The 56339-nt window shown below is 62.8% G+C and carries 57 protein-coding genes (2 of these 57 only partly in view); 24 read left to right on the top strand and 33 right to left on the bottom strand.

Translation table 11 applies throughout. From position 1 onward, the window contains the following. Positions 1-27, top strand: the end of a protein-coding gene (locus BM222_RS01685) for a cation diffusion facilitator family transporter (protein WP_092226532.1). 945 nt of this gene lie to the left of the window's left edge; only the last 27 of its 972 coding nucleotides appear in the window; its start codon lies beyond the left edge, outside the window; the stop codon is at positions 25-27. A gap of 18 nt (positions 28-45) precedes the next feature. Here the strand turns inward: BM222_RS01685 and BM222_RS01680 are convergent, their stop codons facing one another. From BM222_RS01680 to BM222_RS42775, 13 genes are all read right to left on the bottom strand, one after another. After that, entirely contained in the window at positions 46-2364 is a 2319-nt protein-coding gene (locus BM222_RS01680; protein ID WP_502690861.1) for a glucose/quinate/shikimate family membrane-bound PQQ-dependent dehydrogenase, read from the bottom strand. An 82-nt stretch (positions 2365-2446) separates the two neighbouring features. After that, positions 2447-2827 (bottom strand): c-type cytochrome, encoded by a 381-nt coding sequence (locus BM222_RS01675; RefSeq protein WP_092226530.1) that lies wholly within the window; start codon positions 2825-2827, stop codon positions 2447-2449. 11 nt (positions 2828-2838) lie between these two features. Beyond that, positions 2839-3474, bottom strand: coding sequence for a c-type cytochrome (locus BM222_RS01670; protein ID WP_092226529.1), 636 nt, complete (start codon positions 3472-3474; stop codon positions 2839-2841). Then, the gene (locus BM222_RS01665; protein WP_092226528.1) at positions 3474-4313 is read right to left on the bottom strand and encodes a substrate-binding domain-containing protein; all 840 of its coding nucleotides are present in this window, start codon (positions 4311-4313) and stop codon (positions 3474-3476) included. Before BM222_RS01665 ends, BM222_RS01670 begins: the two co-directional genes overlap by 1 nt. Beyond that, positions 4297-6144, bottom strand: a complete 1848-nt coding sequence (locus BM222_RS01660; protein WP_092226527.1) for a methanol/ethanol family PQQ-dependent dehydrogenase — start codon at positions 6142-6144, stop codon at positions 4297-4299. Before BM222_RS01660 ends, BM222_RS01665 begins: the two co-directional genes overlap by 17 nt. Positions 6145-6256: 112 nt before the next feature. Continuing rightward, a complete protein-coding gene (locus BM222_RS01655; RefSeq protein ID WP_092226813.1) occupies positions 6257-6994 on the bottom strand; it encodes a heme-binding protein in 738 nt (245 codons plus the stop codon). A 137-nt stretch (positions 6995-7131) separates the two neighbouring features. Beyond that, complete coding sequence (locus BM222_RS01650; protein ID WP_092226526.1) at positions 7132-8052, bottom strand: cytochrome c oxidase assembly protein; 921 nt, start codon at positions 8050-8052, stop codon at positions 7132-7134. Beyond that, entirely contained in the window at positions 8040-8393 is a 354-nt protein-coding gene (locus tag BM222_RS01645) for a hypothetical protein (protein WP_092226525.1), read from the bottom strand. The genes BM222_RS01650 and BM222_RS01645 overlap by 13 nt, the downstream gene beginning before the upstream one ends. Further along, positions 8390-8989: a cytochrome c oxidase subunit 3 gene (locus tag BM222_RS01640; protein WP_092226524.1), complete on the bottom strand. Its 600-nt coding sequence runs from the start codon at positions 8987-8989 to the stop codon at positions 8390-8392. Before BM222_RS01640 ends, BM222_RS01645 begins: the two co-directional genes overlap by 4 nt. After that, the gene (gene ctaD / locus BM222_RS01635; protein WP_177242975.1) at positions 8986-10893 is read right to left on the bottom strand and encodes a cytochrome c oxidase subunit I; all 1908 of its coding nucleotides are present in this window, start codon (positions 10891-10893) and stop codon (positions 8986-8988) included. The genes BM222_RS01640 and ctaD overlap by 4 nt, the downstream gene beginning before the upstream one ends. Positions 10894-10895: 2 nt before the next feature. Continuing rightward, positions 10896-11906 (bottom strand): cytochrome c oxidase subunit II, encoded by a 1011-nt coding sequence (gene coxB, locus BM222_RS01630; protein ID WP_092226522.1) that lies wholly within the window; start codon positions 11904-11906, stop codon positions 10896-10898. A gap of 56 nt (positions 11907-11962) precedes the next feature. Next, positions 11963-12523, bottom strand: a complete 561-nt coding sequence (locus BM222_RS01625) for a DUF421 domain-containing protein (RefSeq protein ID WP_092226521.1) — start codon at positions 12521-12523, stop codon at positions 11963-11965. Positions 12524-12532: 9 nt separating this feature from the next. After that, the gene (locus BM222_RS42775; RefSeq protein WP_283810212.1) at positions 12533-12655 is read right to left on the bottom strand and encodes a hypothetical protein; all 123 of its coding nucleotides are present in this window, start codon (positions 12653-12655) and stop codon (positions 12533-12535) included. Positions 12656-12984: 329 nt separating this feature from the next. Here BM222_RS42775 and BM222_RS01615 point away from each other — a divergent pair, with 329 nt between their 5' ends. The 4 genes from BM222_RS01615 to BM222_RS43205 all read left to right on the top strand — a co-directional run bounded on the left by BM222_RS01615 (position 12985) and on the right by BM222_RS43205 (position 15386). Beyond that, positions 12985-13458, top strand: a complete 474-nt coding sequence (locus tag BM222_RS01615) for a metallophosphoesterase family protein (protein WP_092226520.1) — start codon at positions 12985-12987, stop codon at positions 13456-13458. A gap of 63 nt (positions 13459-13521) precedes the next feature. Further along, a complete protein-coding gene (locus BM222_RS01610) occupies positions 13522-14379 on the top strand; it encodes an SDR family oxidoreductase (RefSeq protein ID WP_092226519.1) in 858 nt (285 codons plus the stop codon). Positions 14380-14603: 224 nt separating this feature from the next. Further along, positions 14604-14846 carry a hypothetical protein gene (locus BM222_RS01605; protein ID WP_092226518.1) on the top strand — a complete coding sequence of 81 codons (243 nt, stop codon included), beginning with the start codon at positions 14604-14606 and terminating at the stop codon, positions 14844-14846. 198 nt (positions 14847-15044) lie between these two features. Beyond that, positions 15045-15386, top strand: a complete 342-nt coding sequence (locus BM222_RS43205; RefSeq protein ID WP_502690857.1) for a DUF892 family protein — start codon at positions 15045-15047, stop codon at positions 15384-15386. Between the two features lie 30 nt (positions 15387-15416). On the opposite strand, the gene BM222_RS01595 is transcribed toward BM222_RS43205, so the two are convergent. The 3 genes from BM222_RS01595 to BM222_RS01585 are packed head-to-tail and all read right to left on the bottom strand — an operon-like array spanning position 15417 to position 18271. Then, a complete protein-coding gene (locus BM222_RS01595; protein WP_092226517.1) occupies positions 15417-16553 on the bottom strand; it encodes a DUF305 domain-containing protein in 1137 nt (378 codons plus the stop codon). Next, positions 16540-17085 carry a hypothetical protein gene (locus BM222_RS01590; RefSeq protein WP_092226516.1) on the bottom strand — a complete coding sequence of 182 codons (546 nt, stop codon included), beginning with the start codon at positions 17083-17085 and terminating at the stop codon, positions 16540-16542. The genes BM222_RS01595 and BM222_RS01590 overlap by 14 nt, the downstream gene beginning before the upstream one ends. A 10-nt stretch (positions 17086-17095) precedes the next feature. Beyond that, a complete protein-coding gene (locus tag BM222_RS01585) occupies positions 17096-18271 on the bottom strand; it encodes a zinc-dependent alcohol dehydrogenase (protein WP_092226515.1) in 1176 nt (391 codons plus the stop codon). A 161-nt stretch (positions 18272-18432) separates the two neighbouring features. On the opposite strand from BM222_RS01585, the gene BM222_RS01580 reads away from it, so the two are divergent. Continuing rightward, entirely contained in the window at positions 18433-19215 is a 783-nt protein-coding gene (locus BM222_RS01580; RefSeq protein WP_092226812.1) for an SDR family NAD(P)-dependent oxidoreductase, read from the top strand. A 55-nt stretch (positions 19216-19270) separates the two neighbouring features. On the opposite strand, the gene BM222_RS01575 is transcribed toward BM222_RS01580, so the two are convergent. From BM222_RS01575 to BM222_RS01540, 7 genes are all read right to left on the bottom strand, one after another. After that, entirely contained in the window at positions 19271-19513 is a 243-nt protein-coding gene (locus BM222_RS01575) for a hypothetical protein (RefSeq protein WP_244546982.1), read from the bottom strand. A 415-nt stretch (positions 19514-19928) separates the two neighbouring features. Next, the gene (locus BM222_RS01565; RefSeq protein ID WP_092226512.1) at positions 19929-20486 is read right to left on the bottom strand and encodes an HdeD family acid-resistance protein; all 558 of its coding nucleotides are present in this window, start codon (positions 20484-20486) and stop codon (positions 19929-19931) included. 139 nt (positions 20487-20625) lie between these two features. Further along, positions 20626-21105 carry a DUF992 domain-containing protein gene (locus BM222_RS01560; RefSeq protein ID WP_092226511.1) on the bottom strand — a complete coding sequence of 160 codons (480 nt, stop codon included), beginning with the start codon at positions 21103-21105 and terminating at the stop codon, positions 20626-20628. Further along, complete coding sequence (locus tag BM222_RS01555) at positions 21106-21699, bottom strand: hypothetical protein (RefSeq protein WP_092226510.1); 594 nt, start codon at positions 21697-21699, stop codon at positions 21106-21108. Next, entirely contained in the window at positions 21696-22832 is a 1137-nt protein-coding gene (locus tag BM222_RS01550; protein WP_092226509.1) for an AI-2E family transporter, read from the bottom strand. Before BM222_RS01550 ends, BM222_RS01555 begins: the two co-directional genes overlap by 4 nt. Before the next feature lie 38 nt (positions 22833-22870). Continuing rightward, a complete protein-coding gene (locus tag BM222_RS01545; RefSeq protein ID WP_092226811.1) occupies positions 22871-23107 on the bottom strand; it encodes a hypothetical protein in 237 nt (78 codons plus the stop codon). Positions 23108-23136: 29 nt separating this feature from the next. Further along, complete coding sequence (locus BM222_RS01540; protein WP_092226508.1) at positions 23137-24576, bottom strand: basic amino acid/polyamine antiporter; 1440 nt, start codon at positions 24574-24576, stop codon at positions 23137-23139. 6 nt (positions 24577-24582) lie between these two features. Between BM222_RS01540 and BM222_RS40810 the strand changes: the two genes are divergently transcribed. Then, a complete protein-coding gene (locus BM222_RS40810; protein ID WP_177242943.1) occupies positions 24583-25002 on the top strand; it encodes a hypothetical protein in 420 nt (139 codons plus the stop codon). Positions 25003-25189: 187 nt separating this feature from the next. After that, on the top strand, positions 25190-25903 hold the full coding sequence (locus tag BM222_RS01530; protein ID WP_092226506.1) for a Bax inhibitor-1/YccA family protein: 714 nt from the start codon (positions 25190-25192) through the stop codon (positions 25901-25903). Positions 25904-25921: 18 nt separating this feature from the next. Here the strand turns inward: BM222_RS01530 and BM222_RS01525 are convergent, their stop codons facing one another. After that, positions 25922-26428: a DUF1269 domain-containing protein gene (locus tag BM222_RS01525; RefSeq protein ID WP_092226505.1), complete on the bottom strand. Its 507-nt coding sequence runs from the start codon at positions 26426-26428 to the stop codon at positions 25922-25924. A gap of 334 nt (positions 26429-26762) precedes the next feature. On the opposite strand from BM222_RS01525, the gene BM222_RS01520 reads away from it, so the two are divergent. From BM222_RS01520 to BM222_RS01500, 5 genes are all read left to right on the top strand, one after another. Then, a complete protein-coding gene (locus tag BM222_RS01520; RefSeq protein ID WP_092226810.1) occupies positions 26763-28196 on the top strand; it encodes a basic amino acid/polyamine antiporter in 1434 nt (477 codons plus the stop codon). A 24-nt stretch (positions 28197-28220) separates the two neighbouring features. Continuing rightward, the gene (arcA, locus tag BM222_RS01515) at positions 28221-29483 is read left to right on the top strand and encodes an arginine deiminase (protein ID WP_092226504.1); all 1263 of its coding nucleotides are present in this window, start codon (positions 28221-28223) and stop codon (positions 29481-29483) included. 334 nt (positions 29484-29817) lie between these two features. After that, positions 29818-31023: a sensor histidine kinase gene (locus BM222_RS01510; RefSeq protein ID WP_244546981.1), complete on the top strand. Its 1206-nt coding sequence runs from the start codon at positions 29818-29820 to the stop codon at positions 31021-31023. A gap of 89 nt (positions 31024-31112) precedes the next feature. Then, positions 31113-31742 carry a response regulator gene (locus tag BM222_RS01505; protein ID WP_177242942.1) on the top strand — a complete coding sequence of 210 codons (630 nt, stop codon included), beginning with the start codon at positions 31113-31115 and terminating at the stop codon, positions 31740-31742. A 173-nt stretch (positions 31743-31915) separates the two neighbouring features. Continuing rightward, entirely contained in the window at positions 31916-32551 is a 636-nt protein-coding gene (locus BM222_RS01500; RefSeq protein ID WP_092226809.1) for a response regulator, read from the top strand. Positions 32552-32599: 48 nt separating this feature from the next. Here the strand turns inward: BM222_RS01500 and BM222_RS01495 are convergent, their stop codons facing one another. Beyond that, positions 32600-33547, bottom strand: coding sequence for a 2-hydroxyacid dehydrogenase (locus BM222_RS01495; protein WP_092226501.1), 948 nt, complete (start codon positions 33545-33547; stop codon positions 32600-32602). A 100-nt stretch (positions 33548-33647) separates the two neighbouring features. Here BM222_RS01495 and BM222_RS01490 point away from each other — a divergent pair, with 100 nt between their 5' ends. Both BM222_RS01490 and BM222_RS01485 read left to right on the top strand, forming a co-directional pair. Next, positions 33648-34403, top strand: coding sequence for an SDR family oxidoreductase (locus BM222_RS01490; RefSeq protein ID WP_092226500.1), 756 nt, complete (start codon positions 33648-33650; stop codon positions 34401-34403). A gap of 45 nt (positions 34404-34448) precedes the next feature. After that, complete coding sequence (locus tag BM222_RS01485; protein ID WP_092226499.1) at positions 34449-35330, top strand: NAD(P)-dependent oxidoreductase; 882 nt, start codon at positions 34449-34451, stop codon at positions 35328-35330. A 4-nt stretch (positions 35331-35334) separates the two neighbouring features. Here the strand turns inward: BM222_RS01485 and BM222_RS01480 are convergent, their stop codons facing one another. The 7 genes from BM222_RS01480 to BM222_RS01450 all read right to left on the bottom strand — a co-directional run bounded on the left by BM222_RS01480 (position 35335) and on the right by BM222_RS01450 (position 42852). Next, entirely contained in the window at positions 35335-36240 is a 906-nt protein-coding gene (locus BM222_RS01480; protein ID WP_092226498.1) for an SMP-30/gluconolactonase/LRE family protein, read from the bottom strand. Between the two features lie 18 nt (positions 36241-36258). Next, entirely contained in the window at positions 36259-36597 is a 339-nt protein-coding gene (locus BM222_RS01475; protein ID WP_092226497.1) for a putative antibiotic biosynthesis monooxygenase, read from the bottom strand. A gap of 104 nt (positions 36598-36701) precedes the next feature. Further along, positions 36702-37802, bottom strand: coding sequence for an ABC transporter substrate-binding protein (locus BM222_RS01470; RefSeq protein ID WP_092226496.1), 1101 nt, complete (start codon positions 37800-37802; stop codon positions 36702-36704). 103 nt (positions 37803-37905) lie between these two features. Next, positions 37906-38958 carry an ABC transporter permease gene (locus tag BM222_RS01465; RefSeq protein ID WP_092226495.1) on the bottom strand — a complete coding sequence of 351 codons (1053 nt, stop codon included), beginning with the start codon at positions 38956-38958 and terminating at the stop codon, positions 37906-37908. Between the two features lie 54 nt (positions 38959-39012). Next, entirely contained in the window at positions 39013-40512 is a 1500-nt protein-coding gene (locus tag BM222_RS01460; RefSeq protein ID WP_092226494.1) for a sugar ABC transporter ATP-binding protein, read from the bottom strand. Positions 40513-40662: 150 nt separating this feature from the next. Further along, positions 40663-41661 carry a LacI family DNA-binding transcriptional regulator gene (locus tag BM222_RS01455; RefSeq protein WP_092226808.1) on the bottom strand — a complete coding sequence of 333 codons (999 nt, stop codon included), beginning with the start codon at positions 41659-41661 and terminating at the stop codon, positions 40663-40665. Positions 41662-41940: 279 nt separating this feature from the next. Continuing rightward, positions 41941-42852 (bottom strand): LysR substrate-binding domain-containing protein, encoded by a 912-nt coding sequence (locus tag BM222_RS01450; protein ID WP_092226493.1) that lies wholly within the window; start codon positions 42850-42852, stop codon positions 41941-41943. Between the two features lie 206 nt (positions 42853-43058). On the opposite strand from BM222_RS01450, the gene BM222_RS01445 reads away from it, so the two are divergent. The 9 genes from BM222_RS01445 (at position 43059) to arfA (ending at position 53250) form a co-directional block, all read left to right on the top strand. Then, the gene (locus tag BM222_RS01445) at positions 43059-44393 is read left to right on the top strand and encodes a C4-dicarboxylate transporter DctA (protein ID WP_092226492.1); all 1335 of its coding nucleotides are present in this window, start codon (positions 43059-43061) and stop codon (positions 44391-44393) included. Between the two features lie 24 nt (positions 44394-44417). Beyond that, a complete protein-coding gene (locus tag BM222_RS01440; RefSeq protein ID WP_092226491.1) occupies positions 44418-44930 on the top strand; it encodes an ureidoglycolate lyase in 513 nt (170 codons plus the stop codon). Further along, a complete protein-coding gene (locus BM222_RS01435) occupies positions 44927-45766 on the top strand; it encodes a bifunctional allantoicase/(S)-ureidoglycine aminohydrolase (RefSeq protein WP_092226490.1) in 840 nt (279 codons plus the stop codon). The genes BM222_RS01440 and BM222_RS01435 overlap by 4 nt, the downstream gene beginning before the upstream one ends. Positions 45767-45983: 217 nt before the next feature. Then, positions 45984-47885 (top strand): ABC transporter substrate-binding protein, encoded by a 1902-nt coding sequence (locus BM222_RS01430; RefSeq protein ID WP_092226807.1) that lies wholly within the window; start codon positions 45984-45986, stop codon positions 47883-47885. 56 nt (positions 47886-47941) lie between these two features. Then, positions 47942-48946: an ABC transporter permease gene (locus BM222_RS01425; RefSeq protein WP_092226806.1), complete on the top strand. Its 1005-nt coding sequence runs from the start codon at positions 47942-47944 to the stop codon at positions 48944-48946. Next, positions 48946-49809 carry an ABC transporter permease gene (locus tag BM222_RS01420; protein WP_092226489.1) on the top strand — a complete coding sequence of 288 codons (864 nt, stop codon included), beginning with the start codon at positions 48946-48948 and terminating at the stop codon, positions 49807-49809. The genes BM222_RS01425 and BM222_RS01420 overlap by 1 nt, the downstream gene beginning before the upstream one ends. Beyond that, positions 49809-50840: an ABC transporter ATP-binding protein gene (locus BM222_RS01415; RefSeq protein WP_092226805.1), complete on the top strand. Its 1032-nt coding sequence runs from the start codon at positions 49809-49811 to the stop codon at positions 50838-50840. Before BM222_RS01420 ends, BM222_RS01415 begins: the two co-directional genes overlap by 1 nt. After that, a complete protein-coding gene (locus BM222_RS01410; protein ID WP_092226488.1) occupies positions 50837-51709 on the top strand; it encodes an ABC transporter ATP-binding protein in 873 nt (290 codons plus the stop codon). Before BM222_RS01415 ends, BM222_RS01410 begins: the two co-directional genes overlap by 4 nt. Next, a complete protein-coding gene (gene arfA / locus BM222_RS01405) occupies positions 51706-53250 on the top strand; it encodes an arabinosylfuranosidase ArfA (RefSeq protein ID WP_092226487.1) in 1545 nt (514 codons plus the stop codon). The genes BM222_RS01410 and arfA overlap by 4 nt, the downstream gene beginning before the upstream one ends. Positions 53251-53288: 38 nt before the next feature. On the opposite strand, the gene BM222_RS01400 is transcribed toward arfA, so the two are convergent. Beyond that, positions 53289-56339, bottom strand: partial view of an AAA family ATPase gene (locus BM222_RS01400; protein WP_092226486.1) — the 3' end only. 3177 nt of this gene lie beyond the right edge of the window; the window shows 3051 of its 6228 coding nt (coding positions 3178-6228); its start codon lies off the right edge, out of view; it ends in the stop codon at positions 53289-53291.

Raw genomic sequence — 56339 nt, 5'->3', positions numbered from 1 at the left:
GATCGGTTCGACGACGGGAAGATGTAGCGCGCCTCGCAGCCGGCCTCATGGCAGCGTGTAGGCCCGCACGTAATCGCCGAGTTTGGTGCCGAACGAGCCGTGGCCGCCGTCGACCGTTACGACATATTGCTTGCCGCCGCTCTCATACGTCATGGGCGTTGACTGGCCACCGGCAGGAAGCCGGTCCTCCCAGAGTTTCTTTCCGTCATTGACATCGAACGCCCTGATGTAGTCGTCCATCGTTCCCGAGATGAAGAAGACGCCGCCTGCCGTCACCATCGGACCGCCCAGCATGGGAACGCCGAGCTTGAACGGCAGCGGAACAGGGGCCTGGTCACGGATCGTGCCGATCCGATGTTGCCAGACAACCTTGTTCGTCTTGAGATCGATGGCTGCGACGTCGCCCCAGGGCGGCGCGAGGCAGGGGATACGCAGCGGCGAAAGGAAGATGCCGAGGTCGACGCCGTAAGGGGCTCCATACATCGGCTGCACGCCCAGTTCGGTGCCGGGCGGATGCGCTGCATTCGGCGCGGCCGGATTGTCCTTTCCGCGAGGCACGAGGCGGGAAATGAAGGGGATGGATTGCGGGTTGGCGATCGCGATCTGTCGCCGCGGATCGACGGCGATACCGCCCCACTCGAACATGCCGAAGTCGCCCGGGAAGACCAGCGTGCCTTGCTCCGACGGCGGCGTGAACGGTCCTTCGTAGCGCAGGCGCTTGAATTTGATGCGGCAGGCGAGCTGGTCGAACATCGTGCTGCCCCACATCTGCGCGCCGGTCAGCATGCCGCGCGGGCGGAAGCTCAACTGCGAAAATGGCTGTGTCGGCGAGAGCCGGTCGCCCGGCGCGGGGCCCTGCGGCACCGGCTTTTCCACCACGGGCACCAGCTGATGCCCGTCGCGGCGGTCGAGCACGAAGATGTCGCCGGTCTTGGCTGGAATGTAAATCGCGGGAGTTATCTCATTTCCGGAGTGAATATCCACCAGACTCGGTTGTGACGGCATGTCCATGTCCCAAAGGTCATGATGGACGTTCTGGAACGACCAGCGCAGCTTGCCAGTCGCGATGTCGAGCGCGACCATCGCCGAATCGTAGCGCTCCTTGTCCGCCGAGCGATTGCCGGCCCAGATATCGGGAGAACTCGAGCCGAGCGGGACGTAAACAAGCCCCAGATTCTCGTCAACCGCGGAGATGCTCCACGAATTCGGCGAACCGGCCGTGAAATGATGCGAGGCCGACGGCATCTCGTTCGGATCGGAATTGCCGGCATCGAACGCCCAGATCAGCCGTCCCGAATAGATATCGAAGCCGCGGATCACTCCCGACGGCACACGGTCGGAATAATTGTCGATGACCGCGCCGCCCACGATCAGGACCTTGTCGGTCGCCACCGGTGGCGAGGTGCCTTCGTAGAAGCCGAGCGTGGTGACTTCGCTGCCTTCCTTGAGATCAATCTGGCCGTGGTTGCCAAAGTTTTCGCAAGGTTTGCCGCTCTGCGCGTCCAGCGCGAACATGCGACCATCGTCCGTCGGCAGGAAGATTCGTTGGGGGCACTCGCTCGGAGCGGCCGTCCCATCCGCGGTCTGTGCGCCTGACTTGGTCGCGTGGTAGGCGACACCGCGGCAGGTCATGTGCTGAAAGGCCTTGTTGTGCCGGACTTGCGGGTCGAACTTCCACCTCAGCTTGCCGGTCGCCGCTTCCAGCGCGAACACGATCTGATGCTGCGAGCAGGTGTAGAGGAGGTCGCCGACCTTCAGCGGCGTGGCCTGGTTGGTGATCTCGTCGGGATCGTCGGGTCCCTTGTGGTCGCCGGTCCTGAATTCCCAGGCCAGCTTGAGGTCCTTCACATTGTCCTTGGTGATCTGGTCCAGCGAGGAATAGCGCGTGCCAAAGCCGGTGCTGCCATAGGCTGTCCAATCCTTACCCGCTGCGGGCTCGGACGATGCGGACGAAGTAGCGCCCGATGCGTTGTGCTCGGGCAGCGTTCCGGCAATCGCACGACGATCCCTGGTAAGGGAAACGCCGAGCACGACAATCGCGATGATCAACACGAGTCCGAGCGCCGATCGCGCCGCCCGCAGGCGCGGCATCAGGCGTGACGATACGAACGGCAGCAGCAGCCACACGCCGATCGGTGCCAGAACATCACCGCGGGGGGCCAGCGACCAGAAATCCAGCCCGACCTCCCACACCGCCCAGCCCATCGTACCGAGCAGCAGTGCGGCATAAACCCAGAGTGCTGCGGCGCTGCGGTTCGCAAGCAGCCAGCAAGTGAACAGGAGAACGATCCCGGCAATTACATAGTAAGGGGAGCCGCCCAGGGTTGTGAGCCAGACGCCGCCAAGGAGCAGATACAGGCCCATGATGGTGAGAACAACAATGGTTATGGCAAGCCAAGGCGTTTCGCGGAATAAGGTTTTGATGGAGATCATCGGGGCTGCTCGGCTATTTCAGCGTATAGAGAAACGCCGCGATATCGCGTGCGTCCTTCTGCGGGATGCCCATTCTGGGCATGGCGTTACCTGGTAACGCCTTCTGCGGATCTTCGATCCAGGCGGCCATGTTGTCGGGCGAGTTCTGGATGTAGCCGGCGATATAGGTGCGCGTGCCGACGCGATGCAGCGGCGGGCCGACATTGCCGTCCGCGCCGGCAATGCCGGGAATGTCGTGACAGCCGCCGCAATGATAGTTCTTGACGAGGTCGGCGCCCCTGCGCGCGTCGCCGTTGAAATTGTCGGCGCTCGCAGCCTCGGTCTCGCCGCAGCCGATCGCCGCCACGCCCAGGAGCGAGGCGATCAGCAATCGTGCGGCAAGAATGTCGCCCATTCGTCACCCGATCACGGCTTCTGGCCGAAGCTGAACGACTTGGTCGCCGACCAGGGGTCTGTCGTCGAGACCTGCTCGCTGGGTACCTGCTCGACTTCAGGTGAGAGCGGGTTTGCCGAGAATGTGCGGCCCCATTGATGGCTCGGTTCGTTGCTGATCTTGCCGATGTACGTCACGAGGTCCCAGATCACGCTGTCAGGCAGTACCCCGCCCCAGGCCGGCATTCCGTTCGGTCGGCCCTGGTAGATCGAGAGATAGATATTTTCAGGCTGGGAGCCGTAAGTGAACGTGCTGTTGCTCAGCGCCGGACCCATGCCCCCGCCGCCGTTGGAGGCATGGCAGCCGATGCAGTTGAAATTGACGAAATACGTCATCCCGCGTTGCTCCGCATTCGGATCGCCCTGCGCGGGGTTCTTGATTTGTGGTGGATCCGGCTCCGCGCCCGGATGGAGATGACTGATCGGAACCTGCATGAACACGCCGGGCCGACCATTGCCGACACTACCGCCGAAGTTCGGCCGCGGCGCCAACGTCGGCATCTGTGCCTCCTGCGATTGCGGCAGGGCCTGCTGGGCAAGTACGACGCCTTGGGGCGTGGCCGTCAGCAGCAGTGACAACGCGCTCGCGCGCAATGCTTGGGCCGGCATCACTCATGACCTCCCGATGCTGTGATCGGCGTCTCGACCAGCGGCACGCCAAAACTTCGCAGCAACGACGCAATCTCGGACCGATGCGCGTCGATGAATGCGTTCAGCCGGTCGCGCAGAGCGTGGTCGCCCCTGCGCACGCCCATCGCGATCGCGAACTGGAATTGCTGGGGTGCAAAGCGTTCGCCATCCTGCACGGGCGTGACCGTCAGGGGCACGGTCGAACGCTGGGCGAAGTAGCCGCCCAGCGGTCCCCAGGCGGCGGCGACGTCGATGTCGCCGTGCTCGACCGCCTCGATCAGGCGCGCTGGCGGGTCGGCTTGGCGATAATCGCCGTAGATCGAGTAGCCGCGAACGTTATCGACGATACCCTGCTCGCCGAGAGCCTCCGCAGGTGGCGGATTATTGCCGTCGTCGCCCACGAGATGTACCCCGATCATCAAATGGCGAAGGCGCGGGTCGAGCAGGGAGGACAGATCGAGGTGCTGATCGCGTCGGGTGACGAACACATAGGTGGAGCGATAATACGGCTTGGTGGTCTCGACCAGGTCGTAACCGGCAGGCACACCCATCACCACGTCGCATTTTTCGGCCTTCAAGGTATTGCGGATGAAGCCGCGGCGCTGCGCCCACCAGGTGTAGGTGACCTGTTGCCCGAGAGCCTGCGCGACCATCGTCGCGAGCTTGTTTTCGAAGCCGGCCCCCGCGTTGTTGGAAAACGGCAGGTTGTTCGGGTCGGCGCAGACGCGGAGTTCACCATCTGGCGCGGCGACTGCCGGCGAGGCAAGCCCGATCAAGGCGCCAAGAGCGATGGCGGCGGAGTCACTGCGCAGGCGCATGGCTGCTGTCCTGACCATTGGGACTGCCGAGCTTGAACACCAGCAGCTCGCTGCCGCCGGCGGTGTAGAAGGGCAGGTCTTGTGTCGCGCCGGTGAATCCGAGCGCACCATTGCGAACGCGCGGATCTACTTCCGCGTTGGCCACCGCACCGGGCCAGCCGCCCACACCCGACAGGATTGCGATGTACTGCTGGCCGTCCGAGCCGCGATAGGAGATCGGCTGGCCAATGAAGCCGGAGCCGGCGCGGAATTGCCAGAGCACGTGCCCGTTCTTGGCGTCCACCGCCTTGAACAGCCGGTCCATGGTTCCGTAGAACGCGACGTCACCCGCGGTCACGAGCGCACCGCTCCACACCGGCAGCTTCTCGTGGATCTCCCAAGCTTTCTTGCGTGCGATCGGGTCCCACGCCATGAACTCGCCGCGATAGCCGCCGGGACCGGCATACATGTCGACATCAGCCCCCACATAGGGCGTGCCGGCGATGTAGCCGACCTGCGATGCCTTGAAGTTCATGCAGAGGTGCTGATGCGGTACGTAGAGCAGCTTGGTATGCGGCGACCACGCCGTTGGCTGCCAATCCTTGGCGCCGGGAGCGCTCGGGCAGATATTTTCGATGGTCTTGCCGAGAAGCGGGGTCTTTTCGTCGTTGGGGATGATTTTACCGGTCTTCAGATCGACGCCTTTGTAGCTGTTCACGTACTCATAGGCGTCCGCCGAGATCACTTCGCCGGTGGTGCGATCGATGACATACATGTAGCCGTTGCGGCCGGGATGGATCAGTACTTTGCGTTTCTGTCCGTTGAGCTCGATATCGACCAGCACGTTCTCGTTGATCTCGTCATGGTCGAATAGATCGTGCGGATTGACCTGATAGGCCCATTTCGCGTGGCCCGTATCGGGATCACGCGCGAAGATCGTCGTGCTCCAGAGATTGTCGCCGGAGCGCTGGTTTGCATTCCAGGGACTTGGATTTGCGGTGCCGTAATAAATTAAGTTGAGATCCGGATCGTAGGAAATCCATCCCCACATGGTGCCACCGCCGACCTGCCATCGATCCGCGGGCCAGCTCTTGACGCCGAGATCCTTGCCCTTGAGGTTGTCGTAGAACGGCTTGAAATCGTCGCCGATCAGCACGTCCTTGTCGGGGCCTGTTGCATAGGCACGCCAGGATATCGCGCCCGTGTTTTCGTCGAGCGCGGTGACCCAGCCGCGCACGCCGAGCTCGCCGCCGCTGTTGCCGATCAGGACCTTGCCCTTCACCACGACGGGTGCCATCGTGATTGTCTCGCCCTTGTTGATCTCGCCGAGTTTCGTGTGCCAGAGCTCCTTGCCCGTTTTGGCGTCGATCGCGACCGAGTGATTATCAAGCGTGTTGAGAAACACCTTGCCATTGTCGAAGGCGAGACCGCGATTGACGACGTCGCAGCAGGCGACGCCCGCGGCGGCGGGCTCCGGTTTCGGTGCATACGACCATTTCAATTCGCCAGTGGTGGCATCCAGCGCAAAGACGCGGTTGGGGTAGGGGCCCGCATAGGGGCCAACCACGTACATGGTGCCGTCGACCACGAGCGGCGCTGCCTCCTGGCCGCGGTCGGCACCGATCGAGAATGTCCAGGCGAGCTGGAGGTGCGATGCGTTGCTCGCGTTGATCTGGTCAAGGTCGCTGAAACGCGTATTGGCGTAATCGCGGGCGGCCATCGGCCATTGACCCGGGTCTTTCATCCGGCCGGCCAGATCGCTTTGGGCAACGGCAGGCGACAGCAACGCGCCGCAGGTGCAAAGCCCACTGATCGCTCGGCGCAATAACCGCCCGACGCGAGGGATTAACATAGGTGAATTCTCCACGGCATTGACAGGGCCGTGCCGCGTTGCAGGCCGCTTTGCCAACGTACAAACGTTGCGCCGACGCTTGGTTCCTAACCCCTGCCTCGAAGCGACGGTGCTACCGAACGACGTTGCCCGAGACGCCTGCGCCCAGATCGACCGCGATCTGATCCTCTTTGCCGTTGCACTTGGGGTGGCCAAATCCGGACGGGCTTTTGCCGTCGGGCCCGATGTCGTAGATGATCGCATCCTTCATGTTCGGGCTGACCCCGGCTGGCACGCGGTCGAGACTGAGCTGGTGACGCACGCGCCAGGCGACATTGTGATCCGCGCAGGAGCTATCGCCGCTCACTCCGAGCGCGCCGGCGATCCCCTTGTCGTCGTACAGCGCAAGCCCGCCGCCGAACACGATGACGCCGCCAACAGGCTTGCCCACCATGGGATCGTGGTCGGTCCCAAACTGGTCCGGCGTGCCGCCGTAGATCACGTCAGGGGCAGGCGGGTTGCTCAACGCCGCGCCGAACAGGAATCCGCCGGGCTGGGCACCTGCATAGAGATTGGCGGTCGCCACCGCCTTGTCCTTCAGGCTGAATGCGTTCGCCGTGTTGGCCTTCTCAGCCGCAATCGCGCGGCTGCCGAGCCATTGGTCATCGACCTTGCTGCCGCTATAAGCGACGGCGCAAACGATGCCCTGCCGGTTCACGACGGCCGCCCACTCGTTGTTGTCCAGTCCGCCGTTGCTGGGCCCGCCGCCGGGCTTGACGCTTTTCTTGAGGATATCGGCGAGTTGATCATGGTCGACCGGGCAGGACATGGCGGGACGCGGCTGGTCTTGCGCGGTCGAGCCGTCCGGCATCGAGAAGGCTGCCGCGAGCAGGGCAGCGACTGTCAACGCTGGGTGTCTGGCCATGTGTCCTCCACGGTGGCTGTCAAACTCAACAGCGAACGTCGCTTGGAACGAGCGGTTCCTATGATGATCCCTCGCTTGTGTCGTCAGCCAGGACGCACGGAAGATAGGCCTGAATGCGCGTCCATCGCGGTCAGCCAGCGATGGGCGAAGAAAAGCGCGGCGCCGGTGTAGAGGACGCCCATGGGCACCCACATCAGCATCCCCGCAAGTTGCTGGTCTTCGAGCGGCGTCAGGCCGAATTCACCGGCGAAGGTGCCCTGAGCTGGGATCCATAGCCGTGTCGACAGTGTCAGCAGCGCACCAAGCACTCCGGAATGCAGCACCGTGACAAACAGGCAGACGATCGCGATGCCGTCACGGAGACGTACGCTGCGGCCCGATCCGCGGCCGTGCAGCAGCACCCACCAGAACAAAAGTGCAGTTGCAAAGAAGCTGACGTGCTGGAGGCGGTGAACCGCCGTGCTTTGCAGTGCCCAGGCATAGAGTGGCGGCGCATGCCAGATCCACAGCGCCAGGCCATGCAGGGCCGTCGCGCTGACGGGATGGCTGATCAAAGCCCACGGCTGGGCCACGATCGACCAATTCAGGCAACGCCCCGCCGCGGGACGAAGCGCGGCCGGCAAGCTCCACATCATCGGCCCGTTGATCCTGGCAAACGCCATCAAGGGAGCACCGACGAGCATGAGCAGCTCGTGCTCGATCATGTGGGCGGTGAACAGGCGCTCACCCAGCCAATGCAGCGGCGAGGTCAGGGCGAGCGCCACGACCAGCCATCCCGTCCAGAATGCGGCGACCTGGGCGAAGCTGACGCCGCGTCCGCCGCCGGCATGGTGCCAGAGCCGTTGCGTTCCCACGTAGAAGGTGATGCCGACGACATAGAGCGGGCTCAGAAGCCAGGGATCAAAGCTCCAGAGTGATCCCGGATCGACCTCCGAGATGCCATGGGCCATCGCCGGCCGGACAAGCAGACCGAGAAGCAACGCGAGTAGGCTCAGCGCAGGCATGGACTGATCATCAGCGAGGCCGCAAGCTGGTTGGCGATCACCAGCGCAAACAGGACGCCGCTGCCGACGCCGAGCCATGCCATGAACGACCGTGGACCGCCGCCTTGCGCATCGGCCCATTCGGCTCCGGCGCCGCGGCGAACCGCGCGCGCGGATATTGCGGTACCGGCGAGGGCGACGGTGGCCAGCACCGCGCTCATGATTGTGCCGCTTACCCGTGTCGTCTCGCAGGAGAAATGAGCGAACGCGTAGACGCCTTGCAGGTTGATCCCCCAGGCGAGCGGACCGAGGGCGACTCCGGCCCAATAGAGCAGCCGTGCATGAGTATCGTTGGCGGTCATAGGCGCGGCACCCAGTCGAGGAGGACGTAGAGCGGCAGCCAAGCCAGCACGACAAAATTCCAGTAGAACACGTTGTCGGTGACGTCGCTGAAGCGGCGCGGCTGGGCGTGCCGGGTGAACATCAGCACGGTCAGCACCACTGTGTCGCCGAGATCCGTGGCGAGATGGGTCGTGTGCAGTCCGAGGATCAGCCAGACGATTGATCCGTAGGCAGAATTGTCCCAGCGCGTGTTGAGATGGGCAAATTCGAAGCCGCGGAGGACCAGCAGCACGATGCCGATCAGCGACATCACGATGAGGCCGGCGCGCACCTTGGGAAGATCCTGCCGCAGTGCGACGCGATTGGTCATTTCGTTCGGGATGATGCTCAGCAGGTAAATCGCGACCTCGACCGTGCCCGGCCAGAGATCCGGCGGCGCGGCGCCGATCGGCCAACTGGTGTTGACGGCATAGAGATAAAGATAGGTGCCGATCGCGATGGCAAATCCCATGCCTTCCAGTGCCATGAAGCCCATGGCACCCCACCATGGGCCGCTCCGCGGGCCATAGCCGTAGGTTGGCAAGTCAGCGACGTTGCGGACGATGGTTTGTCTCACTCCTCGTCCTCCTTGCTGCCACTCGGCCAGAACCAGCCGATCAGCGCGACGGCCATCGGCGGCGTTCCCCAGAGCACTGCCCAAGGTGTGAAGATCGAGCCAATGAAGAAAATGGTCGTCGCGATCGCCGTGATCAGCGGCCACAGACTGGGCTCGGGCGAAGCTTCACGGGTCTGCGGCTCCGCTTCCGCAAGCGAGGTCAACAGAACCTCGCGTCGCTCTACACTGAGCCCCGCGACGACGGGCAGGCTATCGTTGTCGAACCATAGGGGATCGCGATGCTTGACGACCGGAATACGATCGAAATTCTGCGGCGGCGGCGGTGACGAGGTCGCCCATTCCAGCGTCGAGGCGTCCCATGGATTGTCGCCCGCGAGAGCGCCGCTGCGAAGGCTGATGATCACGTTGACCAGCAGGAGCGCAAAGCTGATTGCGAAAATCGCGGCGCCGCCGCTGGACAGAAGGTTCAGATGGGCCCAGTCCATATCGGCAGTATAGGTATAGACCCGCCGCGGCATTCCGATCAGCCCGAGGAGATGCATCGGAAAGAACGTGACATTGAAGCCGACAAAGGCAAACCAGAAATTCCATCGGCCGAGCCGCTCGCTGAGCATGCGGCCGGTTATTTTGGGGAACCAGTAATAGACGGCTCCGATAAGAGGGAAGACCGCGCCCCCGATCAGAACGTAATGGAAATGCGCGACCACGAAATAGGTGTCGTGCACCTGGGTATCGATCGGCACAGACGCGACCATGACGCCGGACAGGCCGCCAATCACGAAGATCACGATAAAGCCGAGTACGAACAACAATGGTGTTCGGTAGACCGGACGGCCATCCCAGAGCGTCGCCAGCCAGCAGAAAATCTGCAGCCCGCTCGGGACCGCGATCAGCATGCTCGATGCCGTGAAGAGGCCGGCGCCGAGCTGCGGCAGGCCGGTCACGAACATATGGTGGACCCACAGACCGAACGACAGGAAGCCGGTCGCAATCAGGGAAAGGATGACGACGGGATAGCCGATGACCGGACGGCGCGCGAAGGTCCCGAGGATCATCGACACCATCCCCGTGCCCGGAATGAAAATGATGTAGACCTCTGGATGGCCGAAAAACCAGAACAGATGCTGCCACAGCAGCGGATGTCCGCCCGAGGACGGATCATAGAAGCGGGTGTTGACGAGGCGGTCGAGGATCAGCGACGTCGATGCGACCATGATCGAGGGCATCGCGAACATCACCAGGAAGCTCGTGACCAGCATCCCCCAGACAAACAGCGGAATGCGGTCGAGCGTCATGCCGGGCGCGCGCAGCTTGAAGACGGTGACGACGATCTCCACGGACACCGCGAGCGCAGCGACTTCGGTGAAGGTGATCATCTGCGCCCACACGTCGGGCCGCTTCGTCGGCGTGTATTGCAGGGACGAGAGCGGGACATAGGCAAACCAGCCGACGTCAGGTCCGGTGTTGACCAGGAAGGAGATCCACAGGAAGCAGCCGCCGAAGAGATACATCCAGTAGCTGAAGGCGTTCAGGCGGGGAAAGGCGATGTTGCGCGTGCCGACCATCAGCGGCACGAGGTAGACCGCGAATGCCTCCATCACTGGCACGGCGAACAGGAACATCATCGTCGAGCCGTGCATCGTGAAGATCTGGTTGTACTTGTCTGGGGACAGGAACGTTTGCTCCGGCCCGGCCAGCTGAATACGCATCAGAACGGCAAGGATGCCGCCGAGGACCAGAAACGCGAAAGCGGTGACGATGTAGCGCCGGCCTACGACCTTGTGGTCGACCGACATGAGCGCGCCGAAAAATCCGGATGGTGTACGCCAGATGCTCTCGAGCCGTGTCGAAAGCTGCAGACTGCTCAGCCCGTCGTCCCGCAACTCGCGTTCGTCAGCCGCCATGCTCACTTGAGCTGCTCCAGATAATGAAGGATCGCGATGAGTTCGTCCGATTGCAGCGGCATCTTCGGCATGTAATTGCCGGGCTTGATGTGCTGGGGATCGGCGATCCAGGCGCCGAGCGTCGCCGGCGTCATCGGCAGCGTCCCGGCCGCAACGGTCGTGCGGCTGCCGACATGGGTCAGATCGGGACCGAGCTGGCCGCCGGCGAGCGTGCCTCGGATATTGTGGCAGAGCGCGCAGCCTCTTGCGCGGAAGAGCTGCTCGCCTTGCTTGCCAAGCTCATCTGTGGGGCTGTTCGCGTTCTCGTTTTCATGGTCGCGCCAGCGGCCGAATTCGTCCGGCGACAATGCCAGCACCGCGAAGGCCATATGGGCGTGCTGAAGTCCGCAGAACTCGGCGCACTGTCCGCGGTAGACGCCGGCATTCTTGGCCGTGAATTGCAGCTCGTTGGTCTGCCCCGTGATGAGGTCCATCTTGCCGGTCAGGCTCGGGACCCAGAAGCTGTGGATGACGTCGGCGGATTCCAGCTCGACCTTCACCGGCTGGCCGGTCGGAATCCGGATCTCGTTGGCGGTCGTGAAGCTTTGGTGCGGGCTGTCGCCCTCATACTGCACCTCCCACCACCATTGATGGCCGATGATCTTGAGCGTGAGTGCATTGCCGTCCTTGGCGAACACGGTACGCTGGCCGGCATAGCTCACGATCGAGAGCCCGAGCACGATCACGAGGGTCGCGAGCCCCAAGCCCAGCACGACGCGACCACTTGCTTGCTCGAAGGGCAGGTGCAGCGCCAGCGGCCGATCGGAAGCCCGCTTTCGTCGCAACATCGCGATGCCGAGCACGATCACGACGGCGATCCAGACGATTGCCGCTATGATCAGGAAGATGAAGAGAGTGTGAAGGATTCGATCGGACTGCAGTCCGTGCGGGTCGAGTGCCGACTGCCGCCCGGCGCACGCAGCCAGCGGCAGCATCACAAATGGCACCAAGGCCGTTCGCATTCTGACAGGCATCGATGTTCGCCGCGCTCCCCTGTGGAAGGCGGAACCGGTCAATCGTATGAAGGTTCCTATTCGTCGTCCGAGCGGTTGGCTGAATTGGAGCCGCCGAGCTCGGGGACGTCGGCGAGCGCGGAGGCGCCCGGGCCGAGCTCCTTGATGACACTGAAAGTGCCGTCCGCCTCAAGAACGACCGCGCCGACATCCTCAATGCGGTCAATGCCTTGATGCCGGATTGCGGCACGCACGTCGGCCTCGGCCACGCGCTGGCGCCGCATTGCGTCGTGCACAAATTGTCCGTCGTGAAGCAGAAGTGCGGGCTGCGGATTGACGACCACTCGTAGGCTGCTCCAGTGCGCCACCAAAAATGCGATGATGAATTGCAGCCCGATCAGGATGACGAACCCGACCAACGACTGCGCCACGCTGATGCTGCCTGAGAGAACGCTATTGGCAAAAGTTGAGCCGAGCGCGACTGTGACGATCAGGTCGAACGCATACCATTTGGCGAGCGTTCGAGGACCGGCGATGCGGAGCAGAACGACAAGCGCCACGTAGGTGACGGTCGTGCCGATGGCGGTGCGCAGGAGAGGCGCCCAACCTTGGAAGAAGATCTGTCCGACATGGTCCATCTGACCGGCCTAGAAGGGCCAGCCCTTGGTGGCGACCACGATGGCCGCATCGGCGACAGCCATCAGCAGCAGGACGATGATGACAGCGATGATTGCGCCCGGTTGGACGATCGCGCGAAGGTCTTCAAGCATCTGTCGAACCCTCCATCGCGTTCGGCTCCATCACCTCACGACGGGCTTTTGCGGGTCATCCCGGTGCTGGATAGCCTCCGTATTCCGATCCAGTTGGACGCGCGCGCTGCGCCGCACGTCCCGATCGTCTGACGCCGTACCAGATCGCTATGCCGAGGATGACAACGCCCAGGAACAGCAAATACCACGCTTTCACGGAACTATCTCCCAAAAGCATTCCAACGCCAGTGTTGCCCATTTGTGTGCTCCTGCTAGACAAGCCGGCAATGCGGGCCTCCAGTTGTCGTTCCTAAACGAGCCGGAGAGGCGCGGACCGGTCGAGGAGTGACATGCCCAGGATTGGAGTCATTTCTGATACGCACGGACTGCTTCGGCCAGAGGCGGAAAAATGCCTCGCCGGCGTCGCGCATATCATCCACGCCGGCGACATCGGCAGCGCCGACATCATCGATCGGCTTCGCCGGATTGCGCCCGTCACGGCCATCCGCGGCAATGTCGATGTCGGCGAGTGGGCAAGCGCCTATCCGGAGACGCAGACGGTGCGGATCGGCCGGCACTCGTTTTACGTCCTGCACGATTTGGCAGAGCTTCAGGACAGACCCGCCCCCGGCAACGTCGATGTGGTGATCCATGGCCATTCGCACAATGCGAGCGTCAAGACAGTTGACGGCGTCCTTTATCTCAATCCCGGGAGCGCCGGCCCGCGGCGGTTCAAGCTGCCGGTGACGCTCGCGACGCTGGATCTCGATGTGAGCGGTCCGTTGCAGCCTGTCGTCCACGATTTGAGCGGGCAGGTGCGGTGACGGATGCGTTAGGAACACTTCCGGCGGGGCTCCGTTAGAGCAGCTAATCTCCGGAGCTGCTCGATGACCGAATACCCCAAGCCGCCGTTTCCCAGCCAGCAGCAGCCGATGCCCGGCTCGACCCGAGCGATGGATCCCCGACCGGACCACGGCGAAGAAAGCTACAAAGGCTCAGGCCGCCTGGCCGGCAAGAAGGCGATCATCACCGGTGGCGATAGCGGCATCGGCCGCGCCGTTGCGATAGCGTACGCGCGGGAGGGAGCGGATGTCGTCATCGCCTACTTGAACGAGGACGATGACGCCGCCGAGGTCAAGGCGCTGATCGAGCGGGAAGGCCGCAAGGCCGTTCTGATTCCCGGCGATATCAGTCGGCCCGATCATTGTCGTACCGTCGTGCAACGTGCCGTGGCCGAACTCGGCGGAATCGACATTTTGGTCAACAATGCGGCTCACCAGGCGACGTTCAAGGACATTGCCGACATCAGCGACGAGGAGTGGCAGCGGACGTTTGCGGTGAACATTCATGCGATGTTCTACCTGGCCAAGGCAGCTGTGCCGCACATGCGGCCCGGATCCGCAATCGTGAATACCGCCTCGGTCAACTCCGATATGCCGAATCCGAGCTTGCTCGCCTATGCCACGACCAAGGGAGCCATCCAGAATTTTACGGGTGGGCTCGCGCAGATGCTGGCCGGCAAAGGGATACGCGTCAACGCGGTGGCGCCCGGTCCGATCTGGACCCCGCTGATTCCGTCTACGATGCCGGAAGAGTCCGTCAAGAATTTCGGCAAGCAAGTGCCGATGCAACGCGCAGGCCAACCGGCCGAGCTTGCGACGGCTTATGTCATGCTCGCAGATCCGCTCTCGAGCTACACCTCTGGTGCAACCTTGCCGGTCACAGGGGGCAAGCCGTTCATCTGACCGCGACCGCCTTGCGCGGCTGCGCTCGCGGATGATCCGTGTCCCGGGCTCGCCGCGCCGTTACAGCGTGATGACGTAAACCGCGAACGCGAGGACGATCGCGACGCTGACGACCACAATGCTGATCAGGAGCTTTCCCATGCGACACCGGTAGCTGGGATAATGGCGCGCCCGCGGTGGAGTTCCACGCGGGTCTGTGCGTACGACGCTAGGAGTACCGAGCAATGGATATGGCAGATCTTTCAGCAATGACCGAAGCATCCGGCCTCGAGAACGACCCGGCGCCCAACGATACCTCGTCAACGGCGCGTGGCGCCCCAAGAAGCGGCGGACCGCGGCCTGAACCGCAATCGGCCGCCGCCGACCTGTCCGATGAATTGCGTCGCATCACGGCGGCCGCGCCGCTGCGGTCGCTGTTGGCGGCATTCCTGCTCGGGATGCTCGTAGCCCGGCGCCGGCGCGGATAGCGAAGAGAACCCTCGCAATACCTTCCGCCTGGACGCGTTGTTCTAAGCTTGCGAAACGGATGCGGCCCCGCGGGGAGAGGGGCTCGCCGGGGCCCCTGCGCGCTTCCGCGATCAACACACGATAGCGGTTGCGCCAGAGCGAAATGTGTAGGCGTTTGCGGGCCGCTGCATGGACCGGCGAAAGTTTCTGGAGAAGAAATGTCGACCATTGACTTACCATCCGCCGCGCCTTGGGTGACGTTGCGAAAACCTCGGGACGGCGGTCAGAACACCTTCGCCAACAATGCATTCGAGAACTTCGAGATCGCGGCCTACAAATCGCTCATCGCGCTCTGCGGTGCAGCTGGTGTTGCCGAGGCCAAGGAGCCGCTCGAGGCGTCCTTGAAGGAAGAGCAGCGTATGTGCCTGGATCGATTCCAACGTCGAGAAGGTGACCATGGAGTTTCTGGCGCACCAGCGGCAGGCCGCATAGCCCTCGAGCGAAGATCAGATCCGGTGGGGCAGGGAACGGTGAGACCGTGCCCCGCCATCCTCAAGTAGCTTCGCACCAACTGACGTCGCGATTTTTGATCAGTTGACGTTGTTGCCCAGCATGTTCCGGGTAGCACTCACGACTGCGGCAATGCCGCTTTCGCCGTGCATCAAGGCGATCTCGCCCTGCTGCTCGTGACGGATGGCGTGAGCCATGGCCCGTAGGCGGGGATCGCCGTGGCTGTGCCACATCTGGTCGGCCATCTTGACCGCCCCTCTGTGATGTCGGCTCATCATTTCGACGAAGACCGCGTCGAATTGCTCGGGCGCTGCAAGCTTGACCAGCCGTATCTCGGCCGGTGTGAGAAAGCCCGGCATGGCAGCACGCTCCTCGGAGCTGCAATCAGGCAGCGAGGTGTCGAACCAGCTCAGCCACCAGTGCTCCAAGATCTTGTTCTCGCCGGTCTGGCTTGCGACCATCAGTACAGCGAGTTTCCGGAGATGTGGATCTTGCGCGCGCCTGGCGGCACTGCGCGCCAGCTCGATGCCTTGTGCGTGATGCGTCGCGATGTGGCGCATGTAAGTCTGGTCTGCATCCCTGTCGGCTCCGATCCACGGCGGTTCACGGCCTTGGCTGCCGAACAAGGCGATAATTCCAAGCGCAGCCAAGAGGACCAGCGCACCCGCGAGCCACGCGTCGGTAAACCGCACGTCTCGCTCCGTTGCCGCGCCGCGTGCCCAGCGCAGCCGGGCGAACAAGGGATACACCAGGGCTGATGAGGCGTGGACCAGAAGCCCGATCCAGTACGGCTGCTGGAGCGTGAACAGCGGCTGCCAGAACGGGAATAGCGGCACCAGCACGAACCATTCCATGCCGGACGAGAAGATCGCCCAAGGAAGCGCCAGAAGCAGGATCACTGCAGGCCGCAGATCGGCAGTCCAGCGTCCGAGCACACCAAAGAAAACGACGGCCCAGGAAAAGTCCGCCCATTGATGGAAGGCGATGCCGGTGAGGATAGCGCTCCATGACGGCGGCGAGCTGAGCGCCCAGTCGCGCGCCGGAATGGTCGCGACCGTCATCCAGTCCACGCCCGCGTCGCGGCCCATCCGCGCGGCGACCAACTGGCTGACAATGGTGGAGAAAGTGCTGCTGATCAGCCCGAGCTCGACGGCGGCAATCCAGCGCGGGCGTCGCCGTCGCCCGTTTGCAATCCCAGCCTGGTCAGGAGGCGACACCGGCCGTCGCGTGCTGGATCATCTCCTTCGCTCGAGCTTTCGCGGCCTGGGGTCCCTTGGGGAAGCCGCTGCGATTGGGATACAGCTTGCGTCGCGCATTCGGCGGCGGCCGCTGCGGCTTGGTTTCCTGAGCGGCGCGGTAGTCGAGCACGGCAATGCCACCGACCATGAGGAGCGCCAGTGCGACATTGCTCTTCCTGGGATTGTCGGACGTCAGTCCTGATAGGAGCGCGGCGGCATCGAGGCCATCGCCGCCGACGCGGGCCCACAGGCCCGCGTTCTTGTCGACCGAGAGTGACATGACGCCGGCGAGAATTTCCCGCAAGCCGAAAGCACGGACCATCGTCTCGCGCCCTTCCATGCCGAGCGTTTCCGTGACGCGTCGAGGCGCGAAAAATTCCACGATGCCGAGACCGATGCTGAACCAGCCGAGCGCGCGTGCGAGCTGGTCTGCCGGTTGCTTCAGGCTCGGTCCGCCTTCGACGATCTTGGGATCGCCTTTGGTGCGCACGATATTGGAGAAGTGAAACATGTTTGCTCCTTCAGGGCTTCAACACGACCTTGACACAGGAATCGCGCTTGTCGCGAAACACCTGGTACATTTCGGGACCTTGCTTGAGCGGCACGGTGTGGGTGATGACGAATGACGGGTCGATCTCGCCTTGCTCGATGCGACGAAGCAGGTCGTCGGTCCAGCGGTTGACGTGGGTCTGGCCTGTCCGCATCGTCAGCCCCTTGTTCATGAATGCACCCATCGGAAGCTTGTCGGAGAAGCCGCTGTAGACTCCGGGGACCGAGATGATGCCGCCGGGCCGGCAGACATAGATCATCTCGCGCAGCACATGGGGCCTGTCGCTCTCCAGCATCACCATCTGCTTGGCGCGGTCCAGCAGGGTGTCGGGCCATGACGCCATCACATGCGATTCCATCCCGACGCAATCGATGCATTTTTCGGGACCCCTGCCATCGGTCAGTTCCTTGAGCCGCTCCAGAACGCTCTCGTTTTCGAAGTTGATCGTAGTGGCTCCGGCAGCTTCCGCCATGCTGAGGCGCTCGGGCAGGCAGTCGATCGCGATGACCTGATTGGCGCCAAGCAGGATGGCGCTGCGGAGTGCCATCTGCCCGACTGGACCACAGCCCCAGATCGCGACCGTATCGGTCGGTACGATGTCGCATTGCACGGCGGCTTGCCAGCCGGTCGGGAAGATGTCGCTGAGAAACAGCAGTTGCTCGTCGGGGATCCCGGCGGGAACCTTGATATGCGTGGCATCGGCGAAGGGGACGCGCAAGTATTCGGCCTGGCCGCCGGGATAGCCACCGGTCAAGTGCGTGTAGCCGAACAGGCCGGCGGTCGAATGCCCGAATACCTTGTCAGCCAGATGCTTCTTGCGATTGGTTGTCTCGCACACGGAGAAATTGCCGCGTTTGCACTGATCGCATTCACCGCAAATGATCGTGAAGGGGACGACGATGCGGTCGCCCTTCTTCAGCTTGCCGTCGACGCCGGGTCCGACCTCGACCACTTCGCCCATGGTCTCGTGGCCCATGATGTCGCCGGGCATCATGCCGGGAATGAAATTGTGAAAGAGGTGAAGGTCGGATCCGCAGATCGCGCAACTCGTGACCTTGATGATCGCGTCGCGCGGGTCCTGGATTTCCGGATCGGTGACGGTGTCGCACCTGATGTCTTCCTTGCCGTGCCAAACTAGCGCCTTCATGTCCGTCCTCCGCCTGAATTACGAGGCATCTAAGTCCAGGATGGAACGATGGTTGCTATCGCTGGCGCAAATCTTCGCACCGCGGTCACCGCACCTCAAATAGGAACGAGCCGGAGACGGGGCGATTGGACGTCATCAATCTCAGCCGCGAGGACGCGCCCATGCCAGCCAACAAACTCGCCGTCGTGACCGGAGCCTCGACCGGAATCGGTCTGGAACTCGCGAGGTGCTGTGCCGAGGACGGTTTCGATCTCGTCATTGCCGCGAATGAACCCGCGATCGAGGCCGCGGCCGCCGAATTGCGCAAGATCGGCGGCAGCGTGGTGGCGGTACAGGCGGATCTCGCGACCACTGAAGGCGTCGACAAGCTCTATGCGGCCGTGGGCGATCGTCCCATCGACGCGTTGCTGGCCAATGCCGGGGTCGGCCTCGGTAATGCCTTCCTCGGCCAGGATTTCGGCCGGGTCAGGCGCGTGGTCGACACCAACATCACCGGGACGCTCTACCTGATCCATCGGGTCGGCAACGAGATGCTGCGACGGAATTCAGGTCGCATTCTGATCACCGGCTCCGTCGCCGGCTTCACGCCGGGAAGCTTCCAGGCCGTCTACAACGGCACAAAGGCGTTCCTCGATTCCTTCTCGTTCGCGCTGCGCGAGGAACTGCGCGATAGCGGTGTGACCGTCACCTGCTTGATGCCCGGAGCGACGGAGACCGAATTCTTCCGGCGCGCCGACATGATGGACACCAAGGTCGGAACCGACAAGAAAGACGATCCACATGAGGTGGCGAAGGCCGGATTCGACGCGATGCTGCGGGGCGATTCGGACATCGTGACGGGAGTGAAGAACAAGCTCCAGACCACGGTGGCGAACGTCACGCCGAACGAGGTGCTGGCCAAGCAGCATCGCAAGATGGCCGAGCCGGGCACCGCGAAGCCCTAGTGTCCTCGATGGGCAATCGCCGGGTTGTCGAGTGCGGCGCGCTAGCGGCGCCTCGCTACTCCGGCTGTCTCCGTTTGCTGCGTGCGGGTTCGTCGTAACCCTTGCGACGGCTGTAGAACATCAGTGCCATCAGACCGCAGCCGATCACGACCATCAGGATTGCAGCTGCTGCGAGGATGACGTTGCGGTAAAGTGGCATCGGTGAAACTGCTTGCCACACCGACGCGCAATACCAGATTGCCAGGACAAGAAGAGCTGTCAGAGCTACCGAAAGGAGCCACTGCTTGGTGTTCCGCACGATTGCCTCCGTCATAGGGGCTCGGGGCCGCACAGCCTCAAATTGTTCGCTTCCCGGAGAGAAGACTTTCCCGTGGGCGCGTTCCTAACGCCACCGCCATCCGCAATGACGACGACCGCGATGCCACCAGCAAACCCAGCGGCGGCGCCTCCGCGGCGCCGGGCGGCCCCAGCCCGGACCAGGTCCAGGTCCCCAACCAGGACTTGGTCCCCAACCAGGACCTGGTCCCCACTGCGCGTGCGTCAGGAGTTCTGACGGCTCGCCGGCTTTGCCAAGATCGGGAGCAATCGGCATCGCTTCTGCTGCTGCAATGAAACGAACCCCGATCGCACCGATGGCTGTGGCGGCAACGGCATTCTGGGCGAAGCCAAGGAAAGCTCGACGGCTGGGAGTGTCCATCATCTTCTCCTCTTTGTTACGCAGCCTTTCGCACGGATTGAAGCGCGTAAAGCAGCCACGCCAGGCCGTGCGAGATCAGGTCGATGCCCAGCAGGAAGCCGAGGGCCCAAGCGCTGATGGTGGGAAAACGGAACAGAATGAGCAGTCCGGCGAGCAGTGCGAACATGCCGGAGGCCAGCATCATCCAGCCATTCTGCTGCCAATAAGCGAAACTCAGCACGCATCGGACGGCGCCCGATGCGAACAGCACAGCGCCCAGAAAATAGGTCAGGATCAGTGTGCCGGAAGCCGGCTGAGCGAGAAGCACAAGCCCGAAGCCTGCATAGAGCGCGCCGAGCAGGATCTGCCATGCGAAGCCGCCCCATCCCTTGGTCCAGAAGGCATGGGCGATCTCGAACGCTCCGGCTGCAATCGCCGTCAGCCCGATCAGCTTGACGCTGATGACAGTCGCAAACACCGCGTCGCCGAGCGCCGCGAAACCCGCGGCGATCATCACAAAGCCAAGGAGGACGCAGACCCACAGGGGAGGAGGGCCCAGCGCTTCGATGCCGGACCGGCGGTCGTAGACTGTCATCCCATCCTCCTGATCCGCGTAATAGTCCGCAGATGAGGCACGATAACTCGAACTCGCTAAGTCGATATCCGACGAAACCCTGAGCCACGGAGCGGGAATGTTCGCAATGGATCCGACCAGCCTGGATCGTTGTCGCAAGCTATCGGTTGCCGCGCGAGCCCAGCGTCAGATTGGAGACGCCGGCCGCGAGGTTCATCCCGATCGATCGCTCGACCGACAGCGGTTGCAACATGACACTTCGCCGTGAACCGCCGATCAGAACGTTGGCCCCGAGGCCGGGACCAAGGGCGACATTGCCGCTCGCTCCCACATAGCTCCCGCGCAGGGTACCGGGGCCGATGCGCGAGTTCTTGGCGAGCACCGCCCAAGACAGGGTTCCTGCGGAGGTCACGCCAATGTCGAGACCGATGCGCCTTATGCGGCCCTCATAGATATATTGCCGAGGCGGCCTGCTCGCATAGAACACGCAGCGTAGCGATTGCGCCGATCCGAGGACCAGCCCCACCCGCGCCTCGCTGAAGCACAATAGTCTGCCGACCCGGAATGCGTCGGCGCGGGAGGGCGAGGCGGCGCATAGCAAGGCGAATGTGCCGATGAGAAAGAGCCGTATTGTTCGCATTTAATCCTCCGTTGGGTTGTTCGTGGATGTTGCCGTTGGCCGGCCGTCCTGACGAAGCCAGAATGTGATGGCGAGGCCGATCAGCAGCACTGCGCCCAGCAAAAAGAAGAAAACAGATTGCTTGAGCCAGGATATCGCGGGAACGGCCACGCCCATCGCGAGGCCAAGAAACGAGATTTGCAGCGAGAGAAGGCTGACGCCCGCCAGGAACGTGCCGAGTGCGAGCAAGGTGAGGAGGACGAGGCCGGTCGCTGGAGTGGGAAGCAATTGCTGGACGCCCGACACCAGCATGACGTTCATCGTGACCAGGACGGCAACCCAATGCAGCGCCTGGGTCCAGATCAATCGGAACTGGGCCTCCTTGCCCTGGGTCTCCGGCCATTTGGTGACGACGCAGACGACGCCGATGGAAAGGGCCAGGAATTCCCAGTAACCGACGAGAGGCTGGTGGGACACATTGGTATAGGCAACGCCCGCGATGGCGAGCACCAGCGCCACGACGTATGGCAATTGCTGCCACAGGAAGTGGGCCATTCCAGATCGAGGTGAGGAAGGCCCGGTTCGCTCGTTCGGTTTCGCATCGATTTCGTTCACGGCACCCGCTCGCGATCTGGAATTGCCGAAGGTCTGCTTGCGTCGTCGCCCAGGTAATCCTCGACGTAGAACCGGATGATTGCGACACGGCAGATCGCGACCAGAGGCATGGCCAGGGCGATGCCCAGGACGCCGAACAGCGCGCCCAGCATGACAATCGCGACCAACGTCCAGGCAGGAGGGATTTCGACAGCTTGACGCTGAATAAGCGGGCCGATCACATAGCCTTCGAGCGACTGGATGATCGTGTAGATGACGATGGCCCAGATCAGCAGGGAGCTTCCGAGCGGCATTGCGACGAGTGCGATCGGAATTGCGGCTAGGATAGGCCCGAGATAGGGAATGAAATTCGATAGGCCTGCCTGTAATCCCAGCACGAAAGGTCCGGGCAGCCCGACGAGATAGAGTGCGAGCCAGACGCACAGCGTCATGAGAATGATGCGGACGAGCTGCCCGACCAGCCACAGCCGCATGACTGTGCCTGTCTCGTCCATGACCGCCCTCGCCCGGGCGCGGTAGGACTTCCGTACCAGCATGACCACGCTTTCGCGGTGGCTGATCGGATCGAACGCAAAGAGGATTCCAAGGAACAGGATCACCAACGCGCTGGTCAGAACACTCGATGCTCCGCCGAGCAGGAATTGAGCATGACTGAGGAAACGGCCCTGGTCCGAAAACAGCCATTGCGCAAAGTCGCGGCCCCATTCCGGACCGAGCAGGTCGACACCGTATGACATCAGATGCGCCTGCATGACGTCGATCTGGCCGTCCATGACCTTCAGCAAGATGCGCGTCTGCTCTGGTAACTTGCCTGTCCCCCAGCCGAGGCCCAATCCCGACAAGGCGGTGAACAGCAACAGGACCAGCGTCAGCCGCCAGGGTCGGTTGAGCGGGAGGACCGGCGCGAGGGCCCTCGCGCAAGCATCCAGAAATGCGGCGAACAACACGCCTGCGAAGATGAGCAGGAGACTGGAGACTGTTTGCCACACCAGAAACAGGAAGACGCATGCGGCGAGCAAGGTGAGGCCGGTCGCCAGAATGCCGCGCGGTGCGTCATTCTCCTGCAGGTCGACGAAATCGTCGCGTGGTACGATTTCACGGAGCTTCTCAGGTCCAGTCCTCGAATCGCTCATGGATCGGTCCAATCGCGGGGGGCTATCGCCTGCGGCAGCTAGGTTCGAATCCGTCGGCTGCCGTAGTGCGGATGCGTTCCGCCGCGGTGACGCCAGTCGCGGTGCTTCGTCGGGGCCGTATTGGTATTGGGCGTTGCGTCCTTGCGCGTCGATGCGCCGGCATCCTTCGGCGTAGATGTGCCGTTGTCCGTCGGCTGCGCCGACAGGATCGGGGATGCGGAAAGCGCTACCAACCCGCCCAGGATCAAGGCGCCAAAGATGGCTCGGGTGCCCATATTCGCCTCCATGTGACCAGGACAAGGACTCAGATCGAGATAGCTCCGATGAGCAGAGCGGAGATTCCGGCGCAAGCGGCGATGACGATCGTTGCAAAAAACACAGCTTCGGACCGCTTGAAGATCGCTTCCTTGCGCTCACGCTTCGCGAGGACGAACAGCAGCGTGCCTGGGGCATAGAGGATCGCCGACAACAGGAGAAACTTCAAGCCTCCTGCGTAGACCATGGTGGCCGCGTAGAACGTCGCAATGGCCGAACGGACCCAGTCGACGACGCGTGCGCGCTCGCCAGCGCGATAGGTCTCGCCGGTCCAGGCGATCGTCAAGCCGTAGGCCGCAACAAGGAAATACGGGATCAGCGTCATGGCGCTCGTCATCTTCAAGGCGAGCGTGAATGCGTATTCCGCAAACCAAGTGACGAGAAGGAAGGTTTGGATGACGCAATTGGTGAGCCATAACGCACCGGCGGGAACTTTGTACGCATTCACCGTGGCGAGAAACGAAGGCATGGTGCGGTGGATCGCCGCGGAATGCAGGATCTCGGCCGCCAGGAGTGACCAGGACAGGTAGTTACCGAGGATCGAGATCAGGAGTGCCACACTGACGAAAACGCCGCCCGGGCGGCCTATCATCGATTCCATCACGCCTGCCATCGAGGGCGTCGCGAGATTCGCCAGTTCCGATCGCGGCAGCACGCCGTAGGACAGCAGCGTTACGAGGACCAGAAGGCTGAGAACCGCCAGAAACCCGGCAAGGGTTGCGAATCCGATGTCGGTGCGGCGCTCGGCGTAGCGGGAGTAGACGCTCGCGCCTTCGATGCCGACGAACACGAACACGGTCAGCAGCATCGTGCCGCGAACTTGAGCGGCCACATTCGAAACGTCCGGCGTCTTCGTGCCCCAGAAATTCGCGAAGAAGAGCTTGCTGTCAAAAGCCAGGACGGCAGCGACCAAGAACAGGAGTATTGGGATGATCTTGGCGTAGGTCGCGATCGTGTTGAGCGCGGCAGCGCTCTTGATGCCGCGCAGCAATAGAATGTGGACTCCCCAGAGCAGAACGGACGCGGCAGCGATCGCCACCGGCGTCGTGCCATCACCGAAGACAGCGAAGAACTGCCCGAGCGTCGCCTTGATCAGGACGAGACAGGCGACATCGGCAAGGCAGCAGCCGATCCAGTATCCCACGGCCGAAGCAAAGCCGATATAGTCACCAAATCCGGCCCGGGCGTAAGCATAGATGCCGGCATCCAGCTCTGGTTTGCGGTGTGACAGAGCTTGGAACACGAAGGCCAGCATCAGCATGCCCGTTCCTGCGATGGTCCAGGCGATCATCGCGCCAAGCGCGCCCGTGGTGCGTCCGAAAGCAGCGGGTAATGCAAAGATGCCGGAGCCGATCATCGACCCGACCACAAGCGCAATAAGCGCCTTGCGGGAGAGCTTCTGATCGGTCTCGTTTGACAACGGAGCCATGACGAGATGGCCTTCCAAGCCGAGATAGGGCGAGCCCTGGTGCAGACCAGTCTCGTGAAGACCTTAGAGACAACTCTCCGTCTCGCCCATCAGGGATTCTCTGTAGGGACGATGGGCAGGAAATTGGCCGGCGCGGGCCGCCGGTGCATCGAATTCAGGAGTGCAGGGCAGGGCTGGCACCTTGCTCGGGACCGGCTGAAGGCCCGGAACGGTAGCCAGAAACACGATGCTGGAACGGCAGAATTCTCCGGCCTTCGCGAGTTCGGCTGCAATGCATCGTGCATGCAGAACCGCTGCATCCTGATTGGCGTGTTCACAGCCGATCTCATCGGGCGACAGACCGTATTTGTCGACGATATGGAAGAAGAAACGCATGCCGCGGGATTAAGACGGATCACGGCCAGCTTCGAAGTGACAAAGCCGTAAGAGCTCTACTCCAAAGGGATGAGAAGCGGCGCCAGATTGCGTTCGTAATGAGCGGGATCGGTCGGGTACGGGCAGTTGCAGCCGCCTACGTGGTTTTCGCCACCGGCATTCGGGTGATTGTCCGATGTCGCCGCTCGGCCTGGGAGGTAGTGTGGCCGAGGTCCGCGAATTCAGGAGGAGGCACGCGATGTCAAACTTTGATCAGAACCTTTCGAATTCCGGCGCGGTCGATGACGGCGCGATTGCGATCGACGCCGGATTGCGCAATTACATGATGCGCATCTACAACTACATGGCTGCGGGTGTCGGTCTCACCGCTATCGCCGCGTGGTTGACCTACCAGCTCACCGGACCGGCTCTGCTGCAGAATCCATTGATGTGGGTCTTTATCCTGGCGCCGTTGGCGCTGGTGTTCTTCGTCAGCGCGCGCATCAATACGCTTTCGGTGTCCACGGCGCGCCTGCTGTTCTTCGTCTATGCGGCGCTGGTCGGCGTCTCGCTCTCGACCTTGTTCCACATCTACACGAATGCTTCGATCACCCGCGTATTCTTCATCTCTGCGGCGACGTTCGGAGGGCTCAGTGTCTTTGGCTACACGACAAAGCGCGACCTCTCCGGCCTCGGCACATTCCTATTCATGGGGCTCATTGGCGTCATCATCGCCAGCCTGGTGAACCTCTTCCTGCAGTCGACCGGACTCGATTGGCTGATCTCGGTCGTAGGCGTCGGCGTCTTCGCCGGGCTTACGGCATATGACACGCAGCGGATCAAGGCGATGTACGATGCCAGGGACGATGAAACCTCGGCGGGCCGCAAGTCCGTGATTTCGGCGCTGTCGCTCTATCTCAACTTCATCAACCTGTTCATGATGCTGCTACGCCTGTTCGGCGGCCGGCGCTGAAAGGCCAAAAGCGGCCGTTCAGGCCGCTGGCCGCTCCGCGGCGGCGCTTGCGAGCGCGTCGCGCAGGGTCTTCTCCTTGGCGTCGTCCAGCGACGTCTTCAGCACCGTCCCGCCGGCGTCCTTGATTTCCTTCAGGACCTTGTCCGCCGTCATGTTCTTGATCAGGACGAACAGGGCCGCGTTGCCGGCGTGGAGTGAGCCAGACAGCTCTTTCATGAAGGTGTCGTCGATGCCGAAATCGGACAGCGCACCGCCGAGTGCGCCGGATGCTGCGCCGACTGCGACACCGAGGATCGGATTGAGGAAAATCACGCCGATCAGGAGACCCCAGAAGCTTCCGGTCATCGCGCCCATCGCCGTCGTGTTGACGAGTTGATTGAGCTTGATGCTGCCGGATTCCGTTTTCACGGCGATCACTGCGTCGCTGATCGTGATCAGATACTCTTTCTGCAATTTGAGGAGGCGATGACGTACCTCCTCGGCCTTCGCTTCGGACGGATATACGATCGCGACGAGATCGGACATGGAAACCTCCTGCTTGATCGAGTTCCCCGGCGCTTGCGGGGACGCGCGGCCAAAGATTAGCCGGCGAAGTGCCGGCTTGGCATCGGAGAAAACCCTCAGGCGTAGGGATGAATGTTCCGGATCGTGGCCTCCGGGAAGCTACCAGGGGCACCTATTCTTGACCCTCGCGTACGCCCTGTAACGTCATCTTGAGTGCCTGATTCCTGCGAGGGAAATCCCGACCCTGGACCAGGTATTCACCCGATATTCCGGGCTCCGTCCAAGACGCATGGTGGACTCGCCGGGCAAGTCGGTCGCCTGGATGTTGCGCACGTTCGTGCGGCGAGGTCTTGACATGACGGGGACGCCATCGATCCAGAAGCTCTCGCTGTTTGCGTTGACTGCGATGGTGGTCGGCTCGATGGTCGGGTCGGGCATCTTCTCCCTGCCTCGCACGTTCGGAATCGCCACGGGCCCGTTCGGCGCCATCTTCGCCTGGTGCATCGCCGGCGGGGGCATGTACACAATGGCGCGGGTCTTCCAGTCGCTCGCCGAACGGAAGCCCGACCTCGATGCCGGTGTTTATGCCTACGCGAAGCAAGGATTTGGCGACTATCCGGGATTCCTGTCCGTGCTTGGTTACTGGACAGGAAGCTGCATAGGCAACGTATCCTATTGGGTCCTGATCAAGTCGACACTGGGCGCGTTCTTTCCTGTGTTCGGTGACGGAAATACGATCGCGGCGATCATCGTTGCGTCGGTCGGGATCTGGCTATTTCACTTCATGATCCTGCGCGGCGTGCAGCAGGCCGCGGCGATCAACACCATCGTCACCGTTGCGAAGATCGTGCCGATCCTGATCTTCATCCTCATTCTCGCGTTCGCGTTCAAGGGTGACATGTTCCGCGCCAATTTCTGGGGCGGAGAAGGCATGCCGGACAAGAGTCTCTTCGACCAGATCCGCGCCACCATGCTGGTGACAGTGTTCGTGTTTCTCGGAATCGAGGGCGCCAGCGTCTATTCACGCTACGCCAGGGAACGGTCCCATGTTGGCGCTGCGACGATCTTGGGCTTTGTGATCGTGACAAGTCTCATGGTCCTCGTCACCATGCTGCCCTATGCGGTTCTTCCCCGCGCGGAAATCGCCGGCATGCGACAGCCGTCCATGGCGACGGTGCTCGAGACGGTGGTCGGGCACTGGGGCGCCGTCTTCGTCAGCATCGGACTGCTTGTCTCGGTGCTCGGAGCCTATCTTGCCTGGTCCCTCATTTGTGCCGAGGTGCTCTCGGCGGCCGGCCGCACCAGGGACATGCCGGCCTTGTTTGGTACCGAGAACGCGAACAAGGTCCCCGCTGCGGCGCTGTGGCTGACGAACGTGATCGTTCAGCTTTTCGTCATCAGCACGTATTGGTCGCGCGATGCCTTTGCGCTGATGCTCAATTTGACGAGCGTCATGAACCTCATTCCGTTTTTCCTGGTCGCTGCCTACGGGCTGCTGCTGGTCAGACGGGGCGAGACCTATGAGAAGCGCCCTGACCAGCGCAGGCGCGACATGATCTTCACGGGCATCGCGGTCATCTACACGCTGTTCCTGATCTATGCGGCCGGAATGAAGTATCTGCTGTTGGCAGCAATTCTATATGCCCCTGGTACGGCGTTGTATTTTTGGGCGCGCCTCGAACAGAAGGCGAGGGTCTTTACTGCCGTCGAGTGGGGCATCTTCATCGTTGTCGCGGTCGGCGCTGCTGTCGGGATCCACGGATTGGCCACCGGCTACATCACCATTTAGGCAGGCAACATCCGGGAGAACCCCATGGCAAAGCAGACATCGGACGCCTCGATGCCCCTTGGTGTCCATTCAGAGGTCGGGCAGCTGAGGAAGGTGATGGTCTGCTCGCCCGGCCGCGCCCATCAGCGCCTCACGCCGTCGAATTGCGATACCCTGCTGTTTGACGACGTGCTGTGGGTGGAAAACGCGAAGCGTGATCACTTCGACTTCGTGCAGAAGATGCGCGACCGCGGCATTGATGTGGTCGAGATGCACAACCTGCTGGCAGAGACGGTCGCGATCCCCGAGGCGAGGAAGTGGATCCTCGACAACCAGGTGGTCCCGGATCAGGTCGGTCTTGGCCTCGTCGACGAACTGCGGGGTTACCTCGAGAGCCTCAAACCGCGCGATCTGGCCGAAACGCTGATTGGGGGCGTTTCGACCCATGACTTCCCGGAAGCTCACGGCGGCGAGATGCTGAAGCTGGTCCGCCAGGCCGCGGGGATGACCGAGTATCTGCTGCCGCCACTCCCCAACACGCTTTATACGCGGGACACGACATGCTGGATCTACGGCGGGGTCACGCTGAATTCGCTCTATTGGCCGGCGCGGCACGAAGAGCCGATTCTTGCCACGGCCATCTACATGTTCCATCCGGAGTTTGCTGGCAAGGTCAATGTGTGGTGGGGGGATCCGACTCGGGACCATGGTCTCGCGACACTGGAAGGCGGCGATGTGATGCCGATCGGCAAGGGTAATGTCCTGATCGGGTTGAGCGAGCGCACATCGCGACAGGCGATCAGCCAGGTTGCCGCGGCCTTGTTCAGGAAAAAAGCGGCCGAGCGGGTGATCGTGGCCGCGATGCCCAAGCTTCGCGCTGCGATGCATCTCGATACGGTGTTCACATTCGCCGATCGGGATTGCGTCCTGCTCTACCCCGACATCGTCAACAACATCACGGCATTTTCCTACCGGCCCGCCGACAATTCGGCCGGCCTCGAGCTGCGCAAGGATGAAATGCCGTTCGTGGATGTCGTTGCTGGAGCTCTTGGCCTGAAGAAGTTGCGCGTCGTCGAGACCGGCGGAAACGCCTATATGCGCGAGCGAACGCAGTGGGACAGCGGAGCTAACCTGGTTTGCGCCTCACCAGGCGTCGTGTTCGCCTATGACCGCAACACCTATACCAACACCCTGCTGCGCAAAGAGGGGATCGAGGTCATCACCATCGTCGGTGCCGAGCTGGGGCGGGGCCGCGGAGGGGGGCATTGCATGACCTGTCCGATCACCAGGGACGCGGTGGATTACTAGGCGGCCCGAATGCGGCGGTCGCGACCGGCATGTCACGGCCGGGCGCCGCTTCGGCCCTTCTCCCGAGTTCGACGCAACCGGATGGAAGCAGGATCCGGACTCGTATTTGAACTTCACTGCCGGACGGTCTGGCACAATCTGCATAGTCGTCCCTGCCGAAGTTCAACTCACAGGTTCGAGAACTCGATCCGGCAGCAATGCTGCTTATTGGTGTCCGCAACCTGACGGTGTATAGTGGGTGTGCCCCACGGCAACACGCGCATCGCCTCGCCGATTGGGGAGGTAGGAGACTCTCGATATTGAGATTCAGTGTCGGGCGTCACTGGAGAAGTGAGTGCCTACCGTGAACCCACATAGCTCTTCCTCCGGCGAGTTGGATCGTTCAAGTGTCGGCGAGTGGCTGCGGTTTGGATCGGAACAGACCACCGAGCGTCTGTACTGGATGTCCTCAGCCGATCTTCTCTTCGTAGTGCGTCCGTCGCCCGGAGGCCTGTTCGTGTATGAGGGGATCAATCCGGCGTTTGAGGCTCATCTCGGCATTGCGTCGGAAGCCATCCGGGAGGTGGGCGTCTCCGACTGCCTCGGCAAGGAGGACGCCAAAGCGATTTGCAATGCCCTTCGTGCCTGTCTCGCAGAAGGAACAGAGGTCAGGATTTGTCATCGCCTTGCATTGGGCGGTCAGCGGCAGAACATGGAGACAACCATCGTTCCGGTCGCGGATCCGCTGGTCGGGGGAGCCGTGGTCCGGCTGGTCGGCAGCCATCGCGTCGTGCACAATGGTGCTTTCGGAATCGCGGACGGAGGCGTGGACGGCGCGCAGTCGTGTTTCAATTTGGCGTCCATTCAGGAGGAGATCCAGCAGCGGATTGCTTCCGATCTGCACGATTCGACATGCCAGCATTTGATCGCGGCGAGCCTCGGCCTGATGCGGATCCGGCGGTGCATGGGCGATCCGGTCGAGGCTGAGCGGCTTTGCGAGGAGATCGACGCGTCTATTGATGAAGCCCTCAGGGAAATTCGCGCTTTTGCCTATCTGCTGCATCCACAGAATCTGACGCTCGACAGGCTGAAGGCGACGATCGAGCGTTACGCAGACGGTTTCGCGTCGCGTACGTCGCTGCGGGTCACGACGAGAATCGCGCCAGACGTCGATCGGCTGCCTTACGAAAAGCAGCGCGCAATACTGCGTGTCGTTCAGGAAGCCCTTACGAACGTGTTCCGTCATGCCAAGGCGACCGAAGTGAGGATCGTCCTGGATGTGGTCGAGAGTGGACTTAGGCTGACGGTCAGCGATAATGGGCGCGGGCTTCGAGCCGACCACGTCAAGCAAGGTGCGAAGACGATATCGATGGGCGTTGGAATTCCCGCGATGAGGGCGCGACTTGAGCAGATCGGAGGTTCGCTCGAGATTTGCTCCGATCCGACAGCTCGGCGCTCCGGCACGATGCTTTGCGCGGTCATTCCGCATGGCCTGACCATGAACGGCCGTAACTCGCGAAAGGCCAGCCCCGTCATGCGAGGGTCCACAAGAACACAATGAGGAAAGAAGAACACTGAGCACCGACGGCAGGTGAGAACGGCATCGTTTCAAGCCGAGCCGGCGCGTGAATGACCTTGGAGTGCTCTGCCATGAAGCGCTTTCTTATCGCTGATGATCACGAAGCAGTGCGGTCGGGCTTGCGCGCGGTGCTCGAACAGCGAACGGACTGGGAAGTGGTCGCCGAGGTGAGCGACGGCAGCAAGGCGTTGAGCGCGGCAATCGAAAGTCAGCCGCACGTCGCCATCGTAGATTTCTCAATGCCGCGAATGACCGGAGTGGAGGTTGCAAGGCGGATCAGAGAATACCCGCTGCAGACGGAAGTCTTGATTTTCACGGTGCACAATTCCGGTCTCCTTGCAGAACAGGCATTTGAGGCAGGCGCACGCGCGTTCCTGGTTAAATCGGATGCGAACAGAATGCTGTTGGCCGCCGTCGAATCGCTTCTGATGCACAGGCGGTTTTGTAGCGTGGGCTGCCTGAATGGAGCCAACCTCGCGTCGTGTGGCGATACCGACAAGCATTGCGGGCTCACTCCGCGCGAGCAACTCGTCGTCAAGCTTGTTGCCGAAGGTTACAGCAACAAGGGCATCAGCGCGATCCTCAACCTCAGCGTCAAGACGACAGAGGCACATCGGGCGGCGGCCATGAGAAAGCTGGACGTGAATTCAACCGCCGGCCTGGTCCGATACGCCGTGCGGGCGCGGCTCGTCGAGGCATGAGGGGGTATTCCCCCCATGAGATGTCACCGGCGGGCGCGACACCTGAGTACATTCGCGGGAGGCATCTCAGGGTTTTGCAGGATAACTCGACGGCCTGCGGCCGATAGGATCGTTCGACTTTGCAGATGCCGGTCATCCGGCCGATTTCGGCCGGAAAAGCGAGAACGACGCCCGTGAAACGCATCTTGATTGCGGATGATCATGAAGTCGTGCGCTCGGGGCTTCGCGCGATCGTCGAAATGCAGTCGAACTGGATTGTTGCCGGCGAAGCGACCAACGGCGAGCAGGCCGTCGCGTTGACCTTGGAGGCCAGGCCGGATGTCGTGATCGTCGACTATTCGATGCCCCTCATAAACGGACTCGAGGTCTGTCGCCGTCTCCGGGCGCTTCATCAGCGTACGGAAGTGCTGATCCTGACGATGCATGAAGACGAGGAACTGCTGACGGAAGCGGTTCTCGCTGGCGTGCGCGGCTTCTTGTTCAAGTCGGATGCCAAGAAGCACCTGATCTTCGCTATCGAGGCGCTGCTCGACGGTAGACCTTACTTTACCAGTGCCCTGGTGGAGAAGCTTCTGCAAGACTACCAACTCAGCAAGCAGGGCAAGTCGGAGATGTTGCTATCGCCGCGCGAGCAGAGCGTGGTTCAATTGATTGCGGAAGGGCACACCAACAGGGCTATAGGTGTCATTTTGGAGCTGAGCGTGAAAACGGTCGAGACTCATCGTGCCTCGGCGATGCGCAAGCTCGGGATGTCGTCGACGGCCGAGCTGGTCCGTTACGCCATTCGCAAGAAGCTGATTGTGCCGTGAACTCATCTATCGATGCGTGGCCCGCAGACCTGAAAGTTCTATCTTCAGTCAGAGGACCGGCGTTGGCGGCGGGAGACCGGCGAAATGCGCGGCCAGATTGTCTCGCATCAACTGGCCCATGGCCTTGCGGGTCTCGGTCGTGCCGGAGGCGTGGTGAGGCTGCAGCAGCACGTTCGGGAGCTCGAGAAATCGCGGGTCCAGCCGCGGCTCGCCCTCGAACACGTCGAGCGCCGCTGCGCCGAGCGTGCCGTCGGTCAGCGCCGCGATCAGTGCTTCCTCGTCGATGTTGGAGGCACGCGAGACGTTGACGAGAAGCCCGTCGGGACCGAGCGCCTGGAGAACATTGCGTCCCACGATGTGCCGGGTCGCTGCCGAAGCCGCGAGCGTAACGAACAGAACGTCGGATCGCTCCGCGAGCGCAACGGGATCCGCGATGAAGGTCCAGTCCTTGCCATGAGGCTTCGCCTCGACGTCGGAATAAGCGATGTCCATGTCGAAGCCGGCCAGCCGGCGTGCGACCTCGAACCCGATCCGGCCGAGGCCGAGCACGCCTGCGCGTTTGCCCCAGGCTCGCGTCTTCAGGGGATAGAGCCCCTTGGCGACCCATGATCCGTCGCGCACCCAGCGCTCGGCCGCGTTCACGCCGCGCCATTGCGCGAGCATCATCGCGACGGCAAGATCTGCCACGTCCTTCGTCAGCACGTCTGGCGTGTTGGTCACATGGATGCCGCGCTTCCGGCAGCTCTCCAGATGCACCGCATCGAAGCCGACGCCGTAGATCGAGATGATCTCCAGCTTCGGGCAGGCCGCGATGAGTTCGGCATTCGCACCGAGCTCGCCGCGCGTGGCAATGGCGCGAACGCGCGAGCCGACCTCGGCGAGGAGAGCCGACCGGTCGCTCGCCTCGAAATAGCGGTGCACGGTGTAGGCCGCATCGAGCGGGATCTGATCCCACTCCGGATAGGGGCCCATCTGAAGAATTTCAGGATTCGACATGTGGGTGAGCGCTCCTCTTGTGCCCGAACTTGACATTGCATGTTATCGATAACATAGTTCGACGGAACGTGGATGTCGAGATGCAAGAGGAGAAGGCAGGGTGGCGATCAACTTGTTCGATCTGAAAGGGCGCCGCGCCCTCATCACGGGATCGTCCCAAGGCATTGGCCTTGCGCTCGCGCGCGGTTTGTCCGAGGCCGGCGCGGAAGTCGTGCTCAACGGCCGGGACGAAGCCAAGCTCGCCGTTGCCGCCAGCTCCATTGCGGGGGCGCGAACGCTCGCTTTCGATGCCACCGACCACGGCGCGGCGCGAGTGGCCGTCGATCGCTTCGAGACGGACATCGGGCGCATTGACATTCTCGTCAACAATGCGGGCATGCAGCACCGCGCGCCACTCGAGGAGTTTCCTGAAGACGCGTTTCAGCGCCTGCTGCAGACCAACATCGCGTCGGTCTTCAACGTCGGTCAGGCCTGTGCGCGCCACATGATCGGACGTCGTGCAGGCAAGATCATCAACATCGCTTCAGTGCAGACCGCACTCGCGCGCCCGTCGATCGCGCCCTATACGGCCACGAAGGGAGCGGTCGGAAACCTGACCAAGGGCATGGCGACGGACTGGGCGAAATACGGCCTTCAGGTCAACGCCATCGCGCCCGGTTATTTCGACACGCCGCTCAATGCCGCACTGGTCGCGGACCCCGCATTCTCGGCCTGGCTCGAAAAGCGCACGCCGGCAGGGCGCTGGGGCAAGGTCGAGGAACTCGTCGGCGCCTGCATCTTTCTCGCCTCGCCCGCGTCCTCGTTCGTCAACGGACACGTGCTCTATGTCGACGGCGGCATCACAGCTTCGCTCTGAGTCTTGCCGTCGAAGCATCCACCAGGTCACCGCGGAGATGTCGTGATGCCCCGTCCAGTCGCATTGATCGGCGCCGGCGCCATGGGCGGCGCGATTGGAGCGCGCCTCGCCGAGACCGGGACCCGCGTCCTGGTGTTCGATCTCGATCCTGCAAAGGTCGCTGGTCTCGTTGAAAAAGGCGCAATCGCAGTCGCGTCTGCCGCGAGCGCTGCGGCCGAGGCCGACGCGGTGGTCCTCAGCCTCAACTCGCCGAGAATCGTGCGAGCGGCGGTGTTTGGACCGGCGGGTGTCGCGGAGGGCGCGCGGAAAGGCACGCTGATCATCGACATGTCCTCGATCGATCCGCAATCAACGCGCGAACTGGCGAAAGACGCTGAAACAGCCGGCCTGCGCTGGGTCGACAGCCCGTTGTCGGGCGGCGCGCCGAAGGCCGCGATCGGTCAGTTGACCTGCATGGCCGGCGGAGAGGCAGCAGACGTCGCGGAGGCACGAGTGGTGCTCGCCGAGGTCGCCTCGAACTTCACGCATATGGGTCCGAGCGGTGCAGGACAGACCACCAAGCTCATCAACCAGGTCTTGTGCGCTCTCAACTTCGTCGCGGTTGCCGAGGCGACCGCGTTGGCGGAGGCCTCCGGCGTCGATGCGGCCAAGATCCCGCCAGCGTTGCGCGGCGGCCGGGCGGACAGCGCCATCCTCCAGGAGTACATGCCGCGCTTCGCCGCGCGCGACTACCGGCCGACGGGGCGCATCGACAACATGGTCAAGGATCTGAACGGTGCGCAGGATCTGGCGCGTCAGACCGGAATCGCGATGCCGATGACCGTCGTCTGCGCCGAGATCCATCGCCTTCTGACCGCAATCGGCTGTGGTGCGATGGATCAGGCTGCGCTGATGGAATTCTGGGCGGAGCGAACGCCGCCAGCGTGAGAATTCAGGAAAGCCCGTGCGCGTTGACGTAGATCGCATAGAGCGAAGTCTGCGCGGTGATGTAGAGCCTGTTCCGCTTCGGCCCGCCGAAGGTCAAATTGGAGACGATTTCAGGCACCGGAATGCGCCCAATCAGCGTGCCGTCCGGCGCGTAGACCGCAACTGCATCCGCCGTCGACGTCCAGATGTTGCCGTTCCGATCGAGGCGGAATCCATCGTAGAACCCGGCCTGAGACGTCGCGAAGATGCGGCCTTCGTCAACCGCAAGCCCACTCGATGCCACGTCGTAGGCGCGAATGACGGCTGGCAAGCCAGGCACGTGCGTCGCACCGGTTTCGGCCACATAGAGCAGCCGCTCGTCGGGCGAGAAGGCGAGACCGTTCGGCTTCACCATGTCGGTCACGACAGCGGACAACGCGCCGCTTGCCGGATCGAAGCGATAGACGTTGCTGGCGCCGATCTCGCTCGGTCCGGCATGCCCCTCATACTCGCTGTCGATGCCGTAGGTCGGGTCGGAGAACCAGATCGTTCCATCCGACTTGACGACGACATCGTTCGGGGAATTGAAGCGCTTTCCTTGAAAGCGCTCGACCAGTGCGATCCATTGGCCATTTGCCTCGAGCCGCGAGATGCGACGGCCACCGTGCTCGCAGGCGATGACGCGGCCGAGCGCGTCGCGCGTATGGCCGTTGTGATAGCCGCAGGGGCTTTCGAACACCGAGACCGAGCCGTCGGTCTCGTCGAAGCGCAGCACGCGATCATTGGGAATATCGGACCACAGCAGCGACTTGGCGGCCGGCACATAGACCGGGCCCTCGGCCCAGCGGCTGCCGGTCCAGAGCTTGTCGAGCTTGGCGTGCCCGATGATCAACCCTTGGAAGCGCGGGTCGAGAATGTCGTAGGTGCTCACCGTGTCAGATCTCCGCGACTAATCCGTCGGTAACGCAAAGTCGTCGGCCTTGAACACCGTGTGGAAGATCGAGCCATCGAACATCTCGGTGAGCCCCTTGGTCACTTCGCGGCTCTCCAAGCGAACCGGCGAAGCAAGCGCCTCCTCGATGGCCTGGCGCGAGGGATAGCGGATCGCGAGCACCATCTCGTAACGCTGGGCGTCGCTGTCGCTCTCTTCCTGCCGCAGCACGCGAACCTCCTCGGCACCGGGAAAGCGCGTCCACAGCGGCACGAGCTTCTCGCGAACATAGGCGGTGAATTCGGCTTCGCGCCCGGGCTTGACGCTGCCACTGAAGAAAGCACAACGGATATACATCGGCATTCGCTCGTCTGTCTGAGTGTGGAAGAACAATCGGCGGTCAGCTTGCGACGGACCGCCGAGGGAGCACGGTCATCGTGCTCGGGGAGCGGAGAGGAGGCTTACTGGAGGCCCCAGGCTTTCTTGTAGGCGTCGCGGTAGCCATTGCCCGGATCGAACGTGTTGGTCGGGCCGCCGTCGAATTCGATGTTGGCCTTGGTCACCACGTGCAGTGGCGAGACGTAACCCGACCACTTCTCTCCGGCGATGGCGCGGTTCAACTCGTCGACGAGCTGCCAGCCCTGAAGGTTCAGCGGCTCGGCCACGGTGACGGCCTGGTAGGCGCCGGAGCGGATGCGCTGATAGGCGCTTTCGGAGCCGTCGCCCGCGGCGACGTTCACGGGCGCGCCGGTGCCCTTGATGCCGGCCGCGGAGAGCGAGGGCGCCATGAAGTCATAATAGAGGTCGTTGATCGCCAGCGAATGCGTCCAGGCCGCACCATGCTTTTGCAGCAGCGAGGTGGTGAGCTGCGGCATGCGTGTCGAGGTCTCGGCGATCGGCGTATCGACCCATTCGAGCACCTTGCCCCCGAGTGCTTCGATGACCTCTTTCATCTTCTTGGCCTTGGCGATTGCGATCTCGTAGGTCGAGTCGGTGAAGATGATCACGCCCGGCTTGCCACCCGCGTCGACGAACGCCCAGTTGGCCGCGGCGGTGGAGACCGCCATCGGATCCGTCGTCACATTGGCGAACACGCCGGCTTCGGGCACGGGACCGATAACGGGAGCGGCGTGCCAGGACACCATCGGGATCTTGGCGGCCTTGGCCGCTTCCATGCCGGGCTTCTGCTCGACCGCGTCGAAGCCGCAGATGACGAGGCCGTCGGGCTTGAGCGTCATGGCCTGGCCGAAGGCGGCGGTGCGGCCGGAGACCGAGCCGGCGCCGTCAAGCGTGCGCACGGTCCAGCCGGCGGCCTTGGCGGCCTCCTCGATGCCCTTGGTGACGCCGAGCACGCCGCCGTTCTTCATGTCGGACGCGAGCACGACGATGGTCTTGCCCTTCGCGATTTTCGGAGCGGTGGTCGGACCATCCCACTTGTCGACCTTGGAAGCATATTTGTCGACGAAGGACTTGGCGTCCGCGAGCGAGTCGGCGTGGGCAGACGCGAGACCGAACGCGAGCCCGGCGACGACGGCGCCGGTTCGAATGATCGAATGCAACATAGAGCGTTCTCCTTGGTGTGATGCCGTTTCTGTGTTTCGCCGGCCCTCCGCCGGACTTTCCGTTGTGACAGGCTCGTCGCAGGTCACGAACTTCATCAATGTTTCAGGGCTTACGATCAGGTGCGCCGGCGGGGACCTTCGCAACGGCGCCGCGCTTTCTCTGCGCGTAGCCGGCCATGCCGATCGCGGCGAGCAGCGTCAGGCCATTGAAGAGCGGTTCGACCCAGAATGAGCCGCCGAATTGCTGGATGCCGGCGATGCCGACCGCGAGCACGGCGACGCCGATGATGGTGCCCCAGACGTTGACGCGCCCGGGCTTGATCGTGGTCGAGCCGAGAAAGGCGCCAACCAGCGCGGGGAGCAGATATTCGAGGCCGACGCTCGCCTGGCCGATGCGTAGCTTCGAGGCAAGCAGGACGCCGGTGACCGCGGTGAGGATGCCGGAGGCCATGAAGGCGCCGACCGTGAAGCGCTGCACCGGAATGCCGTTGAGTGCGGCCGTCTTCGGGTTGGCGCCGATGGCGTAGATGTAGCGGCCGATCGGCAGATATTCGAGCATCAGCCACATCGCCACCGCGAGGACGAGCACATAGAAGCCGGTGATCGGTAGGCCGAAAACCATCGTGCCGTTGAGGGCGAGGAAGCCGTCCGGCAGCATCGCGACGACCTGCCGACCGCCGGTGTGCCAAAGCGCCAGCGCATAGAGCACCGTGCCGGTGCCGAGCGTGGCGATGAAGCTGTCGATGCGCGCGACTTCGACCAGCAGACCATTGAGGAGGCCCGTGAAGGCGCCGAGGCAGATCACGACGAGGACTGCGATCGGCCAGGGCAGGCCGAAAGCGGTTTGCAGGCTGATCACCAGGATGTGCCAGAGCACGATGCCATAGCCGACCGTGAGGTCGATCTTCCCGGCGGCCATCGGGATCATCGCCGCGAGCGAGAGCATGGCGATGATCGATTTGTCGGAAACGATCGAACGCAGATTGAGAAGCGTCGGAAATGTGTTGGGCAACAGGATCGAGAACAGGGCGATCAGCGCCACCGTGATGATCGGCAGGCCATAGACCGGCAAGAGGCGCGTGATCTTATGCGACACCGACGCGCCGGCGAGATCGGCGCGCGTCGGTTCCAGTGCATTCGACTCGATCGAATTCATTCCCATGCGTTCCTCCCGGCGGGCGCCTTGCGTCGGCGTCGTGCGAATTGTCCGTTACGCGGCCTCGGAGGCCGAGGCGGCGGTGATCAGGGCTTCCGTCGTCAGAGCATCGGCGGTGATTTCGCTAATTATCCGGCCGCGGTTGAAGACGAGCGCGCGATGGCAGATGTGCGCGACTTCCTCGAAGTCGGTGGAGACGACGACGACGGCAAGCCCTTCGGCGATGGCACGGGCGATGAGCCGATAGATCTCCGCTTTGGCGCCGACGTCGACGCCGGCGGTCGGATCTTCGGCCACCAGCAGCTTGCGTCCGGTCGCAAGCCAACGGCCGACGACGACTTTCTGCTGGTTGCCGCCCGAGAGTCCTTCGATCGCGAGATGCGGATCATTGGGCCGCAAGCCCACCAAGGCGCCGAGCTTGACGGCCTCTTCCGCCTCGCGCTTTGGCGCGAGCACGTCGAGCAGGCCGCGCCCGGAGGCACCGGGATTGAGGAAGACATTCTCGCGGATTGACAAGGATGCTGCGATCGACTCTTCGGTTCGGTCACGGGCCACCAGCCCGATGCCACCGGCCATGGCGGCCACGGGGCTGGATAGATCCGGCGCCGTGCCGTCGACGAGGATCTCGCCGCGATGCGCCACGGCGCCGAATAGCGCGCGGCCGACTTCCTCCTGGCCTGCGCCCCGCAAGCCCACGAGCCCCAGGAGTTCGCCCTCGCGCACGTCGAAATCGACCGGTCCGGCCTTCGGCGTGATCAATCCCCGCACCGTCACGCGCGTCTTGCCGGAATGGGAGGTGGCTTTCTCGAACATGTCGATCAGGGGCCTGCCGACGATCAGTCGCACCAGATCCTCGGGCGAAGTCTCGCTGATCGCCTTCTCCCCGACGAGCAGGCCATCCCGCAAGACGACGACGCGATCAGCGATGCGGAAGATCTCGTCAAGCCGGTGCGACACATAGATCATGCCGACGCCCTGTCCGCGCAGGCGCCTCAGCGCCGCAAACAGGCGCTCCACCTCATCGGCCGGCAAGCTCGCCGTCGGCTCGTCGAGCACCAGGAAATCGCAATTGACGACGAGCGCGCGGGCGATGGCGACCAGCGACTTCTCGGTGCGTGACAGGCTCGATACCCGCGTGGTCGGATCGATATCGCAGCCCACCAGCGCGAGCGCCTTGGTCGCGCGTGCCTCGGCGCCGCGCCAGTCGATCAGGCCGAACGGCCGGGTTCGCGGAAAGCCCTGGGCGAGGCCAACATTCTCGGCGACCGTCATCCATTCGATGAGACCGAGATCCTGATGGATGAAGGCGACCGGCTGGTGCCCGGCGCCGCCGCCCGCCGCATGGTGATAGGGCTCGCCTGCGATGGTCACCGCTCCGGCATCCGGGCGATGGATGCCGCCGAGCACCTTGATGAGGGTCGATTTGCCCGCGCCGTTTTCGCCGAGCAAGGCGACGATTTCGCCGCGGCCGACGTCAAAGCTCACACCCTTGAGCGCACGCGTGCCGCCGAACGACTTGACGATTCCATCGAAGCGCAGCGCACCCGATGCCATCCCGGTTCTCCTCCCGAAATCACCAGCCGATCGTGATCGGTTGGAGGATGCCCAACCGATGACCAGGCGCTTGGCATCGCCATCTCTATCATGGCGTCCTGTTTGTTATCGATAACATGCACCCAGTCGGGCGCCGGTGTCAAGCAGAGCTCAGGTGCTTTCGCGCTCGATCATTTCGAACGGCACGATCAATGTCTCCGGCCCGGGGCGCCTGTCTTCTCGAACGCCATCAATGGCGCGAAGCATGATGCGGCCGGCCTCCTGACCGATGTTGCGGCAGTCGACCGCGACGGTCGTGATCCGCGGCCAGGAGCAGCGCGACACCTCGAAGTCGCCGAAGCCTGCCACCGCGATCCGGCCCGGGACCGACCAGCCGCGGCGATGACACTCCATTATGGCTCCGAACGCAGACAGGTCGGACACGCAAACCGCAGCATCCACATCCGGCCATTGCTCGATCAGATGGACGATGGCCTCTCCGCCCTGTTCCATCGAGATCGGGGGATTGCCGAACGAGATGGTGCGGCCGACGGGGAGGCCGAGTTCCTCGACGGCGCGCTTGTAGCCGAGACGGCGATCGGCGCCGCGCGTGTCGCGGCGGCTTGCTCCGCCAATGAAGGCGATGTTGCGATATCCCTTCTGGTAAAGCCGATGCACGAGCGCACGCGAAGCCTCGGCGTTGGAAAAGCCGACGACGTTGTCGATAGGGTCAGCCGGCAGGTCCCAAGTCTCGACCACGGGAATGCCGGCGGATTGCAGCATGCGGCGCGCCTTCGGCGTGTGCCTTCCGTCGGTGACGATGATGCCGTCGGGCCGGCGCGTCAGCATCGCACGCACGAGGTGCTCTTCCTTCTCCATGTCGTAGTCGGTGTAGCCAAGCAGCATCTGGAGCCCCTGGCCTTCAATCGCTTCGGTGATGCCGCGTGCGGTATCGGAGAAGTTGGAGTTGTTGATGGAGGGGATCAGCGCCGCCACGAATCCGGTCCGCTTCGACGACAACGCGCCTGCGGACAGGTCGAGCACATAGCCGAGCTCTTCGACGGCGGCGAGGATCCGGCTTCGCGTCTCCTCTGAGACGGCGCCGTCGCTCTTCAACGCGCGCGAGACGGTCATCGCGGACACGCCCGCACGCGCTGCAACCTCAGCCATGGTCGTCGCCCGCTTTGGGCTCTTTCCGGTCTTCGCCCGAGTTTGTTTCATCTCATGTGATCTCTCTTGGGCGCGCGTCGCGGGATCGAAGCTGGTACCGCCGCAGCTTGCGTTAAAAGGATACATTGCCTACGATATCGATAACAGTCCGCGCTGCAACGGTTTTGACCGGCTACGTCCGCCGTGTGAGCTGTTCAAGACGAATTGCATGCCCGGCAACGTCAGCGGGCCGACAACGGCGGGGCCGTTCGGTCATTGAGCGCGTTTGCGAGGGTTCTTTTAGTCCCTTCGGCGCGCGCCCAAGCGGCTCCTGTGGCTCAGGAGCTGACCAGCAAGCTTGATGAAATTGTGGACCACCATCGATGTCTCGTCTTCTCGGAACACCAGGAACACGTCGGCTGCAGGCGGTGAGGGCCTGATCGGGCGAAACGCGATGTCGGCTGTGGTGAAGCGCGCGATCGACTGCGGCACGAGCGCGACGCCGAAGCCTGCTGCGATCAAGCTCGGGATCGACTGCGCGTCGACGACCTGCTGCGACACCTTGGGCAGGAAGCCGGCATCGACGCAGCAGGTCTGCACGTAGCGAGCGAAGTCAGAGCTGTTCGGATCGAGGATGACGTGATCCTCGGATGCCAGTTCACCAAGCGCGACGCGCTTGCGTTTCGCCAAATGGTGAGTGCGGGGCACGGCGAGAACGACCTCTTCCCGCCATGCCAGCTTGCTGGTCAGGTCGCGCTCCCTGGGGATGCCGCGCATGAGCGAGATGTTGGTGGTCCGGTTGAGCAGGGCGGCGATCTGGAGCGCCGGCGCCTGCTCGTGCACGGTCATCCGGACCAGGGGCGCCACGTCGCGGTAGGCCGCCAGCAGCTCCGCGAGGCGGCCGCGCAGGATGGAGCCGGTTGCGCCGAGATCCAGCGTTCCGATCAGGCCGGCGCCGATCGAGCGCACCTCGTCCTCCGCGGATTTGACTTGTTGCAGGATTGCCCGTCCGCGCAGCAGCATTGCTTCGCCCGCCTGCGTCAGCTCCACCTTGCGGCTGGTCCTGTAGAGCAGGGAGGTGCCGAGCTCGGCCTCGAGCGCCTGGATATGCTGGCTGAGCGGCGGCTGCGACAGGTTCAGCCGCCGTGCGGCGAGGGTGAAGCTGCGCTCTTCGGCCACGGCAATGAAGTATCTGAGCTGGCGAAGATCCATAGCGAAACCCTATCAATCGTGTCGTTCTATATATTGGACTCGATGTCGCACCTGGTCAACGAATGACCGAAGGAGCCGTCATCCGGCCCGCGAACGGCGGGCGGCTCCGCGCAGCGGCGTCGCGCCGCTGCCAATGACAAGAATGGCAACGGCTCAAGCCGCCGACCAAGCCAGACAGACACCAAGCCCCGCGAGCGAGGAAAGCCATGCCCAGGATATTCAAGTCACTCTTCTTCCAGGTCGTCGTCGCACTCGCGCTCGGCATTGCGCTCGGCATGGCCTATCCGGATACGGCCTTGCAGATGAAGCCGCTCGGCGACGGCTTCATCAAGCTGATCAAGATGCTGGTGCCCGTGATCGTGTTCTGTGTCGTGGTGCAGGGCATTTCAGCGGCCGGAGACCTCTCGAAGGTCGGCAGGGTCGGCGTCCGCGCGCTGCTCTATTTCGAGATCGTCACCACCGTCGCCTTGGTGTTCGGCCTTACGCTGGCCTATTATTTCCAGCCCGGCGCCGGAATGAACATCAACCCCGCGACGCTGGACGCCAAGGCGCTCAGCGGCTTCAGCCAGACCGCGGCGCAGGTCGCCGGCGGCGGCGTCTCCGAATTCCTGATGAAGCTGATCCCCTCGACGATCGTCGGCGCGTTCAGCTCGGGTGATGTCCTGCAAGTCCTGATCGTCTCGATCATGTTCGGCTGCGCCGTGTCGTTGTGCGGCGAGCGTGCAAGGCCGGTGGTCGATTTCATCGAGCGCGTCAACGAGATCATCTTCAAGATGATGAACTTCGTCGTCCGGCTCGCGCCGATCGGCGTCTTCGGTGCGATCGCCTTTACCGTCGGCAAGTACGGCATCGGTTCGCTCAAGCAGCTCGGCGGGCTCGTCGGGCTGTTCTATCTCGCCGTCTTCCTCTTCGTGGTGATCGTGCTCGGCTCGATCATGCGGCTGTCGGGCTTCAGCCTGTTCAAGCTGCTCGCCTATCTGCGCGAGGAGCTGATGATCGTGCTCGGCACGGCCGCGGGCGACAGCGTGCTGCCGCAGACCATGCGCAAGCTCGAGCTGCTGGGCATCAAGCGATCGACCGTCGGCCTCGTCATTCCCACCGGATACTCGTTCAACCTCGATGCGTTCTCGATCTACCTGACCCTCGCGGCAGTCTTCATTGCGCAGGCAACCAACACGCCGCTGGCGCTGGGGGACCTTCTGGCGATCCTCGGCGTCGCGCTGCTGACCTCCAAGGGCGCCCATGGTGTTCCCGGCTCGGCCATCGTCGTCCTCGCCGCGACGCTGTCGGCCATCCCGGCCATTCCGGCGATTGGCCTCGTGCTGATCTTGTCGGTGGACTGGTTTATCGGTATCGCTCGTGCGCTCGGCAATTATGTCGGAAACTGCGTCGCGACGGTCGTTGTCGCCGCATGGGAAGGCGATCTCGATCGCGCGAAGGCGCATCGCGTCCTCAACGGTGAGATCGATGCCCAGGGTGAGGCGATGCGGGTGGAGCCTGATGTTGCGGATGCTCCCGTAGCGGGTCTGCAAACGCTGTAAACGTGGACGCACGCGAGGTTGACGATGGTGACCCTTTCGATTGAACCCCTGACGAAACGGGCGTTCGCGCCGTTCGGCGAGGTTATCGAAACTGAAGGGGTGACCCCGCTGTCGATCAACCAGGGCTTTGCGAGGCGTTTCAACGACCTCGCCAATATCGATGTGAGTGTGGAAGGCGGACAGACCAACATCAGCTGGTTTGTCGCCTCCGTGCGTCCTGTGCCGATCGCAATTCGCCTGATGGAGCGCCATCCGCTGGGAAGCCAGCTGTTCATGCCGCTTGGCGGCGTGGACTGGCTGGTCGTCGTTTGCGCGGATCCGCGCGATGCGGCGACCTATCGGGCGTTCGCGGCGACTGGGGAGCAGGGCGTGAACTATGCGCGCAACTGTTGGCACCACCCGCTGCTGGTTCTCGAGGAGGCCTGCCCCTTTCTTGTGGTCGACCGCAAGGGCAAAGGTGATAATCTCGAGGAATATTGGCTGGACGAGACGATGCAGCTCGATCTCATGCCTGAGCAACACGAGGCCCGACGATGACATCGCGAAATTATCACGTGCCGCAGGGCGGTCTTCCGCCGCAGACCGATCTTTTGAGTGGCCGTGCGGTCTTCACGACGGCCTACGCGGTGATTCCGGGCAACGTGCAGCGCGATATCGTCGTCAGTCTTCTGCCGCATTGGGACAATACGCGCGTCTGGGTGCTGGCGCGCCCGCTCTCCGGTTTCTCCGAGACGTTCTCCCACTATCTGATGGACATTGCCCCGAATGGAGGCAGTGAGATCCCGGAGCCCGAGAAGGGCGCCGAAGGCGTGCTGTTCGTCGTGGGCGGCCAAGTCACGCTCAAGCTGGCAGGCGAGGTTAGCGAGCTGAAGGCCGGCGGCTTCGCTTACGTGCCGCCTGGTTGCGAGTGGACTCTGCGCAATCGCGGCCCGGTTCCGGCCCAGCTGCACTGGATCCGCAAGCTGTACCAGCGCGTGCCGGGATTGGCCGATCCCGAGCCGATCGTGACCAACGAGGACTCAATGACACTGGTGCCGATGCCGGACACCGATGGGCGCTGGGCCACCACGCGCTTCGTCGATCCCGCCGATCTCAGGCATGACATGCATGTCAACGTCGTGACGTTGGAGCCGGGGGGAACGATTCCCTTCATGGAGACACACGTCATGGAGCACGGGCTGTATGTGCTCGAGGGCAAGGCGGTCTACCGTCTCAATCGCGACTGGGTGGAGGTTGAGGCCGGCGACTATATGTGGTTGCGCGCGTTCTGCCCGCAGGCCTGCTACGCCGGCGGTCCCGGCCGGTTCCGCTATCTGCTGTACAAGGACGTCAACAGGCACATGAATCTGCGGCGGGGCGCGCCGCTGATCTAGTCAAAGCGCCAGATCAGCAGCCATAGCGTTCAGAGCGACAGCGTGATCGGCGATCGCCACCGTCAGCGGATGCGCATGGACTCGGTTCTTACGGCTGCGATGGGCCGGAAACCGCGGCGACCATCGTCGCATGCAAAATTCCTATTGTCCCACGACTCCGGCGCCTCTAGCATCGCGTCAAAACGGGCGTCGGGACAAATTGTGCCGCGAGGACATCATGCGCTGCATTCGTGCATTGCTGCTGGCCGCTTGTGTGCTGGGATCGCTGGTGCTCGCATCGGTGGCTCCCGGCCATGCGCAGGGGATTCCGCAAAACATTCCGAGGCAGGATCTGCTGATCCTGGAAAACCCGGAAGGCACCGTCAAGAACGCCGGCTGGTTCAACATCTGGGTGATCAACGCCAGCTCGCAGAGCAACGGCCTGCAACAGGCCGCGCTCGATACGCTCTGGTACATCGATCCCGAGAGCGGCCTCGACGGCGTCTGGGACAACTCGCTGGCCGCCGACAAGCCGCAATACAATGCCGACTTCACCGAGATGACCGTCAAGCTGCGCAGCGGCATCTTCTGGAGCGACGGCGTCGAGTTCACGGCCGACGATGTCGTCGCGACCGTGATGACCCAGATCAAGCATCCGGCCATGCGCTTCAGTGCGGTGCTAACGAGCAACGTCGCCTCCGTCGATGCGCCGGATCCGCACACGGTCGTATTCAAGCTCAAGAAGCCGAATTCACGCTTCCACACCAATTTCACGGTGCGCTGGGGCGCCATATGGATCCTCCCCAAGCACGTTTTTGACAAGGTCGAGGATCCCGTCAAATTCGATTTCAACAAGCCGGTGTCGCTGGGCGCCTACGTGCTGCATAGCTACGATCCCGACGGCAAATGGTACATCTGGCAGCTTCGCGATGACTGGCAGCGCACCACGCTGGCGCGCTTCGGCAAGCCGGGTCCCAAATATCTCGCTTATGTCGATCCCGGACCGCCGGAAAAGCGGGTGATCGCGCAGCTCAACCACGAGCTCGACGTGATCCACGACATCGCGCCGGAGGGCATGTTTGCCCTCGCCAAGCAGAGCAAGACGACGCGGGCCTGGTTCAAGGGATTCCCCTACGGCCATCCCGATCCGACGCTGCCTGCGGTGATCTTCAACACGCAGAATGAGAACTTCAGAAATCCGGACGTGCGCTGGGCGCTGGCGTTGTTGATCGACATCAAGGCCGTGGCGATGGCAGCCTATCGCGGCGCCGCTACCATATCGGCGATCGGCGTGCCGCCGACCGGAACCCATCCGGCCACTTATCACGCGCCGATGGAAGACTGGCTCAAGAGTTTCGAGATCGATACCGGCAAGCGCAAGATCAAGCCGTATGACCCGACGATCGGCAAGCAGATTGCCGACATGCTGCGGCCGTCCATGGGCGACCAGATCCCGACCGATCCGGCCGATATCGCCAAGGCCTTCGGCAGGGGCTGGTGGAAGACGGATCCGGTCGCGGCGCAGGAGCTGCTGGAGAAGGCCGGCTTCAGCAAGCGCGGGGGTGCCTGGATGACGCCTGATGGAAAGCCCTTCAGCGTGCGCGTCATGGTCGAGGGCGATTTGCGTCCGGTGATGACGCGGGCCGGGACGATGATCGTGCAGCTGTGGAAGCAGGCGGGCATCGACGCCAGGATCGATGTCGCGCAAGGGACGCTGCCGACACGGCGGGCGGCCGGCGATTTCGACACTTTCATCGGCTGGAGCGTCGAGACCTGGGGCGGCCACCCGGACCTGTCCTACTTCCTCGACAGCTGGCATTCGCAATTCGTCGCCGAGCCGGGCAAGCCGCAGCCGCTGCGCAATTGGCAGCGCTGGTCCAGCCCCGCGCTCGACAAGATCATTGAGGAGATCCGCACGGTCGGCTTCGACGATCCCAAATCGATCGAGCTCGGCAAGGACTATGTCAAGCTCGCGGTGAAGGAGATGCCGACCATCCCGTTGATGGCCTACAACGTGTTCACCGCGATGGATCAGACCTACTGGACGGGGTTTCCGACCGCGGAGAATCCTTACACCAATCCCGTGCCGAACTGGGGCAATTCTCGCTACATGTTCGTCCGGCTGAAGCCGGCAAGCTAGGACGCGATGATCGCGCAGTGCCCGCAACGACCTTGTCGAGCATCTCGGGTGCTGCCTTGAGCGGGTACGCCGGCTATGTCGGCCGCCGGCTGGCGCAGTTCCTGATCGTTGTTTTCATCGGCATCAACATCGCCTATCTCGTTACGCATGCCTCGCCGATCGATCCCGTCGAGCAATCGATTTCGGCGGTGACCTCCTTTGGCAACACGGCGCCCGATGCGATCGAACAGATGCGGAATTCCCTCCGCGAGCTCTATGGTCTCGGCGGCACGCCCGTTCAGCAATATCTGACGTTCTGGAAGCGGATCCTGAGTGCCGATTTCGGGCCCTCGCTGTCGGCTTTTCCGACCCCCGTCGGCACCTTGATCGTACGCGCGCTGCCTTGGACGGCGGGCCTCCTCGCAGTCTCGACCCTTGTCGCCTGGGTGCTCGGAAATCTGTTGGGTGGACTTGCCGGTTATTACCGGCAGAGCCGCGGCCTGAAGTTGATGGGGGTGATCGCCATGGGCCTTCATCCGATCCCCTATTACATCCTGGCCATGCTGCTGCTGATCCTGTTCGGCTTCATCTGGCCGGTCCTTCCGATCTCCGGCGGGGCGGCGATGAATCTGCCGCAGTCCCTGACGCCCGAATACGTCTGGAGCGTGCTGCAACACGCGATCCTGCCGGCGCTCTCGCTGATCCTGATCGGTGTCGGCAGCTGGTTTCTCGGCATGCGTTCGCTGGTCTCCAACGTCCTGGCGGAGGACTATGTCGTCTATGCCGAGCTCGCCGGCGTGAAATCCTGGCGCATCCTGACATCCTACGTGATGCGCAACGCGCTGGTGCCGCAGGTGACGGGCCTCGCGATGTCGCTGGGCGGAATCTTCAACGGTGCCGTGATCACCGAAAAGGTGTTCGGTTATCCCGGGCTGGGCTCGCTCCTTGTCGATGCCGTCTATGCCGGTGACTATGGTTTGGTCCTCGGCGTCACCACCGTCTCGATCCTCGGCGTATCGGTTGGCGTGCTCGCGATTGATCTTCTGTATCCACTGCTTGATCCCAGGGTGAAGGTCGGCTGATGGCGGTCTTTCTCCGCGACCTCTTGCGCTACAGGGCCGAATTCCGGATTGGGGTCGCGCTGGTTGCCGCCGTCCTGCTGCTGTCCGTGCTGGCGAGCTTCTCGCCATATCCGCCCGACAGCGTCTATGTGGTACCGCCCGACCTGCCGCCGTCGCTGACCTACTGGTTCGGCACGACGTCGCGCGGTCAGGACGTGTTCTGGCAGTTGAGCTTTGCGATCCGGAATACGTTGCTGTTTGGGGGGACGGTGGCCCTGGTCAGCCGCCTGGTTGCGCTCGCCGTCGGGTTGATCAGTGGCTACAAGGGCGGCTGGCTCGATCGCGTCCTGATGTCCGTGAATGACACCTTCATCGTCATCCCGCTGTTGCCGATCCTGGTGCTGTTCTATTTCGTGATGCGTGACCGGATCTCCTGGTTGATGCTGGCGCTGATCATGGCCTGTTTCGGCTGGGCCTACGATGCGCGGCTGATTCGTTCGGTGGTCATGAGCTTGCGGCAGCGCGAGTTCACCCAGACCAGCCTGTTCTCCGGAATGAGCACGCGGCAGATCCTGACCGAGGAGCATCTGCCCTATGTCATGCCGATCCTGTTCTCCACGACCATGAACAACATGGTGTGGTCGATCGGACTCGAGGTGACGCTTGCGGTGCTCGGCTTCACCGATATCAACACGCCGACGATCGGCGGCATGATCTATTGGGCCAATCAGCACACGGCGATGGTCGCGGGCATCTGGTGGTGGATCGCTTTTCCGACCATCACGGTGATCATGGCGTTCATCGGGCTCTTCCTGCTCGCGGTCTCGGTGAACGCCCATATCGATCCGAGAAGCCGCCTCTGGAGCGTTGGAGGGGCCTCGTGATGCACGCCGACGCTGAGCAGCCGCAGCGGGATCAAGATGCCCAGCCGCTTCTCAGCGTTCGCGACCTGCAAGCCTATTACCAGACCAGCCATGCCGGCGTCAGGCGCGGCATCCGGGCGGTCGACGGTGTCAGCTTCGCTGTTCGCCGCGGCGAGATCTACGGTCTCGCCGGTGAATCGAGTTCGGGCAAGACGACGCTGATCAAAAGCATCGCAGGCGCGATCAGGCCTCCGCTCGAGATCGTCGGCGGCAGCATGGAGTTTGCCTTCCTGCCCGGCTACGGCGGATTGCATCGCGCGCCGCCGGCGGAATTGGAGCGCATACGCTGGCGGCACCTGTCCTACATCATGCAGGGTTCAATGAACGTGCTGAATCCGGTGCGTCGGGTCCGATCCTCGTTCGTCGATTTCGCTTACCCGCATATCGGCGGTAGCCGAAGGCGGTTCGAGCAGCAGGTGATCGCCCATCTGGCCCGGGTCAAACTTGATCCCTCCGTCCTCGCCGCCTTTCCACACGAACTCTCGGGCGGGATGCGACAACGCGCCGCGCTGGCGCTTGCGACCATCTGCCGTCCCGGATTTATCATTGCCGACGAGCCGACCACCGCGCTCGACGTGGTGGTGCAGAAGGAGGTGCTCGGCATGCTCAGAGGCATTCAGCGCGAGACCGGCTCGTCGGTTCTATTCGTCACGCACGATATGGGCGTGCACGCGCATATCACGGATCGACTGGCCATCATGTACGCCGGCCGTCTCGTGGAGGAAGCCGCGACCACCGAGATCTTTGGCAATCCCCTGCATCCCTACACCAGGCATCTCATATCGAGCCTTCCACGGATCGGTGACGACGCGCCGCGCCAGGGCCTTGGCGGCGCGCCGCCAAATCTGGCCGATCCGCCGTCTGGTTGCCGTTTCCACCCGCGCTGTCCGCTTGCAAGGGAGATTTGTCGCCGGGAGATTCCGGTGATGGGTGAAAGTGCCCCCGGGCATCGCGTTGCATGCTTCGCCGTGAACCAGGGCGAACGGGCATGAATGGTCTGCTGCTCGACGTCAGGGAGGTCAGCAAAACCTTCACTCGCGGAGGGTTGTTATCGCGGGAGACGATCGTCGCGGTGAACAAGGTAAGCTTCCAGCTTGCCGTCGGGCGACCCGAGATCCTGGCGATCATCGGCGAATCCGGCAGCGGCAAGACGACCCTTGCCCGGATGATCCTGAACACGGAAACGCCAACCAGCGGCAGACTGCTGTTGGATGGTACCGACCTTGCGGCTATCAGCGGCAGTGGCAGCCGGCGGGCTTTCATGCACAAGGTGCAGCCGATCTTTCAGAATCCGTTCGAATCCTTCAACCCCCTGAAGCGGGTTGAGCGGTATCTGCTTATGACGCGACGTCGGTTTTCCGGCACGGCAGAGGAGAGCACGGCTGCTGCGGCCGTTGATGCGGCGCTGCACAAGGTGGGCTTGTCGCTCAAGGAGGTGAGCGATCGATATCCGCACGAGCTATCGGGCGGGCAGCTTCAACGGGTCGCGATTGCCCGGGCGCTGCTCGCCGAGCCTAAATTGATCGTGGCAGACGAACCGGTGTCCATGATCGACGCCTCCTTGCGGATGTCCATCGTCAATCTGTTCAAGACGCTGCGGGACGACCTCGGGATATCGATCATCTATGTCACGCATGACCTGGCGACCGCCTATTACATCAGCGACCGCATCATGATCATGCAGAAGGGCAGCGTGGTCGAAAGCGGTGATGCGAGAACGGTGCTGAAGGCGCCGCGACATCCCTATACGCAACAATTGCGCGAAGCCGTGCTATTACCTGAGGTGAGCGACCCTGCGGCGAACGTCACTCACGGCATCAACGGTCCCATCAGCCCCGCGGCCCCCGAGAGAACAACATGAGGAAAGCCAGAGTTCTGATCGACCGCGACTTCGCCATCGGTCACACCGACCCCCGCTTGTTCGGTGCGTTCGTCGAGCATCTCGGCCGATGCGTCTACGGTGGCATCTACGAGCCGGGCCATCCGACCGCAGACGAGAGGGGGTTCCGGAAGGACGTGCTCGCCCTGGTGAAGGAGCTTGGCCCGACGCTCATCCGGTACCCCGGCGGCAATTTCGTCTCGGGCTACAATTGGGAGGACGGCGTTGGTCCGCAGGAGACGAGGCCGGCACGCCTGGACCTTGCCTGGTTCAGCACCGAGCCGAACAGTTTCGGCACCAACGAATTCATGGACTGGTGCCGCGCTGCCGACGTCGCTCCGATGATGGCGGTCAATCTCGGCACCCGCGGGGGCGATGCCGCGCGCAACCTGGTCGAATACTGCAACCATCCCGGCGGCACGGCATTGTCCGAGCTGCGCCGCACCCACGGCTGGGACAAGCCGCACGGCGTCAAGCTGTGGTGCCTCGGCAACGAGGTCGACGGGCCCTGGCAGATGGAGCACAAGAGCGCCGGCGATTACGGTGCGCTCGCGCGCGAAGCCGCCAAGATGATGCGCTGGATCGACCCAACCATCGAACTGGCGGCATGCGGGTCCTCGGGACGCAACATGCCGACTTTCGGCCAGTGGGAGGACACGGTCCTCGAGCACACCTTCGATCACGTCGACTACATTTCGCTCCACACCTATCTCAACAATTACAAGCAGGACACGGCATCGTTTCTCGCCAGCCCCGATCTGATGGACAGCTTCATCGATGAGGTCGTCGCGATAGCGGACGCGGTGGCAGCCAGGCGGCGTTCCAACAAGCGCTTGATGCTGAGTTTCGACGAATGGAACGTCTGGTATCGGACCCGCCGCAATCGCGCCGACCGGGTTAGGGAAGGCTGGCCGGTGGCGCCACCGATCCTCGAGGAAATCTACACGATGGAAGACGCACTCGCCTTTGGCGGCGCCTGCATCTCACTGCTCAATCACGCCGACCGGGTGAAGGTCGCCTGCCTCGCGCAACTCGTCAACGTCATCGCGCCGATCATGACCGAGACGGGCGGAGGGGCGTGGCGCCAGACCACCTTCTTCCCGTTTGCGCATTTGAGCCGTTTCGGCCGCGGCAAGGTTCTCCGCACGCAAGCGGAGTCCGAAACATACGATTCATCGTACTACGATCCCCGCGGTACCCAGGAGCAGAGTTTTCCCGTGCCTAGCGTGCCGTATCTGAAGACCGCTGCCGTGGCGACCGAAGACGGTGGCCTGTCGCTGTTTCTGCTCAATCGCGATCTGAAGCAGGAGATGGAGGTGAGCGTCGAGGCCAGACGTTTCGGCCGGCTGAAGGTGTGCGAGAGGGTCGAACTCCGACACGATGATCTCAAGGCGACGAATAGCAAGCATGCGCCGGACACGATCAAGCCGGCGCCGTTGCAGAACGTGACCTTCGAGGGCGGTCGATTGCAAGCGACGCTCAAGCCGGCGTCCTGGAATGTGATTCATCTCTCGGCAAGCTGAGCAAGCACATCGTACCGGCGCGGACATGAATGGAGAATTCAACGCGCGGCGTCCGGAGCTTTCCGAGAGGCGAGGACCTGACGAATGGCATGCGCCAGATCTGCCGGCCGGTACGGCTTGCTCAGCAAGGTGATGTTCGGGTCCAGCCGACCGTCCTGCATCATGGCGGCTTGCGGATAGCCCGACATATAGAGCACGGGCAGGCCGGGGCGGCGCTGGAGAACGGCGTCGGCAAGTTCGCGGCCGTTCATCCCGCCAGGCATGACGACGTCGGTGAATAGCAGGTCAAAGACGGTGCCGCGGTCGACGAGCTCAAGGGCCTCCGGACCATTGGCGGCCGTTATCGTGCGATAGCCGAAGCTCTTGAGCTGCGCTGCAACATATTTGCGGACTAGATCGTCGTCCTCGACCAACAGGATGGTTTCACTGCCGCGCTGCAGCTCGCCTTTCGCCGCAACGCTTGCAGACGCCGCGCTCTGGGGCGAGCGCGGCAGGTAGAGGCTAAACGTCGTTCCGAGCCCTTCTTCGCTATCGATTCTGATGTGACCGCCGGATTGCTTGATGAAGCCATACACCATGCTCAATCCGAGGCCCGTTCCCTTGCCAAGCTCCTTGGTCGTGAAGAAGGGCTCGAATATCTTGTCGCGGATCACCTGTGGAATGCCCGAACCGGCATCGCTCACCGTGACCAGGACAAAGTCGCCGCGACTGTCGTCCGGGCCCGCATTGTCAGGGCCAAAGCTGACATTCGCCGTGCCGAATGCGATCTTGCCGCCGCCCGGCATCGCGTCGCGGGCATTGACCGCGAGATTGATCAGAGCGGTCGAGAGCTGGCCCGGGTCGATCAGCGCATGCCAGCAATCGTCCTGCAGCGTGGAGCCGACCTCGATGTGCTCGCCGAGGGTTGGCCGCAGCAGCTTGGTGGTATCGAGCACGAGATTGTTGACGTCGACGTTGCGGGGTTGCAAAGGCTGCCTGCGCGCGAACGCAAGGAGCTGCATCGTCAGATCGGCACCGCGCGCGGCCGCGTCGTCGATCATATGGGCGATGGCGAGGAGATCGGGCTGATCCGCAAGATCGTCGATCAGGATCTGGATCGTTCCGGTGATCACCGTCAAGATGTTGTTGAAGTCGTGGGCGACGCCGCCGGTGAGCTGGCCGACCGCGTCCATCTTCTGTGCCTGGCGCAGCTGTTGCTCGAGACGCAGGCGCTGGCTGATATCGCGGCCGATCACGATGATCAGCTCCTGGCGGCCAGTCGAGACGTGAGCGGCCGACATTTCGACATCGAGACCCTTCTCGTCGGGGCCATCCAGGCGAAGCTGTAACAGGCCCGCCGAGTCCGGCGCCAGCAGGCGGGCGACTTCGGTCGCGTCGGCGGGAACGAGGATCGATCGGAACGGGAGGCCAATGATTTGCTCCCGAGGCCGTCCCAGCATCACCCCAGCCGTGCGGTTCGCCTCGATCACCAGGCCATTCTGGTCGAGAACCAGGATCGCGTCATGCGCCTGCTCCATGAGCAGGCGGTACTTTTCTTCCGCCTGCTTGCGCGCGGTGAGGTCGAGCACGAACGAGACGCATTGATCGGACGATGCGGCCAGCAGGGCGGAGCCGATCAGAACGGGAACGCGGCTGCCGTCCTTCCTGATGAACGCCTTCTCTCGCGAGGCGATGTGTCCCGACTTTCTGAGTTGTTCGATCCGCTGCGCGTCCTCATCGCGGTATTCGGCCGGGGTCATGTCCTTCCAGCGAACGGCGTTCGACACCAGTTCCTGCCTGGAATATCCGGTCATGTTCAGGAAGGCGTCATTGGCGTAGTTGATATCGCCGCTGCCGTTCCAGAACAGGATGCCGATAATGTTGGAATCGACGAGCCGGCGGATGCGCGCCTCGCGCTCCTGAAGATCGCGATAGAGCAGCGTGTTCTCCAGCGAGATCGCGGCTTGGGCTGCCAACAGGTCCAGCACCGCCACGCGATCCGGCGTGAAGGCATGCGTCGTCAGCGTGTTCTCGAGGTAGAGCAATCCGATGAGCTTGGCCTGTTTCAGAAGCGGCAGGCAAAGGACGGACCTTGGGTGCCGGCGGCGCACGTAGTCGTCGCCGTAAAGCGGATCAGGCCGCGATGCGTCGTCGACGATGAGAGGGTTTTGCGTGCGAATGACGTAACGAAGCAGGGCTTCGGGGCAATCCGGTGACGAGAGCGAGGTTTGCTTCATCGCGACGCTGAACTCGTCGCCCCTGGATTGGCCCTCCGCCTCGATGCAGAAGTCATCATCTCGCGACAAGATCAACAGGCCGCGATCGGCGCCGGCGTTCTGCAGCACGATTTTCATCAGCGTCTCGATCAGCTTTGGCAGCTCGATTTCGCTCGAGACGGCCTGAGACGCCTTCACCACCGTTGTGACGTCCATCTGCTGGATGGTCGGCCGGCTTGCGGGACTGGTGTCCTCGGCGACGTGAAGCCGTGGATAAAGGCGTTCGAGCTGCCTTACCTTGGGCTCGGCTCCCCAGCGAAGCAACCCGTAATGGGCATCGCGTAGATAGGCATAGGCGATCTTCTCGAACCCGCGCGTCGCATAGAAACGCCCCGCGAGCTCGTTTGCGATGGCCTCGTTGTGGGGAAAGCCGTTTGCGTGCGCCGCGGCGATCGCCTCATCGTAGAAGCGCATTGCATCGAGCTCGCGATCTTCGATGTGCGCGATTTCCGCAGCTATGAGGGCGGCGCGGTCGGCGAAGTCTTCCGGGCTGATCTCGGCCAATTGCTGGAGCAGGCGGTGATGATGGATCAGCATATCGAGATGCCGGGCCCGTTCGCCTGGCGCTGCGGACTCGCAGCATGCGGCCTCGGCCAAGGCGGCATAGAAGTGAAACTCGACCCGGTCGAACAGGGCTTTCGACGTCCACAGCAGTTTGCCGGCCTTTGCCGCGGCAACGATGGCAGCGGGATCGTTGGCGAGAACGCACGCCTGCAGTTTGCGTGTCCAGTACCAGAACCCTGCCTGCTCCAGATATGGCTCGGTCTCGAGGCGGCGCTCAAACTGCGCCTCGTTGAAACCAGCTTCATCGAAGCCGCCAAATTTCGTGGTGAG

Origin of the sequence: Bradyrhizobium sp. Gha, from assembly GCF_900113735.1 — a bacterium.
Classification (GTDB): domain Bacteria; phylum Pseudomonadota; class Alphaproteobacteria; order Rhizobiales; family Xanthobacteraceae; genus Bradyrhizobium.
The sequence above is the reverse complement of the archived record's forward strand: the minus strand, read 5'-3'. Positions and strand labels throughout refer to the sequence as shown.

Coding starts and splice junctions, on each gene's coding strand:
- BM222_RS01420 (WP_092226489.1), top strand. CDS start 48,946: ATGGCGGTCTTTCTCCGCGACCTCTTGCGCTACAGGGCCGAATTCCGG.
- BM222_RS01580 (WP_092226812.1), top strand. CDS start 18,433: ATGCCAGCCAACAAACTCGCCGTCGTGACCGGAGCCTCGACCGGAATC.
- BM222_RS01560 (WP_092226511.1), bottom strand. CDS start 21,105: ATGCGAACAATACGGCTCTTTCTCATCGGCACATTCGCCTTGCTATGC.
- BM222_RS01565 (WP_092226512.1), bottom strand. CDS start 20,486: ATGACAGTCTACGACCGCCGGTCCGGCATCGAAGCGCTGGGCCCTCCT.
- coxB (WP_092226522.1), bottom strand. CDS start 11,906: ATGCCTGTCAGAATGCGAACGGCCTTGGTGCCATTTGTGATGCTGCCG.
- BM222_RS01615 (WP_092226520.1), top strand. CDS start 12,985: ATGCCCAGGATTGGAGTCATTTCTGATACGCACGGACTGCTTCGGCCA.
- BM222_RS01525 (WP_092226505.1), bottom strand. CDS start 26,428: ATGTCCGATCTCGTCGCGATCGTATATCCGTCCGAAGCGAAGGCCGAG.
- BM222_RS40810 (WP_177242943.1), top strand. CDS start 24,583: ATGGCCTTCCAAGCCGAGATAGGGCGAGCCCTGGTGCAGACCAGTCTC.
- BM222_RS01440 (WP_092226491.1), top strand. CDS start 44,418: ATGGTGACCCTTTCGATTGAACCCCTGACGAAACGGGCGTTCGCGCCG.
- BM222_RS01445 (WP_092226492.1), top strand. CDS start 43,059: ATGCCCAGGATATTCAAGTCACTCTTCTTCCAGGTCGTCGTCGCACTC.
- BM222_RS01435 (WP_092226490.1), top strand. CDS start 44,927: ATGACATCGCGAAATTATCACGTGCCGCAGGGCGGTCTTCCGCCGCAG.
- BM222_RS01650 (WP_092226526.1), bottom strand. CDS start 8,052: ATGCCTGCGCTGAGCCTACTCGCGTTGCTTCTCGGTCTGCTTGTCCGG.
- BM222_RS01625 (WP_092226521.1), bottom strand. CDS start 12,523: ATGGACCATGTCGGACAGATCTTCTTCCAAGGTTGGGCGCCTCTCCTG.
- BM222_RS01475 (WP_092226497.1), bottom strand. CDS start 36,597: ATGTATATCCGTTGTGCTTTCTTCAGTGGCAGCGTCAAGCCCGGGCGC.
- BM222_RS01530 (WP_092226506.1), top strand. CDS start 25,190: ATGTCAAACTTTGATCAGAACCTTTCGAATTCCGGCGCGGTCGATGAC.
- BM222_RS01665 (WP_092226528.1), bottom strand. CDS start 4,313: ATGCGCCTGCGCAGTGACTCCGCCGCCATCGCTCTTGGCGCCTTGATC.
- BM222_RS01585 (WP_092226515.1), bottom strand. CDS start 18,271: ATGAAGGCGCTAGTTTGGCACGGCAAGGAAGACATCAGGTGCGACACC.
- ctaD (WP_177242975.1), bottom strand. CDS start 10,893: ATGGCGGCTGACGAACGCGAGTTGCGGGACGACGGGCTGAGCAGTCTG.
- BM222_RS01605 (WP_092226518.1), top strand. CDS start 14,604: ATGGATATGGCAGATCTTTCAGCAATGACCGAAGCATCCGGCCTCGAG.
- BM222_RS01410 (WP_092226488.1), top strand. CDS start 50,837: ATGAATGGTCTGCTGCTCGACGTCAGGGAGGTCAGCAAAACCTTCACT.
- BM222_RS01450 (WP_092226493.1), bottom strand. CDS start 42,852: ATGGATCTTCGCCAGCTCAGATACTTCATTGCCGTGGCCGAAGAGCGC.
- BM222_RS01430 (WP_092226807.1), top strand. CDS start 45,984: ATGCGCTGCATTCGTGCATTGCTGCTGGCCGCTTGTGTGCTGGGATCG.
- arfA (WP_092226487.1), top strand. CDS start 51,706: ATGAGGAAAGCCAGAGTTCTGATCGACCGCGACTTCGCCATCGGTCAC.
- BM222_RS01540 (WP_092226508.1), bottom strand. CDS start 24,576: ATGGCTCCGTTGTCAAACGAGACCGATCAGAAGCTCTCCCGCAAGGCG.
- BM222_RS01465 (WP_092226495.1), bottom strand. CDS start 38,958: ATGAATTCGATCGAGTCGAATGCACTGGAACCGACGCGCGCCGATCTC.
- BM222_RS01645 (WP_092226525.1), bottom strand. CDS start 8,393: ATGACCGCCAACGATACTCATGCACGGCTGCTCTATTGGGCCGGAGTC.
- BM222_RS01590 (WP_092226516.1), bottom strand. CDS start 17,085: ATGTTTCACTTCTCCAATATCGTGCGCACCAAAGGCGATCCCAAGATC.
- BM222_RS01670 (WP_092226529.1), bottom strand. CDS start 3,474: ATGCCGGCCCAAGCATTGCGCGCGAGCGCGTTGTCACTGCTGCTGACG.
- BM222_RS01415 (WP_092226805.1), top strand. CDS start 49,809: ATGCACGCCGACGCTGAGCAGCCGCAGCGGGATCAAGATGCCCAGCCG.
- BM222_RS01495 (WP_092226501.1), bottom strand. CDS start 33,547: ATGTCGAATCCTGAAATTCTTCAGATGGGCCCCTATCCGGAGTGGGAT.
- BM222_RS01505 (WP_177242942.1), top strand. CDS start 31,113: ATGAAGCGCTTTCTTATCGCTGATGATCACGAAGCAGTGCGGTCGGGC.
- BM222_RS01550 (WP_092226509.1), bottom strand. CDS start 22,832: ATGAGCGATTCGAGGACTGGACCTGAGAAGCTCCGTGAAATCGTACCA.
- BM222_RS01545 (WP_092226811.1), bottom strand. CDS start 23,107: ATGGGCACCCGAGCCATCTTTGGCGCCTTGATCCTGGGCGGGTTGGTA.
- BM222_RS01485 (WP_092226499.1), top strand. CDS start 34,449: ATGCCCCGTCCAGTCGCATTGATCGGCGCCGGCGCCATGGGCGGCGCG.
- BM222_RS01680 (WP_502690861.1), bottom strand. CDS start 2,364: ATGGGCCTGTATCTGCTCCTTGGCGGCGTCTGGCTCACAACCCTGGGC.
- BM222_RS01520 (WP_092226810.1), top strand. CDS start 26,763: ATGACGGGGACGCCATCGATCCAGAAGCTCTCGCTGTTTGCGTTGACT.
- BM222_RS01610 (WP_092226519.1), top strand. CDS start 13,522: ATGACCGAATACCCCAAGCCGCCGTTTCCCAGCCAGCAGCAGCCGATG.
- BM222_RS42775 (WP_283810212.1), bottom strand. CDS start 12,655: ATGCTTGAAGACCTTCGCGCGATCGTCCAACCGGGCGCAATCATCGCT.
- BM222_RS01470 (WP_092226496.1), bottom strand. CDS start 37,802: ATGTTGCATTCGATCATTCGAACCGGCGCCGTCGTCGCCGGGCTCGCG.
- BM222_RS01675 (WP_092226530.1), bottom strand. CDS start 2,827: ATGGGCGACATTCTTGCCGCACGATTGCTGATCGCCTCGCTCCTGGGC.
- BM222_RS01660 (WP_092226527.1), bottom strand. CDS start 6,144: ATGTTAATCCCTCGCGTCGGGCGGTTATTGCGCCGAGCGATCAGTGGG.
- BM222_RS01455 (WP_092226808.1), bottom strand. CDS start 41,661: ATGGCTGAGGTTGCAGCGCGTGCGGGCGTGTCCGCGATGACCGTCTCG.
- BM222_RS01655 (WP_092226813.1), bottom strand. CDS start 6,994: ATGCCGGACGGCTCGACCGCGCAAGACCAGCCGCGTCCCGCCATGTCC.
- BM222_RS43205 (WP_502690857.1), top strand. CDS start 15,045: ATGTCGACCATTGACTTACCATCCGCCGCGCCTTGGGTGACGTTGCGA.
- BM222_RS01460 (WP_092226494.1), bottom strand. CDS start 40,512: ATGGCATCGGGTGCGCTGCGCTTCGATGGAATCGTCAAGTCGTTCGGC.
- arcA (WP_092226504.1), top strand. CDS start 28,221: ATGGCAAAGCAGACATCGGACGCCTCGATGCCCCTTGGTGTCCATTCA.